General features: G+C 52.4%; 47 protein-coding genes and 3 pseudogenes (2 of these 50 running past the window's edge). 28 read left to right on the top strand and 22 right to left on the bottom strand.

Going from position 1 to position 57,671, the window contains the following annotated elements:
• The 4 genes in view from ACMHLI_RS14735 to ulaA are tightly spaced (at most 33 nt apart) and all read right to left on the bottom strand, a layout consistent with a single transcriptional unit that may run on beyond the window.
• Positions 1-356: the 5' portion of a 3-keto-L-gulonate-6-phosphate decarboxylase UlaD gene (locus tag ACMHLI_RS14735; RefSeq protein WP_413530111.1), read on the bottom strand. It extends 301 nt beyond the left edge of the window; the window shows 356 of its 657 coding nt (coding positions 1-356); its start codon is at positions 354-356; its stop codon lies beyond the left edge, outside the window.
• 33 nt (positions 357-389) lie between these two features.
• Positions 390-860 carry a PTS ascorbate transporter subunit IIA gene (gene ulaC / locus ACMHLI_RS14730; protein ID WP_413530110.1) on the bottom strand — a complete coding sequence of 157 codons (471 nt, stop codon included), beginning with the start codon at positions 858-860 and terminating at the stop codon, positions 390-392.
• Positions 861-870: 10 nt separating this feature from the next.
• On the bottom strand, positions 871-1,179 hold the full coding sequence (gene ulaB, locus ACMHLI_RS14725; protein WP_195814787.1) for a PTS ascorbate transporter subunit IIB: 309 nt from the start codon (positions 1,177-1,179) through the stop codon (positions 871-873).
• A gap of 14 nt (positions 1,180-1,193) precedes the next feature.
• A complete protein-coding gene (gene ulaA / locus ACMHLI_RS14720; protein ID WP_413530109.1) occupies positions 1,194-2,597 on the bottom strand; it encodes a PTS ascorbate transporter subunit IIC in 1,404 nt (467 codons plus the stop codon).
• A 403-nt stretch (positions 2,598-3,000) separates the two neighbouring features.
• Here ulaA and ulaG point away from each other — a divergent pair, with 403 nt between their 5' ends.
• The 7 genes from ulaG to glpD all read left to right on the top strand — a co-directional run bounded on the left by ulaG (position 3,001) and on the right by glpD (position 10,306).
• On the top strand, positions 3,001-4,065 hold the full coding sequence (ulaG, locus tag ACMHLI_RS14715; RefSeq protein WP_112167520.1) for an L-ascorbate 6-phosphate lactonase: 1,065 nt from the start codon (positions 3,001-3,003) through the stop codon (positions 4,063-4,065).
• 143 nt (positions 4,066-4,208) lie between these two features.
• Positions 4,209-4,964, top strand: a complete 756-nt coding sequence (gene ulaR / locus ACMHLI_RS14710; protein WP_413530108.1) for an HTH-type transcriptional regulator UlaR — start codon at positions 4,209-4,211, stop codon at positions 4,962-4,964.
• Between the two features lie 83 nt (positions 4,965-5,047).
• The gene (glpE, locus tag ACMHLI_RS14705) at positions 5,048-5,368 is read left to right on the top strand and encodes a thiosulfate sulfurtransferase GlpE (protein ID WP_413530107.1); all 321 of its coding nucleotides are present in this window, start codon (positions 5,048-5,050) and stop codon (positions 5,366-5,368) included.
• Positions 5,369-5,509: 141 nt separating this feature from the next.
• The gene (locus ACMHLI_RS14700) at positions 5,510-6,700 is read left to right on the top strand and encodes a trans-sulfuration enzyme family protein (RefSeq protein WP_413530106.1); all 1,191 of its coding nucleotides are present in this window, start codon (positions 5,510-5,512) and stop codon (positions 6,698-6,700) included.
• Positions 6,701-6,918: 218 nt separating this feature from the next.
• Positions 6,919-7,749 carry a rhomboid family intramembrane serine protease GlpG gene (glpG, locus tag ACMHLI_RS14695; RefSeq protein WP_413530105.1) on the top strand — a complete coding sequence of 277 codons (831 nt, stop codon included), beginning with the start codon at positions 6,919-6,921 and terminating at the stop codon, positions 7,747-7,749.
• Positions 7,750-7,758: 9 nt separating this feature from the next.
• Positions 7,759-8,517: a DeoR/GlpR family transcriptional regulator gene (locus ACMHLI_RS14690; RefSeq protein WP_112167515.1), complete on the top strand. Its 759-nt coding sequence runs from the start codon at positions 7,759-7,761 to the stop codon at positions 8,515-8,517.
• A gap of 277 nt (positions 8,518-8,794) precedes the next feature.
• The gene (glpD, locus tag ACMHLI_RS14685) at positions 8,795-10,306 is read left to right on the top strand and encodes a glycerol-3-phosphate dehydrogenase (RefSeq protein WP_413530104.1); all 1,512 of its coding nucleotides are present in this window, start codon (positions 8,795-8,797) and stop codon (positions 10,304-10,306) included.
• 68 nt (positions 10,307-10,374) lie between these two features.
• On the opposite strand, the gene gntR is transcribed toward glpD, so the two are convergent.
• The 5 genes from gntR to ACMHLI_RS14660 all read right to left on the bottom strand — a co-directional run bounded on the left by gntR (position 10,375) and on the right by ACMHLI_RS14660 (position 15,478).
• The gene (gene gntR / locus ACMHLI_RS14680; RefSeq protein ID WP_112167513.1) at positions 10,375-11,370 is read right to left on the bottom strand and encodes a gluconate operon transcriptional repressor GntR; all 996 of its coding nucleotides are present in this window, start codon (positions 11,368-11,370) and stop codon (positions 10,375-10,377) included.
• A 105-nt stretch (positions 11,371-11,475) separates the two neighbouring features.
• Positions 11,476-12,393 (bottom strand): LacI family DNA-binding transcriptional regulator, encoded by a 918-nt coding sequence (locus ACMHLI_RS14675; protein ID WP_413530103.1) that lies wholly within the window; start codon positions 12,391-12,393, stop codon positions 11,476-11,478.
• Between the two features lie 28 nt (positions 12,394-12,421).
• Positions 12,422-13,804 (bottom strand): glycoside hydrolase family 1 protein, encoded by a 1,383-nt coding sequence (locus ACMHLI_RS14670; RefSeq protein ID WP_413530102.1) that lies wholly within the window; start codon positions 13,802-13,804, stop codon positions 12,422-12,424.
• A 25-nt stretch (positions 13,805-13,829) separates the two neighbouring features.
• A complete protein-coding gene (locus ACMHLI_RS14665) occupies positions 13,830-15,158 on the bottom strand; it encodes a PTS sugar transporter subunit IIC (RefSeq protein WP_213051777.1) in 1,329 nt (442 codons plus the stop codon).
• Positions 15,155-15,478 carry a PTS sugar transporter subunit IIB gene (locus ACMHLI_RS14660; protein ID WP_112167510.1) on the bottom strand — a complete coding sequence of 108 codons (324 nt, stop codon included), beginning with the start codon at positions 15,476-15,478 and terminating at the stop codon, positions 15,155-15,157. Before ACMHLI_RS14660 ends, ACMHLI_RS14665 begins: the two co-directional genes overlap by 4 nt.
• 403 nt (positions 15,479-15,881) lie before the next feature.
• Here ACMHLI_RS14660 and ACMHLI_RS14655 point away from each other — a divergent pair, with 403 nt between their 5' ends.
• Positions 15,882-16,916 carry an autotransporter outer membrane beta-barrel domain-containing protein gene (locus ACMHLI_RS14655; protein WP_413530101.1) on the top strand — a complete coding sequence of 345 codons (1,035 nt, stop codon included), beginning with the start codon at positions 15,882-15,884 and terminating at the stop codon, positions 16,914-16,916.
• A 48-nt stretch (positions 16,917-16,964) separates the two neighbouring features.
• Here ACMHLI_RS14655 and ACMHLI_RS14650 read toward each other — a convergent pair whose 3' ends face one another.
• A complete protein-coding gene (locus tag ACMHLI_RS14650; protein WP_413530100.1) occupies positions 16,965-17,660 on the bottom strand; it encodes a pirin family protein in 696 nt (231 codons plus the stop codon).
• Between the two features lie 457 nt (positions 17,661-18,117).
• Between ACMHLI_RS14650 and ACMHLI_RS14645 the strand changes: the two genes are divergently transcribed.
• A complete protein-coding gene (locus ACMHLI_RS14645) occupies positions 18,118-18,615 on the top strand; it encodes a GNAT family N-acetyltransferase (RefSeq protein WP_413530099.1) in 498 nt (165 codons plus the stop codon).
• An 80-nt stretch (positions 18,616-18,695) separates the two neighbouring features.
• On the opposite strand, the gene ACMHLI_RS14640 is transcribed toward ACMHLI_RS14645, so the two are convergent.
• Positions 18,696-18,851, bottom strand: a complete 156-nt coding sequence (locus tag ACMHLI_RS14640) for a hypothetical protein (RefSeq protein ID WP_413530098.1) — start codon at positions 18,849-18,851, stop codon at positions 18,696-18,698.
• A gap of 251 nt (positions 18,852-19,102) precedes the next feature.
• Between ACMHLI_RS14640 and ACMHLI_RS14635 the strand changes: the two genes are divergently transcribed.
• The 3 genes from ACMHLI_RS14635 to ACMHLI_RS14625 all read left to right on the top strand — a co-directional run bounded on the left by ACMHLI_RS14635 (position 19,103) and on the right by ACMHLI_RS14625 (position 23,482).
• Positions 19,103-21,349, top strand: a complete 2,247-nt coding sequence (locus ACMHLI_RS14635) for an inverse autotransporter beta domain-containing protein (protein WP_413530097.1) — start codon at positions 19,103-19,105, stop codon at positions 21,347-21,349.
• A gap of 57 nt (positions 21,350-21,406) precedes the next feature.
• On the top strand, positions 21,407-22,279 hold the full coding sequence (locus ACMHLI_RS14630) for a SinI family autotransporter-associated protein (protein ID WP_413530096.1): 873 nt from the start codon (positions 21,407-21,409) through the stop codon (positions 22,277-22,279).
• 102 nt (positions 22,280-22,381) lie between these two features.
• Positions 22,382-23,482, top strand: coding sequence for an Ig-like domain-containing protein (locus ACMHLI_RS14625; protein WP_413530095.1), 1,101 nt, complete (start codon positions 22,382-22,384; stop codon positions 23,480-23,482).
• 2 nt (positions 23,483-23,484) lie between these two features.
• Here ACMHLI_RS14625 and ACMHLI_RS14620 read toward each other — a convergent pair whose 3' ends face one another.
• The gene (locus ACMHLI_RS14620) at positions 23,485-24,177 is read right to left on the bottom strand and encodes a helix-turn-helix domain-containing protein (protein ID WP_413530094.1); all 693 of its coding nucleotides are present in this window, start codon (positions 24,175-24,177) and stop codon (positions 23,485-23,487) included.
• 150 nt (positions 24,178-24,327) lie between these two features.
• Here ACMHLI_RS14620 and ACMHLI_RS14615 point away from each other — a divergent pair, with 150 nt between their 5' ends.
• Positions 24,328-26,028: a lysophospholipid acyltransferase family protein gene (locus tag ACMHLI_RS14615; protein ID WP_413530093.1), complete on the top strand. Its 1,701-nt coding sequence runs from the start codon at positions 24,328-24,330 to the stop codon at positions 26,026-26,028.
• 98 nt (positions 26,029-26,126) lie between these two features.
• Here ACMHLI_RS14615 and ACMHLI_RS14610 read toward each other — a convergent pair whose 3' ends face one another.
• The 3 genes and pseudogenes from ACMHLI_RS14610 to ACMHLI_RS14600 form a co-directional block, all read right to left on the bottom strand.
• Positions 26,127-27,173 (bottom strand): FKBP-type peptidyl-prolyl cis-trans isomerase N-terminal domain-containing protein, encoded by a 1,047-nt coding sequence (locus ACMHLI_RS14610; protein WP_413530092.1) that lies wholly within the window; start codon positions 27,171-27,173, stop codon positions 26,127-26,129.
• A gap of 276 nt (positions 27,174-27,449) precedes the next feature.
• A complete protein-coding gene (locus tag ACMHLI_RS14605) occupies positions 27,450-28,655 on the bottom strand; it encodes a serine hydrolase domain-containing protein (RefSeq protein ID WP_413530091.1) in 1,206 nt (401 codons plus the stop codon).
• A gap of 182 nt (positions 28,656-28,837) precedes the next feature.
• Positions 28,838-28,993, bottom strand: a pseudogene (locus tag ACMHLI_RS14600) (cytochrome b/b6 domain-containing protein); the annotation flags it as partial.
• A gap of 285 nt (positions 28,994-29,278) precedes the next feature.
• On the opposite strand from ACMHLI_RS14600, the gene ACMHLI_RS14595 reads away from it, so the two are divergent.
• Together ACMHLI_RS14595 and ACMHLI_RS14590 are read left to right on the top strand one after the other, a co-directional pair.
• Entirely contained in the window at positions 29,279-30,925 is a 1,647-nt protein-coding gene (locus ACMHLI_RS14595; RefSeq protein WP_413530090.1) for a methyl-accepting chemotaxis protein, read from the top strand.
• 36 nt (positions 30,926-30,961) lie between these two features.
• Complete coding sequence (locus ACMHLI_RS14590; protein ID WP_413530089.1) at positions 30,962-31,270, top strand: hypothetical protein; 309 nt, start codon at positions 30,962-30,964, stop codon at positions 31,268-31,270.
• A gap of 91 nt (positions 31,271-31,361) precedes the next feature.
• Here ACMHLI_RS14590 and ACMHLI_RS14585 read toward each other — a convergent pair whose 3' ends face one another.
• A complete protein-coding gene (locus ACMHLI_RS14585; RefSeq protein ID WP_413530088.1) occupies positions 31,362-32,915 on the bottom strand; it encodes a peptide MFS transporter in 1,554 nt (517 codons plus the stop codon).
• A gap of 141 nt (positions 32,916-33,056) precedes the next feature.
• Here ACMHLI_RS14585 and ACMHLI_RS14580 point away from each other — a divergent pair, with 141 nt between their 5' ends.
• The 5 genes and pseudogenes from ACMHLI_RS14580 to ACMHLI_RS14560 all read left to right on the top strand — a co-directional run bounded on the left by ACMHLI_RS14580 (position 33,057) and on the right by ACMHLI_RS14560 (position 45,816).
• Complete coding sequence (locus ACMHLI_RS14580; protein ID WP_413530087.1) at positions 33,057-33,200, top strand: hypothetical protein; 144 nt, start codon at positions 33,057-33,059, stop codon at positions 33,198-33,200.
• Positions 33,201-33,563: 363 nt separating this feature from the next.
• Positions 33,564-33,734, top strand: a pseudogene (locus ACMHLI_RS14575) (transposase); the annotation flags it as partial.
• Positions 33,735-34,137: 403 nt separating this feature from the next.
• Positions 34,138-35,796, top strand: coding sequence for a ShlB/FhaC/HecB family hemolysin secretion/activation protein (locus ACMHLI_RS14570; RefSeq protein WP_413530086.1), 1,659 nt, complete (start codon positions 34,138-34,140; stop codon positions 35,794-35,796).
• 21 nt (positions 35,797-35,817) lie between these two features.
• Positions 35,818-45,435, top strand: coding sequence for a hemagglutinin repeat-containing protein (locus ACMHLI_RS14565; protein ID WP_413530085.1), 9,618 nt, complete (start codon positions 35,818-35,820; stop codon positions 45,433-45,435).
• 6 nt (positions 45,436-45,441) lie between these two features.
• Entirely contained in the window at positions 45,442-45,816 is a 375-nt protein-coding gene (locus tag ACMHLI_RS14560; protein WP_413530084.1) for a hypothetical protein, read from the top strand.
• Between the two features lie 58 nt (positions 45,817-45,874).
• Here the strand turns inward: ACMHLI_RS14560 and ACMHLI_RS14555 are convergent, their stop codons facing one another.
• The gene (locus tag ACMHLI_RS14555; RefSeq protein WP_413530083.1) at positions 45,875-46,009 is read right to left on the bottom strand and encodes a hypothetical protein; all 135 of its coding nucleotides are present in this window, start codon (positions 46,007-46,009) and stop codon (positions 45,875-45,877) included.
• Between the two features lie 39 nt (positions 46,010-46,048).
• On the opposite strand from ACMHLI_RS14555, the gene ACMHLI_RS14550 reads away from it, so the two are divergent.
• The 4 genes from ACMHLI_RS14550 to ACMHLI_RS14535 all read left to right on the top strand — a co-directional run bounded on the left by ACMHLI_RS14550 (position 46,049) and on the right by ACMHLI_RS14535 (position 50,521).
• Positions 46,049-47,701, top strand: coding sequence for a VENN motif pre-toxin domain-containing protein (locus ACMHLI_RS14550; protein WP_413530082.1), 1,653 nt, complete (start codon positions 46,049-46,051; stop codon positions 47,699-47,701).
• On the top strand, positions 47,702-48,259 hold the full coding sequence (locus ACMHLI_RS14545) for a DUF3916 domain-containing protein (protein WP_413530081.1): 558 nt from the start codon (positions 47,702-47,704) through the stop codon (positions 48,257-48,259).
• A gap of 817 nt (positions 48,260-49,076) precedes the next feature.
• Positions 49,077-50,213: a VENN motif pre-toxin domain-containing protein gene (locus ACMHLI_RS14540; protein WP_413530146.1), complete on the top strand. Its 1,137-nt coding sequence runs from the start codon at positions 49,077-49,079 to the stop codon at positions 50,211-50,213.
• Positions 50,210-50,521, top strand: a complete 312-nt coding sequence (locus ACMHLI_RS14535; protein WP_413530080.1) for a hypothetical protein — start codon at positions 50,210-50,212, stop codon at positions 50,519-50,521. The genes ACMHLI_RS14540 and ACMHLI_RS14535 overlap by 4 nt, the downstream gene beginning before the upstream one ends.
• 50 nt (positions 50,522-50,571) lie before the next feature.
• Here ACMHLI_RS14535 and ACMHLI_RS14530 read toward each other — a convergent pair.
• A pseudogene (locus tag ACMHLI_RS14530) lies at positions 50,572-50,634 on the bottom strand (hypothetical protein); the annotation flags it as partial.
• Positions 50,635-51,184: 550 nt separating this feature from the next.
• Positions 51,185-52,387, bottom strand: coding sequence for an NAD(P)/FAD-dependent oxidoreductase (locus tag ACMHLI_RS14525; protein WP_413530079.1), 1,203 nt, complete (start codon positions 52,385-52,387; stop codon positions 51,185-51,187).
• A gap of 322 nt (positions 52,388-52,709) precedes the next feature.
• On the opposite strand from ACMHLI_RS14525, the gene pitA reads away from it, so the two are divergent.
• Complete coding sequence (gene pitA / locus ACMHLI_RS14520) at positions 52,710-54,215, top strand: inorganic phosphate transporter PitA (protein ID WP_413530078.1); 1,506 nt, start codon at positions 52,710-52,712, stop codon at positions 54,213-54,215.
• 107 nt (positions 54,216-54,322) lie between these two features.
• Here pitA and uspB read toward each other — a convergent pair whose 3' ends face one another.
• Entirely contained in the window at positions 54,323-54,658 is a 336-nt protein-coding gene (gene uspB / locus ACMHLI_RS14515; RefSeq protein WP_112167500.1) for a universal stress protein UspB, read from the bottom strand.
• 348 nt (positions 54,659-55,006) lie between these two features.
• On the opposite strand from uspB, the gene uspA reads away from it, so the two are divergent.
• The 3 genes from uspA (at position 55,007) to ACMHLI_RS14500 (ending at position 56,384) form a co-directional block, all read left to right on the top strand.
• The gene (uspA, locus tag ACMHLI_RS14510) at positions 55,007-55,447 is read left to right on the top strand and encodes a universal stress protein UspA (protein WP_014333460.1); all 441 of its coding nucleotides are present in this window, start codon (positions 55,007-55,009) and stop codon (positions 55,445-55,447) included.
• Between the two features lie 223 nt (positions 55,448-55,670).
• On the top strand, positions 55,671-55,961 hold the full coding sequence (locus ACMHLI_RS14505; RefSeq protein ID WP_413530077.1) for a hypothetical protein: 291 nt from the start codon (positions 55,671-55,673) through the stop codon (positions 55,959-55,961).
• Between the two features lie 60 nt (positions 55,962-56,021).
• A complete protein-coding gene (locus ACMHLI_RS14500; protein WP_413530076.1) occupies positions 56,022-56,384 on the top strand; it encodes a hypothetical protein in 363 nt (120 codons plus the stop codon).
• 61 nt (positions 56,385-56,445) lie between these two features.
• Here the strand turns inward: ACMHLI_RS14500 and rsmJ are convergent, their stop codons facing one another.
• The gene (gene rsmJ, locus ACMHLI_RS14495; RefSeq protein ID WP_056775557.1) at positions 56,446-57,192 is read right to left on the bottom strand and encodes a 16S rRNA (guanine(1516)-N(2))-methyltransferase RsmJ; all 747 of its coding nucleotides are present in this window, start codon (positions 57,190-57,192) and stop codon (positions 56,446-56,448) included.
• Between the two features lie 9 nt (positions 57,193-57,201).
• Positions 57,202-57,671, bottom strand: partial view of an oligopeptidase A gene (prlC, locus tag ACMHLI_RS14490; RefSeq protein WP_413530075.1) — the 3' end only. Its footprint extends 1,591 nt past the window's final position; 470 of the gene's 2,061 nt are visible here — the last part of the coding sequence; its start codon lies beyond the right edge, outside the window; it ends in the stop codon at positions 57,202-57,204.

Below are 57,671 nucleotides of genomic sequence, written 5' to 3'. Positions count from 1 at the left end.
CAGTAGCCGGTCAGTTCGATTTGCACGTCACCGTTAAACTCTTTCGCCACGTCCAGCGCACCTTTGGTGGTGTTGATGTCGGCGCAACAAATCACCGTCACCCAGTCGGCATTGGCTTCAAAACACATCCGCGAGAGGATTTTTCCGGCATCGGCGATTTTGGCATCGGCCAGCACGATTTTTTCCGGGTACAACGCTTTTAAATCACGCACCGCACGCACGCCTTCGGCGACGCACAAAATGGTGCCGACTTCGATGATGTCCACTTCGTGGGCAATCAGACGCGTGGTTTTGTAGGCGTCGTCCATCGACTGGTTATCCAGTGCAACCTGCAACATCGGTAATGAATGAGACATAGTGAATTCCTTCTCTGAGAGCAAAAATGTGAATTAGTGCGCCGCGGCGGCGGACGTCTGGTCGATCAAATCAAGGACCTGCTGCGCTGTAGTACAGGCTCGCAGGCGATCGAAATTGGCTTCATCGTCAAACAGGTTCACCACCTGCATGATGCCGACTTCCTGATGAGCGTTGGCATCCACGGCGGCCAGCGTGATGAGAATATCCACCGGATCGTTATCTTCGTGGTTGAACACCAGCGGCTTTTTCAGCGTCACCAGCGCGAAACCGGTTTTGAGCACGCCCTCTTCCGGACGGCCATGCGGCATCGCCAGGCCGGGCGCTATCACAAAGTACGGGCCGAAACGTTTGACGCCGTCCAGAATTGCCTGGTAGTAACGCGGCTCCACCACGTCAGCTTTCACCAGCATATCGACGCCAATTTTTACCGCTTCCTGCCAGGTTTCTGCTTCCACGTTCAGGCAGATCGAATCGTTCTGAGCCAGCGAATCTCGCAGTTTCATCTTTTGCCCCCTACTTTTTTAGCGACGTGGGGAAGTGTGCATTAATCACTTCCATCACTTTCGGGCCGAAGTCTGCCGCGGACAGCATGTTGCGCACACCAACCACGTATTTGTTGCCGCTGACCGTGATTTCATCCGCGACGTGCGTGGAGGCGACAATAATGTCCGCGCCGCCCAGTTCTGATTTGTACTCGCCCACCGCGCAGCTGTTCATGGTGTGATCCACACCTTCCTGCGTCAGGAACTGGCCGATTTTCATCTTCATGATCATCGAACTGCCTTGCCCGCAACCGCATACCGCCAGAATTCGTACTGTCATGGGAACCTCGTTGATTAGTGAGAAGTAGATTGATTAAGCGCTTGTTTTTCAGCGTCTTCTTCGGCGCGCAACGTGCGGCCCGCGAAGAACATGTACATCAGTGCAATCACCGCAATGACGCCCATAAAGGCCATGCCGAGGCTGAAGAAGCCCTGCATCATTGGCGGTGCGAGAATCGACCAGTCGGCCATCCCCATCCAGGCGCTGAGGCCGGTGAGTTTGATAGCCCAGACGCAGCCAAAGATTTCGACCATCCCCATCACCAGACAGATTTTCAGCGCAGCGCGCCAGCCGCCGAAATGGTTGGCAAACACGCCGATGGTGGCATTGGAGAAGAACATCGGGATAAAGCCGGGGATGATCATGATGGAAGAACCGAGGCCGAACAGGATGGCCACGGCAATCAGCTGGCCGATGGTGCCCCACATAAAGCCCCAGACCACGGCGTTTGGCGCGAAGCTGTAAATCGCTGCGCAGTCGATCGCCAGAACGGCACCGGGAATTAAGCGTTGTGAGATGCCGTTAAAGGCTTCGGTCAGTTCGGCGACAAACATGCGCACACCCTGAATGATGATGAAAATCGCCACGGCAAACATCAGACCGGTTTGCAGGATGTAGATGGTCCAGTGGGTTTTACCGGCCATTTGTTGCAGCGTATCCAGGCCAAACGAACACAAAATGATGCCGAAAAACACGGTCATCACGATGGCGGTGGAAACGATATTGTCGTGGAAAATGTTCAGCCAGCCCGGCAGTTTCAGGTCTTCGACGCTGTCTTCTTTCTTGCCGAGATACGGTGCGATTTTATAGGCGATCCAGGAGGCAAACTGCTGCTGGTGGCCGATGGAAAAACCGCTGTTTTCGGTTACGGACTGCGTCGGTTTGTACATCATGTTGGACGTAATCCCCCAGTACAGTGACACCAGAATCGCCGTGCACCAGATGGTGGTCCACATCGGGTAGCCCATGATGAAGAAGAAGACCGCAATCAGCCCGGCCTGCTGGAACATGATGTGGCCGGTGAGCATGATGGTGCGAATGCCGGTAATACGGCGGAAAACGACCATCAGGATGTTCAGGCCGAGGGCAATCAGCACCGCGTAACCGACCCAGCTGTAGGCATCGCCCATGCGTTCGACCGTCGCCATCATGGAGGCGTAGGTGTCAGAGATCGCGCCGTTGATGCCGTAAACCTCCGACAGCTTGGCCACCACCGGTTTAAACGTGCCGGTCAGAATGCCGGATCCGGCCTGCAATAACATAAAGCCGATAATGGTTTTGATGGTGCCTTTGATAACTACCGTCGCGCTCTTTCTGAGCAGGATGTAACCGAGCATGGTCACAATACCCAGCAGCAGCGGCGCGTTGGTCATTACCTGATTAAAAAATACGGTAAAGAGGGTGTAGAGGAATTCCATAAGACTCTCCGTCTGACCTGGTTTGATCTTTTACGCTGAATATCGCATTAAAAGTGAGGGACAGATGCACCCTAATGCTCACATCGAATCAGGTAAAGATTCACAATGATTATTTGTGAGCAGTCTCGCAAGTTATCGTCATGTCAGAAATATTCACCCGAACAGATTTACTCCTCTTTTTATTTATATTTCAGCTTATTAAATGAAAATTGTTTCTATAAAAACGTTCTTCCCGCTCAATATCCTTTGAGGATGCGTTGTCATCTCCATCAGTAAATCTTCATTCAAAGTCATTGTCATGACGATATTTCGGTGATAGTTTTCGCATAAACCAATCACATATAATCACATAATGATTTGTTGTGACATTTTATTCACACTGTTATGACGATGAGGGAACACTATGAGCAAAGTAGAAACGATCAGCCGCGAATCCTGGATCCTGAGCACTTTCCCGGAATGGGGCACCTGGTTAAACGAAGAAATTGAGCAGGAAAAGGTCGCGCCGGGCACCTTTGCCATGTGGTGGCTGGGCTGTACCGGGATCTGGCTGAAGTCTGAAGGCGGCGCAAATATTTGCGTCGATTTGTGGTGCGGCGTCGGCAAGCAAAATCACAGCAGCCCGCTGATGAAAACCGGCCACCAGATGCAACGCATGGCCGGTGTGAAGAAGCTGCAACCCAACCTGCGCACCACGCCGTTCGTGCTTGATCCCTTTGCGATCCGCGAGATCGACGCGGTGTTATCCACGCACGATCACAACGATCACATTGACGTTAACGTCGCCGCCGCCGTCATGCAAAACTGCGCCTCCGACGTGCCGTTCATCGGCCCGCAAACCTGCGTGGATCTGTGGATGAGCTGGGGCGTGCCGGCTGAGCGCTGCATTGTGATGACGCCGGGGAAAGTCGTGCGTATCAAAGATGTGGAAATTCATGCGCTGGATTCTTTCGACCGCACGGTGCTTATCACCCTGCCCGCCGACCAGAAAGCCGCAGGTGTGCTGCCGGACATGATGGATCAGCGGGCGGTGAACTACCTGTTCAAAACGCCGGGCGGAAACCTGTATCACAGCGGCGATTCGCACTATTCCAACTATTACGCCAAACACGGTAATGAATATCAGATTGACGTGGCACTCGGCTCCTACGGCGAAAATCCTCGCGGCGTGACCGACAAAATGACCAGCGTCGATATGCTGCGCATGGCGGAATCGCTGAACACCAAAGTGGTGATCCCTTTCCATCACGATATCTGGTCGAATTTCCAGGCTGATCCGCAGGAAATCCGCGTGCTGTGGGAGATGAAAAAAGACCGCCTGAAATACGGCTTCAAGCCGTTTATCTGGCAGGTCGGCGGCAAATTCACCTACCCGAATGACAAAGACAATTTCGAGTACCACTATCCGCGTGGATTCGAGGATTGCTTCACGACAGACACCGATCTGCCGTTTAAATCCTTCCTTTAAACTCATTATTTAAAGGTACAGAGCACGCATCGCGGGGAATTGACTCCCCGCGTATTTCATCAGTAAATGATGATTGAATGCATCAAATGCTCGTTTATAATCACGCGGTAATCATTCTGATTCGATTTACTCGCGGAGCCACCATGACTGAGCCACAACGCCACAATGCCATCCTCGATCTTTTGCAGCGTCAGGGCCAGATTTCTGTCGCTGATGTGATTGATCACTTTGATATTTCTCCGGCGACAGCGCGTCGTGACATCACCAAACTCAATGAATTAGGCAAATTACGCAAAGTGCGTAACGGTGCCGAAGCCGTCAATCAGCCGCGTCAGAACTGGACACCGCTGAACATCCACCAGACCCACAATCTGAATGAAAAAATGCGTATCGCCAAAGCGGCGGCCGAACTGTGCCAGCCGGGCGAAAGCGTGGTGATTAACTGCGGCTCGACGGCGTTTCTGCTCGGGCGTGAAATGTGCGGGAAAGACATTCAGGTGATCACCAACTATCTGCCGCTGGCCAATTATCTGATTGAGCAGGAGCACGACAGCGTGGTGATCATGGGCGGACAGTACAATAAAAGTCAGTCCATTACCCTCGCCCCGCAGGACGGCGACGCCAGCCTGTATGCCGGCCACTGGATGTTCACCAGCGGCGCGGGGCTGACACCCGATGGCCTGTATAAAACCGATATGCTGACGGCGATGGCCGAGCAGAAGATGCTGAATTACGTCGGGAATCTGGCGATCCTGGTGGACAGCAGCAAGGTCGGGCAGCGTGCGGGCATGTTGTTCAGCCGCACCGAACAGATCGACGTGCTGATCACCGGCAAAGAGGCCAACGCGGAAATCATTGAGCAGCTGCGTCAGAAAGGCGTGAAAGTCGTGCTGGTTTAAGGGTACCCGCGCAGTTTGTCTGGTCTTGATTGGTGAATAATTAGGTAGAATGCCGGGATAACTGACGAATGAGGCCCGGCCAAATGGAACAATTTGAAGCAATCAGCGTGGAACAAGCGCATACCCGTCTGACATCAGGCGAAGCGGTGATGGTCGATATCCGCGATCCGCAGACGTTCGGTGCCGGTCATGCCCCCGGCGCATTCCACCTGAGCAACGACAGCATGCGTGCCTTTATGGATCAGGCCGATGCTAAAAAGCCGGTGCTGGTGATGTGCTACCACGGCATCAGCAGTCGCGGCGCAGCGCAGTTTCTGATCGGTCAGGGTTTCGAATCGGTCTACAGCGTGGACGGCGGTTTTGAAGCCTGGGCTAAAACCTTCCCTCAGGATATCGAAGCCTGATTTCCCGTTGTTTTTACCGGCGCAGACGCACTTCCTTTATAACCAGCCCGATCGGTCTGCGCCGAAAATGTTCTTAAGCGGAAAAAGCTACACATCTTCAGTCTTGATATAATTTCCTTCTACCAACGACAGGATTTCAAGATGAAACATCTGAACACTTCACGTTCTTTAGGGATGCGTACCCTCGCCGTTCATGGCGGCCAGCAACCCGATGCCCAGACGGGCGCCATCGCGACGCCTATCACGGCGTCTTCTGCATTTTCGTACCCCGATTTTGACAGCGGCGCGCGCCGTTTCAGCGGTGAAGAACCAGGCTACATGTACAGCCGTTTTGCCAATCCGACGGTAACCGTTTTCGAACAAAAACTCGCAGCGCTGGAAGGCGCAGAAACTGCTGTTGCCTGTGCCAGCGGCATGGCGGCGATCAGCGCCACCTTATTTGCCCTGCTGGTGCCGGGCGATGAAATCATTCATATCGGTACGCTGTACGGCGGCACCGAAGGCGTGGTGCGCAATCTGCTGCCGCGTTACGGTATCAAACCGGTTCACGTCGCAAACGTCGCCGAACTGGAAGACGCATTCACTAAAAACACCAAAGTGGTACTGGTCGAGACACCGGCCAATCCGGGGTTGGATATCGCCGATTTGGCGCAAATCGCCCGTCTGTCGAAAGCCGCCGGGGCAGTGAGCGTAGCCGACAACACCTTCGCAACGCCGTACCTGACGCGTCCACTCGAGCTGGGCATTGATCTCGTTCTGCACTCGGCAACCAAGTACATCAGCGGTCATGGTGATGCGACCGGCGGCGTAGTGGCCGGTTCTGCGGCGCTTATTACGCCAATCCGCACACTCAGTCTGAAACAGTTCGGCGGCTGCCTCAGCCCGTTCGAAGCCAGTTTGCTGATCCGTGGATTGAAAACGCTGCCGTTGCGCGTCGAAGCCAGTTCGCTGAGTGCGCAGGCCGTGGCGGAATTTCTCGACGGACACAGCGCGGTCGGAACTGTCTTTTATCCGGGACTGCAACAGCATCCGGGCCATGCGGTGGCCTCGCAACAGATGAAACTGTTCGGCGGGATTATGGCCATTGAACTGAAAGGCGGGCTGAACGCCGCACGGACGTTCCTCGATAAGCTGAGCATCATCACGCAGGCGGTTTCCCTCGGCGATACCGATTCGCTGGCCTGCCATCCGGCATCTACCACCCACAGCGCCGTCGCACCGGAAATCCGCCGTCAAAGCGGTATCACCGACGGACTGGTTCGCATCAGCATTGGTATTGAAGACACCGACGACCTGATCGCCGATCTGGAACAGGCGCTGGAAGGCCTGTAAGGTTAATGATTGCAACATCGTTTAACCGCGATGTTGCATCAAATCCCGATCCATCTCACACCCGTGTTAATTTTTCTCCGCCGCTGGCTTCTCAGCATTCGTAAATTCCCCTCCTTTTACTGACTGACGTTATAATCGACTTCCCACACGCTGGCAGATAAGGTATTGCCCTAAAATGACGGCAACAAAACAATCCATTAGGGAAATCGCTTAACGCTATGGTGCGCATTCTTAACCTGAACAACCCCCGTCTCGCTCAGGCGTTTGTCGATTACATGGCAACGCAGGGATTTACGCTGACGATGAAACACGAAAGCCAGGAAGTGCAGATCTGGCTGGATGACGAATCCCGTCTGGAAGAAGCCGAAAAACAGGTTGCGCTGTTTGTCCGCGATCCGCTGCATCCGCGTTATCAGGAAGCCAGCTGGAAAACCGGCAAGGCCCAGCCGCATTTAAAGATGTCCCACACGCCATTCCTCAAAAGCTTGCGCAGCCGCGCCGGGCCGCTGACCCTTGGCATGATTGTGCTCAGCCTTGCGGTGTTTATCCTGCAACAGCTGGTCGGCGATCCGCTGGTGATGAGCTGGCTGGCGTGGCCGGACAGTTCGCGCGTTTTCCAGATCTGGCGCTGGTTCACCCCCGCGCTGATGAATTTCTCGTTTATCGCGCTGCTGATTAATCTGGCGTGGTGGTGGTATCTGGCCAGCCAGATTGAGATGCATCTGGGTAGCGGCAAACTGTTTACAGTCACCATCGTTTCAGCACTGATCAGCGGCTGGGGCCAGTCGATGGTCAGCGGTGCCTGGTTCGGTGGCCTCTCCGGCGTGGTGTACGCGCTGATGGGTTACGCCTGGCTGACCGGCCAGCTGAAACCGGAAAGCAAGTTATACGTGCCCGGCGGGCTGCTGGTGATTTCGCTGATTTTTATGTTTATCGGGTATGCTACGGGCGGCGCTGCCGTGTCCAATGCTGCGCACGCGTTTGGTCTGGGTCTTGGCCTGGTGATGGCATTTGTTGATACGCGCGCACCGCGCAAAAAAAGTAAGTAGGGGATTCGGGTGAAACAAACACAACGCCATGATGCGATTATCGATTTAGTCCGCCAGCAAGGTTATGTCAGCACCGAAGAGCTGGTCGAGCACTTCGCCGTCAGCCCGCAAACTATTCGCCGGGACCTGAACGATCTGGCTGAACAGAACAAAATCCATCGTCATCACGGCGGCGCTGCGCTGCCGTCGAGTTCGGTGAACGCTGCGTATAACGACCGTAAAGTGATGTGGTCGGAAGCGAAAGCGCGCATCGCCGAACGCGTCGCCAGCCAGATCCCCGACGGTTCGACGCTGTTTATCGATATCGGCACCACGCCGGAAGCCGTGGCGCACGCGCTGCTCAACCATAAAGATCTGCGCATCGTCACCAACAACCTGAACGTGGCGACGCTGTACAGCGCGAAAGATGACTGCCGTCTGTTCCTCGCCGGAGGCGAAGTGCGCGCCCGCGACGGCGGCATCATGGGCGAAGCGACGCTCGACTTTATCTCTCAGTTCCGCCTTGATTACGGCATTCTCGGCATCAGCGGCATTGATATGGACGGCTCACTGCTCGAATTCGATTATCACGAAGCACGAACCAAGCGCGCGATCATCGAAAACTCACGCTGCGTGATGCTGGTCACTGACCATTCCAAGTTCGGACGTAACGCCATGGTAAACCTGGGTAAAATGGATTTAATTCATTATCTGTTTACCGACAAACAACCGCCGGACAGCGTGAAGCAAATCATCGACAAGTACGACGTCCAGCTCGAACTCTGCTGATTTACCTGCCCTTTTGGAGCGCCAGGCTGGCGCTCCTGCTTTTCCCTCATCCCAATCCCCTGCCCTAAACGAACAATTTCGAAAAATTCCACGCGCGACCACGTTCGGTTTCTTTCCCTTCTCCTCGTTTTGCTCGAAACCGACACAAAAATGTTACCTTCATCACGCATAATTGTTTTTATTTGGTTAACGCTTGGCTTGTTTGTCGAATCTCGATTACAATCATGAGCGAAAACGAACATAAAAGAGCTATTGCGAACATCTGGAGGAAGATGACGTGGAAACCAAAGACTTGATCGTAATTGGTGGCGGTATTAACGGTACCGGCATCGCAACAGATGCAGCTGGCCGCGGGCTGTCTGTACTGCTGCTTGAAGCGCAAGACTTGGCCTGCGCGACCTCTTCGGCCAGTTCTAAATTGATCCACGGTGGCCTGCGCTATCTGGAACATTACGAATTCCGTCTGGTCAGTGAAGCACTGGCCGAACGTGAAGTGCTGCTGAAAATGGCACCGCACATCGCTTTCCCGATGCGTTTCCGTTTACCGCATCAGCCGCATCTGCGCCCGGCCTGGATGATCCGCGCCGGTTTGTTCCTGTATGACCATCTGGGTAAACGCACCAGCCTGCCGGCCAGTAAAGGCCTGAAATTCGGCAACGAGTCGGTGCTGAAACCAGAACTGACCAAAGGCTTTGAATACTCAGACTGTTGGGTTGACGATGCGCGCTTAGTCGTGGTTAACGCGCAGGAAGTGGAAGAACGCGGCGGCGAAGTCCGTACCCGCACCCGCGTAACCCGTGCATGGCGCGAAGACGGTTTGTGGATGGTAGAAGCCGAAGATATCGACACCGGTAAAACGTTCACCTGGCGCGCCAAAGGTCTGGTGAACGCCACCGGCCCGTGGGTCAAACATTTCTTCGACGACGGCCTGAAGCTGAAATCGCCGTACGGCATTCGTCTGATCAAAGGCAGTCACATTGTGGTGCCGCGCGCGCACAATCAGCCGCAGGCGTACATTCTGCAAAACGAAGATCACCGCATTGTGTTTGTGATCCCATGGCTGGATGAATTCTCCATTATCGGCACCACAGACGTGGAATATCACGGCGACCCAAAAGACGTGAAGATCGACGACAACGAGATCGGCTATCTGCTGAAGGTGTATAACGATCACTTTAAGAAACAGCTGACCACCGAAGACATCGTCTGGACTTACTCCGGCGTGCGTCCGCTGTGCGATGACGAATCTGATTCACCGCAGGCGGTCACCCGCGATTACACGCTCGACGTTCATGATCTGGACGGCAAAGCGCCGCTGCTTTCCGTGTTCGGCGGCAAGCTGACGACCTACCGTAAACTGGCGGAACATGCGCTGGAAAAACTCGGCAAGTACTACCCGAAGGCCGGTCCGGCGTGGACCAAAACGGCAGTCCTGCCCGGCGGGAAGCTGAATGGCGATCGTGATACCTACAGTGCCAATCTGCGCAGCCGCTTCAAATGGTTGCCGGAATCACTGGCACGCCGCTACGCCCGCACCTACGGCAGCCAGACGGAGCTGTTCTTATCTGACGCCACCAGCATTGAATCGCTCGGCGAAGATTTCGGTCACGGATTCTACGAGGCGGAGCTGCGCTATCTGGTGGAAAAAGAGTGGGTAAGCGAACTCGATGATGCGATCTGGCGTCGCACTAAACTCGGCATGTGGCTCGATAAAGCTCAGCAACAGCGCGTTGCCGAGTGGCTGCAAACGCACAAACAGCAGAAGAGACATTTGTCACTGGCGTCGTAATTCCGCCCGTGTCTGAAATCCTGAATCCCCGGCCATTGCGTCGGGGATTTTTTTATCTGCTTTTAAACTCAAATACTCCCGCCCGCCGAAATCGTAAACCCGACGTCCACCATGCGCGGGACGACGTTTTCGCCGCGCAGTCTGGCCAGCAGGCGTTCGGCGGAGATTTGCCCCATTCTTTCGCGCGGCGTCAGGACGCTGGCGAGCGGCGGCTCCATCGCTTGTCCCATGTTGTGACCGTGGAAACCGGCAATTGCCATTTGTGACGGAATACGCAGCCCCTGACGCTGGCATTCGAAGAATGCGCCTGCCGCAAGGTCATCGTTGGTGCAAAAAATACTGTCGATTTGCGGCCAGTCTTTTTGCGCCTGACGCAATAATTCCGCGCCCGCACTGTAGCTTGAGGAACGGCTGGTCATCACGCTGTACGGCTCAAGACCGGATTCGCGCATCGCCTGCTCGTAGCCCTGCTGTTTGATGATCGTACGTTCATCCTGACGTGCGCCGAAATAGACCACGTGACGATGCCCGCGCGCGATGATTTGCTGCGTCATCTGCCGGGCGGCTTCAAAGTTATTAAATCCGACCGCCAGATCCACACACGGTGAGACACAGTCCATCATCTCCACCACCGGAATACCGGCAACTTCGATCATTTTCAGCGTACGCGCGGTGTGATGGCGTTCGGACAAAATCAGCCCGTCGATATTGTAGGAAAGCAGCGACGTCAGCCGCTGTTCTTCGCGTTCCTGACTGTAGCCGTAGTGCGCCAGCATGGTCTGATAGCCGTGAATATCGGTGACGCTTTCAATGCCGCGCAGCACTTCGGCGAACACCTGATTGGTCAGCGATGGCAACAACACGCCGATGGCGCGGCTTTTGGCGTTAGAGAGAATGTCCGGGGCACGGTTGGGGATGTACCCCAGCTCATCAAGCGCCGCCGAAATCTTTTCCTGCAATGCGCCGGAAACCTGTTCGGGATTGCGCAAATACCGGCTGACCGTCATTTTGGTGACGCCCACTTTATCGGCAACATCCTGGAGTACGGGTCTTTTTTTCTTCATGACAGTCAATGAGATGCGGCCGGTGAAAGTGTGAGGGATCAGGCGGTCATGTTAGCAAACATTCGCGCAGGCGGGTATCCGTTGCTGCGCGACATGCGAGGTGGCTCAGGCCGGTAAGCAGAGCTGGCCGCGCACCGGTTCGCCGGTGTTCGCTGAGAATTGTCCGGCCAACAGTGCCATCGCCCGTTGCGCCAGCGTTTCCAGCGGCCAGGCGATCGCCGGAACCGCAGAGGCGCCCGGCGGCAGCGTGCTGTCGAGGCTGAAGACCATCACCGCCTGCGGCACGATACGCCCAAGCAGTGCGAGCTGACGCAGGGCGTCCTGCGCGGTGGCATCGTCCGGCACCAGCAGCGCGTTGAACGGCACATTTTGCGCCAGCAACTGCGCCAGCGCCTGTTCGCCGCTGTGCACCAGCCGCCGGTCGTAAGGCAGTAAAAACTTCTCCAGCGCCAGATGATAACCCTGAAGGATTTGCCCCGCTGCGTCGCTGTTTTCGTAGTTTATCAGCGCAATTTGCCTGCGCCCCTGCTGTAACACGTACTGGCAGGCGGTTTCTGTGGCGAAGCTGCGGTCAAAATGAATGCTGCGACCGGAGTCTGCATCCAGACAATCAATGGTGATGACGTTGTCAGGCAGCGCTGGCAGGGTAAAGCGCGCGCCGATCACAATCATCGCGTCGCACAGACCGCGCCCAATCTCATCGACGGAATGCGCGAGGCTGGCGGCGTCGGTGGCGAATCTGAGCAGCAAATATTTCTGATTCAGCCGCAGTTCTTTTTCCAGCGCATGCAGGTAGCCAGTGCTCTGGTTGATGTTTTCCGCCGCGCAAATCACGCCGATGCAGCCCGTAGACTGCGTCGACAGCGACTGCGCGATCATGCTCGGTTTGTATTGCAGCGCTTCCACCGCCTGCATCACGGCCAGGCGGCTCTCCTCTTTCACTCCGCGGCTGCCACTCAGGACACGGGAAACCGTCGCTTTCGACACGTTAGCCAGCCGCGAAACGTCGTTAATGTTTGCCATGTCGTTCCTTGTTTAACCGCGTTATCTGTTAGTCAAAACCGTGTTCGGCAGAGACTTTCGCAAACCACTCGCCGCTTTTTTTCACCGTGCGTTTCTGCGTCTTGAGATCCAGCTGAACAAAACCATAACGGTTTTTGTACGCATTCATCCATGACCAGCAATCGATAAACGTCCACATATGATATCCGAGACAGCCACTGCCTTCCTGCAACGCACGATGCAGCCATTTGAGATGCCCGCTGACGAACTCAATGCGATAATCATCATCGATCCGCCCGTCCTTCTCAAAACGCAGCTCGTGTTCCACGCCCATGCCGTTTTCAGAAATAAAACAACGCGGATTGCCGTAGTTTTCACGCAGGTTGGTCAGAATATCGTAGATGCCCTGCTCGTAGATTTCCCAGCCACGGTGCGGGTTCATCTTACGCCCCGGCATGACGTAGTTGTCAAAGAACCATTCCGGCATGAACGGACTTTCGGGATTCACCATACTGTCACGACACTGAATACGGCGCGGCTGGTAATAGTTGATGCCGAGTAAATCGACCACGCCCTGTTGCAGCAACGCTTTGTCGCCTTCCTGACAGGCCGGAAGCTGATCGTGTTTTTTCAGCAACTCCACCAGCTCCTGCGGATATTCACCGCGCAGCGCCGGATCGAGGAAGCTGCGGTTAAACATAAGATCGGCAATATTCGCGGCTTTGAGATCCGCCGGGTTCTGCGAGCGCGGATAAGACGGCGTGAGGTTAAGGATAATACCGATTTCGCCGCCCTGCTGACGGGCGCGATAGGCTTTTACCGCCAGCGAATGCGCCAGCATAGTGTGATAAGCCACGGTCGCTGCACGTTTAAAATCCACCACATTCGGATAGTGAAAATCATACAGATAGCCGCCTTCCACCGGCACCACCGGCTCGTTGAAGGTAAACCAATGTTTTACACGGTCGCCGAACAGCTTAAAGCAGGTATCGGCATACTTTTCATAGGCGTGAACCACCTCGCGGTTTTCCCAGCCACCGATTTCCTGCATCGCCATCGGCATGTCGAAATGGAACAGGTTGATGAATGGCTGCACACCCTGCGCCAGCATTTCGTCGATCACCTGATTGTAGAAGGTGACCGCTTCCGGGTTTACATCGCCCCGCCCGTTGGGGATCAGGCGCGCCCACGAAATCGAGGTGCGGAATGTGTTGTGGTTCAGCTGCCTGAGCAGCGCGATATCCTCGCGCCAGTTTTTGTAAAACGTCGATGTGTCCTGCGGCCCGACGTCGCCGTGAAAACGCGTCGGTTGCTGCGAATACCAGTGATCCCAGACCGTGGCGCTTTTGCCGTGGCTAAGGGTTTCCCCTTCAGTTTGCGGCGCTGAGCTGGCACTGCCCCACCAGAATTCTTTTGGAAATTGATATTTCATCGTCATCCTCGCTGTCCGTTAGCTTTTAGCTGTTTGCTGGCACGGCGTTACCCGCCGTTTGTGTCGTGGCCTTTTCCGCTTCCTGTTTCAGCAGCGTACGTTCGTAGGCTTTCAGGAACGGGTAATACATAACTGCCGATAACACCATACAGAAAAGACACATAATTACCGGGCTGAACGCCCAATTTGCGGCCCATGACGCACCAATTGGCGCAGGCGTCGTCCAGGGCGTGAGCGACACCACCTGCGCGACCCAGCCGAGTTTGGTGGCGGTATAGGCGAAGACGGCGTTGAGCATCGGTACCAGCGTGAACGGCAGGAAAAACACCGGATTCATGATAATCGGCGTACCGAAAAGAATCGGTTCGTTGATGTTGAAGAAGCTCGGCACCACGCCCATTTTGCCGATGGTGCGCAGATGCACGGCCTTGCTGCACAGCAGTAAAATCGCCAGCGGCAGGGTCGAGCCAACGCCACCAATCAGCAAATAGTGATCCCAGAAACCTTGCAGATAAATGTGCGGCAGCGGTGCGCCAGCCTGTAAGGCGGTCTGGTTGAGCGCCAGATTGGTCATCCAGAACGGATTCATGATGCCGGTGACGATCAGTGCGCCGTGAATACCGGCGAACCACAGCACCTGACAGATAAACACCGAAATCAAAATCGCAGGCAGGGAATCCGATGCGGAAACCAGCGGTGCCAGCAGATGCATGATGGCTTCAGGAATGATCATGCCGGTGGTGGACTGAATAAACAGGTTCAGCGGATGCAGCGTGGCGACAATCACAATCACCGGGATCAGAATTTCAAAAGAGCGCGCCACGCCGGTCGGGACTTCTTTCGGCAGGCGAATGGTGATGTTGCGACGCTTGAGCAGCGCATACACTTCGGCGGCATAAATGGCGGTCAGGATGGCGGTGAAAATACCTTCGCCGGAGAAATACTGGGTGGAGATTTGTTTATCATGATAGGGCGCTGCGACCAGCAGAAAGGCCATAAACGCCAGCAAACCGGTCATGATCGGGTCGAGTTTATAATGCTTACCGAGACTCGCACCGATACCGACCGAGATGAAAAACGTCATCACGCCCATGCTCAGATACCACGGCAGCATCAGCTGTTCGCGGTATTTTAGCGACAGATCCAGCCAGCCACGGGCGAAACTGTTGGTGGTGTCCGGCGAAAAAGGCGGGAAAATAAACACCAGCATGAAGGAGCCAATGATCATAAACGGCAGCGCGGCGATAAAACCGTCGCGGATCGCAATCACATGCCGTTGCTGGCCGACGCTACCGGCCAGCGGCGTAATGTGCTTTTCGATGACGTTGACCATCGCCTGGTAGAGACCACTCATACGCGGCTTCCTTCCTGTGCAATCAGCCCGTAAGCGAAGTCCAGCACGTTATCGCCGCGCTGCATGCCGTAATCCATCATGTTGATGGTTTCGACCGGAATATTAAATTCAGCCGCTCTGGCGGATAAGTCGGCCTGCATGTAACGCACCTGCGGCCCGAGGAGCACCACCTGATAATCACGGAATTTCTCGTCAAACTCGCTGGCCCCGAACGCTTCGATCTGCACTTCCTCACCGCGTTCTGCCGCGACCTCTTTCATTTTGCGAACTAACAAACTGGTCGACATACCTGCCGAACAACAAAGCATGATTCTTTTCATTTTGCTTTTCTCCCAGATGATAAATGTTCTGCCCGTTTTCTCTTGCTGAGGGTATTTGAGTCTCTTTGGAAACCGGTTTCCATGAGTGAAATAGCGGAATGAGAGCGTGCTCATAAAATCGGGACTGGTTCGTATCAGGCTGTGAAAAGCGTCACGAAGTTGAATAAATTGTCAGCAGCTTTTGGGATAAAGGACTATGTCGCCGTGGTGTATTTTGTTTTTTTTAATGAAAACTGGCGTGAAATCATGCCTGTTTTAGCTGCCCTAAAAAACCTCACGTTGGCCTGTGAGCCGCGTGCTGCCTGACATTTTCCTCTCTGATGCAGTGTGATTAGTCTTGCGCAAAAAAACACCTATATTAGCCGCCTTACTTACTCACCCCGGGACACAGGCAGAAATACTCATGGCTATTTCAGGCAGGATCCAAACCCTCGCAGCTTTCGCGTTATTGTTCTTAACAGCCAGAACGCTCAGCTTCGCTATGCATGAAAGTACTGCGACAGCGGCTGACCCGGCGCCCGCTGAAAATGCCTATGTGACCGCGCCCTACCTCAACCGTGAATACGGCTTCAAAACGGTGGGAACCTACCTCGAACGGGAGAGTAATGCGCCGAAAAATCGCGAAAATGGCACCTGGGGTTTGCTGAGCGGCAGCCATAATGCGGATACCTACGATACCGCCCATCGCGCCTCAAACATCTGGTTCGCGCAGATCGGTAAAGATCTCTATCAGGAGGAACGATCGGGCGGCGGGCATCGTCGTGCCGGGGTGATCGCCACGCTTGGCAATCAGACCACCGACACCAAAGACAGCGCGCTGCGACTGGTCGGGCAGGTGCTCAGCACGGGGAATATTTCGACGGCCTCTCTCGGCATGGGAGGGTATTACAGCGCGACAACCTCGCACGGTGCTTACCTGAACATCGTTAATCAGAACACGTTTTATCGCGAGGATTTATCCACCCGTCTGAATGCCGCACAAACCGGGTACGCCTCGACGCTTTCCGCTGAGATCGGTAAACCCTTCAGGCTGGGCGAAAACTGGGCAATCGAACCGCAGGCGCAGTTTATCGCGCAGCATTTGCATATGAATTCGTTCGATACCGATAACAGTCACGTCAAAACGATCCGCCAGAACAATGGTCAGGTACGCGGCGGTCTGCGTCTTTTCCGCCATGCGCAACAGGATATCAAGACGCTGACGCCCTATTTCCATATCGATATGGTGAGCAACATCGGTGATAAATCGGCGGTGACAGTGAATGCGGTGGAAATTGAGCCGCCAGCCACAGAACGCTGGATGCAGGACGGCATCGGTCTGACGGCGAATCTGTCAAAGCGTGTGGCGTTTTTCAGCGATATCACGCATTACCGCAATTTAAGCTTGCCGGGCATGGGGTATGAGGGGCAACTGGGGATTAACGTCAGCTTCAGATAGCCGACGTAAAAAAGGCGACCGGAGTCGCCTTTCGCTTTTACTCCATTTTCAGACCGGTGGCAGGTCAAACAGCAGTATTTCACTGTCTTCATCGGCATGAACGGACAGCGCCGTTTCATCCCAGATGGCCAGCGCATCGCTCGGCCCGGCTTTCTGACCGTTGATCGACACGGTGCCTTTCACCACCTGGATCCACACGCGACGTTCTGCCTGCACCGTATACACAGACTGTTCGTCTTTTTTCAGCGCCCAGCGGGACAGTTCCATATCCTGGAACACTTTCAACGAACCTTCGCGGGCATCCGGCGAAAGCACCAGCTGGCGGCCTTGTGGCGCGTCGAACATACGCTGTTCGTAACGCGGTTCCAGACCTTTTTTGTCAGGAATGATCCAGATCTGATACAGATGCAATTTACGATCTTTGTTGCCGTTGTACTCGGAGTGGGTCACACCGGTACCGGCACTCATTATCTGGAATTCACCCGCCTGAATCTGCTCTTTGTTGCCCATGCTGTCCTGATGTTCCACGGTGCCTTCGAGCACGTAGGTCAGGATTTCCATGTCTTTGTGCGGATGTTTACCAAACCCTTGCCCTTCGTCGATGAAGTCTTCATTGATAACCCGCAGTGCGGAGAAGCCCATGAAGTTCGCATCATAGTAATCGGCGAAAGAAAACGTGTGCCAGCTTTCCAGCCAACCGTGACTTGCGTGACCGCGTTCTTGTGCTTTGCGTAAGTAGATCATGTTCAACTCTCCTCAATGTTTTCTCTAGTCTAGTCAACGGCCGGGAATAAGAAAGCGTAAAAATCTCACTCCTCTGTTCAAAAAATATGAACAAACGCAGATAGCTAAATTCAAAGGAATTGTTGGAGATTTAAAGAACAGGGAGATGAGATAAGCACAGGTTTTTCCCAAAATAGTTCGTGTTGGGAGAAGGCGGCAAGCAAGGGAAAAAAGGATAAAAAAAAGCCAGCACCCGGCTGGCTAAATAATACTGGAAGCAATGTGAGCAATGTCGTGCGTTCGTGGGGACCCGTTTGACCTTGGTGTGAGGCCATCCCCGGAACGCATGGCAATAATAATCATTATCATTCGCACTTGTAAAGCATTATTTTTAATCACGCGCAGGATTGACACTTTTTCAATACCTGATAAATCTAGAGGATATTCAAACAGTAACCACAATAAAAGGAGTGTCGCTATGAGCGAAATCGTAATCCGCCACGCAGAAACCACGGACGCAGAAGCGCTTCAACACCTTTACGCTCAGGTTCCTGTGTACAGCGACACCCTCCAGCTCCCCTATCCGCCTGCCACCCTATGGGAAGGGCGTCTGGCCAATCCGTCACCAAACCGCTTCGCGCTGGTGGCTTGTATCGACGGAACACTGGTAGGAAATCTGACGCTGATTGTTGAAGAGCCATGGCGACGTCGCCACGTAGCCACGTTCGGCATCGGCGTAGACACCGGCTTTCAGGGAAGAGGCGTGGGCAGCAAACTGGTCGCGGCCGCACTGGACCTGTGCGACAAATGGCTGCATATAAAACGCGTCGAGCTGACGGTATATGCCGATAACGAATCGGCGATCGCGCTGTATAAGAAGTTTGGTTTCAGCGTTGAAGGGCTCAGCCCATGCTATGCGCTGCGTGACGGCGAATACGTCGACACTCTGCACATGGGCCGTATCCGTTCCAATTAATTCGATCTGACAGAAGCGCCGGGCCGAGCTAAATCACATCAATCCCCGCCTGCACCCTCAGAATTCCCGCCACAGCCCGGTCACTCCGGGCGATAAATCCAAAATACCGAACAGGTTGCCAGCGCGCTGCCGATGGCCAGATAGCTGGCAAAGTTGAACACCAGAATGGTGAGAATTCGCACCGCAATTTTCGATGAGCTGTCGGGAGCCATATCTGTCAGCGCGGGAGCAGGCATGGCATGTCCTGTTTTGGACATACAAAATATCAATCAATGAGGGTATCATTCATTTGTCGAATAGATGATTAGGAAATGAAGTTTATTATTTATATGACGCCTCCGCGCCAGAGAATACCTATTTAAAAGTTAAAATCTGTTTTTATAAAAAATCACCAGACATAGAAATTAAACGAAAAGACAATATAAATCACCACTGTATTAGTTTATTAACTAATGACATTTTAAACTTAATGATATGAATTTCTAAAATGAAAAAACATACGCCATTTAAAAATACAAAAGTCATTCTTTTTATTTTGATGAGCTTTCCTGTCTGCGCACATGAAGGTCTCATCCTTCCGTCGCTAGGTAGTCAGGATGTATTTTCAGAAAAAACACCCGCCGGAAATAAAGATAACGAGCAAGCAATATTGGGAAGTAAATCTGCACAAATTTTAACGAATGAAGCGCAGCAAGGCTTCCAAAACCTCACGGTAGAGGGGGCTAAAAATCAAATATACCAGTACGGTAAAGGTGTGGCGACGCAGGCAGCACAGTCGCAGGTGGAAAAAATCCTTTCACCTTACGGCCATGTAAAAACCACACTGAATCTGAGTGACAATGGAAACCTTGATGGCTCATCACTCGATTATTTACTCCCCTGGTATGCGGGTGAAAGCACATTAATCTTTAATCAATTTTCAACACACAGCAAAGATGGGCGTAACATTGCCAACCTGGGTACAGGTGTTCGTTATAACATTAATAAAGACTGGCTGGTGGGCATGAATGCTTTTTATGACTACGATATCAGCCGGGGCCATCGCCGGGGAAGTATTGGTTCTGAAGTCTGGACTAACTACTTAAAACTCAGCGGAAATTACTATATTCCGCTCTCAAGCTGGAAAGCCTCAAAAGATTTAGATAATTACGAAGAGCGCCCCGCCAGTGGCTGGGATATCCGTCTCCAGACTTATCTGCCAGCGTATCCGCAATTAGGAACATCCCTGGTTTATGAGCAATATTATGGCGATCAGGTTGCACTTTTCGGTAGCGATAATCTCGAAGAGGATCCTTCCTCTGTCGAGTTAGGCGTGGACTACACACCGGTTCCGTTAATCACTCTGGGCGCGAGTTATAAGCAGGGTAATTCAGGAATAAATGAAATTACGGCCAATATGTCGGTGGATTACCATATCGGAACCCCGATGGCCAAACAGCTCGATCCTTCAGCGGTCACAGATATGCGTACTCTGGCTGGCAGCCGTATGGATTTTGTCGATCGCAATAACGATATCGTTCTGGAATATCGTGAAGTGAAAGATCTCGATATTGACGTGTACCTCAAACCGTCAGGTACTGCACCACAATGTATTATCGCGGATGACCCTGATGAAGCGCAGGCCTATGAAGGATGCCACTGGACATTAAATGCGGACATTAAATCTCACCGCAAAATCGTCTCAGCGAGCTGGGTTCCTGTTGGCGGATATTCTGCAGAGCACACGCTGGGCTTACCGGCACTGTCGCCGGCGTCCAATATCAGTACCGGACAAAATAATCACTGGACGCTGACATTCCCGGCGTGGGTGAATTCGACCGCGGCCAATGCAAATGAATACCAACTTGCCGTAACGTTCAGCGATGATAAAGGGGATACTAAACAGTCTAACATCGTCAAAATTAAAGTCGCCGAAGCGCCGGTTAATTATAGTCTGGCGATAGCGAACTCTGCCGAAAGCGATAAAGCAATGAAGATTATGGCCAATGGCCGTGACACCGCAGATCTGGTCACCAGCGGCGCAAAAGTTTCCGGCTTGCAGGGCGAAACAACGACCCTGTCCCCGGAAAACATGGACATGAAATTTCATGCTTATCATGTTACGGATAAGAACCACGAACACGAAATTACTATTCATTCATCAAAAGATGACTGCAATAAAACGACCGGTTGTCTTTATTATGTGAAGTCTCAGGATCAAGGCAAAGCTACCGTCGCCAGCACAATGGCCGGAACATATTCCTTTATTGCGACGCCAACCAATAAAGATACTGAGAAAACCAATGCGGTTGTCGTTGATTTTAATGCCGGTAATAAAGAGATTGTCACCGCGATTGTTGATACTCGCAATCCGACAATCAACCTGACCGAGACAAAAAACAATCAGTTGCTGTTAGGCCATGAATATCAATTCAAGGTGGCTTATGACAGTAACAGAAATGGCAAATGGGATGCGTCAGACAGAGAAACAATTTCTGATACAAACCCTACACCTATTATTTCCCTGGTTAATTATCAATGGTTGTTTGATGGAGTTAACCAACAAGGTGAAAAAGGTGGCAAGGCCAATAGTGATACCGACAACCATAATTTAACCCTTCCTGCAACGAATGCGCAGGCGGGACAAGTATTAGCATCAGCAGGAAGTAGCGGTCTTCAGGGATTGGAATTAAAGGTCAGTTTTGATATCTCCGATGCAGGTTCAAAACAACTGAAAGAACTCTCTGCCAAATAAATATGGCGACTGATTTTAATCTATTAACTTTATACAAACTTACAGAGTGATATTTATATGAAACGATTTAATAAAACCCTTCTCGCTAGCCTGTTATTTGTCGGCTGTTCCCATGTTGCTATGGCAGATATGACCGAATCCGCAGGTAAAGTAATCGGGACAGTTCCGGTGTTAAAAGGAACAGAAGCCGGCTCCGCCGCACACAGTGTTTCCTTCAGCAACGGGCATGAAGGCGGTTCCACTGAGGCGATGATACCGGGTGATAAAATCACGCTCAATTATATTTTTACCGATGCGGAAGGTGATACCGACGGCAGTAAAACCACCATTAAATGGTTTACGACCAGCGACGGGAAAGGCGCGGATAAAGTAGCAATATCCAACGACGGTAAAGATTCCTATACCCTGCAAGCAAGCGATGCGGGCCGTTACCTGGGCGCGGAAATTGAGGAACAAACCTCCACAGGGACACCTGCGGTGGGCCAGAAAATCATGATTGAAGACGTCAGTACCAACACCACGACCGATGGTATTCCATCCGGTCCGGTAGTCGGCGGCAATATTGGTGTAATGATTGCCGATTCAACAGCGCCAACCGTCAACCTGATTGGCAAGGCAAACAGCGAATTGCTGGTCGGACACACTTATCAGTTCAAAGCCTGGTATGACGTCAATAACAACCACGTTTGGGATGCTGGCGAACTTGAAGCAACGGATAACTATACCTACAAATGGGTCTTTAATGGCGTCAGTGCCACCACAGGTACAACGGGTGGTTACGCAGTTTCTTCAACGAATAATAAAGATCTGGTTATTCCTGCAACCAATGCTCAGGCATCAAGCATCTTCGCCACTGCGGGCGCAGACGGTGTTCAGGGCTACAGCCTGAAAGTGGATTACGCACCAAAACTGAAGGCGGTGAAAAAATAAAATCCGCTGAAGAAAACAGCCTGTTTTTCTCAGTCATTAATAACTCAAAAGTTGGGCACTTCGGTGCCCAGCTTTTACATCCTCTGTTATTAACAGGATGAAATGATGATACTAAAATTATTCAAGCGCTCAGCATTGTCTTTATTGATTTTTATTTCTCTTAATCCGCTTTGCCATGCAGATCAGGGAGAGACGGACAGCGGCTATTTATCGACCCCCTCTGCCGGCACTCTCAAAGGCACAGCACCTGTGATTCAAAATGCAAAAGGAAATAAGGGGAAAGTTGATTTCACTAAAATCAGCGAACACAGTGACAGCGAACAGCTCGACCAGGGCGACGTCGTCACATTAGCGTGGCAATTACAGGATAATGAAGGGGATGCGGACAACACTTTAGCTTCCATCGTCTGGACCTGTAACCATCCAACAAAAGGCACGCGCGTATTAGCGACACAAGTTAACAGCTATACCATCTCATCTGCCGATTACGGCTGTAATATAGGCGTATCCCTACAACCTCAGACGGTTACGGGTATTCCGCAAATGGGTGATGCAATGACCGTACCCGATATCAGTATCAATTCAGATACCGATAATATTATCGAAGGGCCGGTAATTACGCATTCAATTAGCATTACTGACTATATTGTTGCCCCTGACACAACGCAAAGTAAAACCGTGTCAGCTGATCTGATCCTTCGCACCGGATGGAATGGCGCTAAAGTTCAGCTGGAAACCGATAACCTTCCCACAGATGTCCATTGGAGCAGCAGCAATGATAATATTGCCAGCGTATCACCAGAGGGTTTAGTGACGTTCATTGAGAAAGGTGAGGTATCTATAACGGCTAAAAATAACAATGACGTTGAGACCCATATTACATTTAACCCAGATTTATTTTATGTTTTTAGTTCCACAACAAAAAACTGGGATGATGCCTATGCATGGTGCGAAGATCAAGGTTATAACTTACCTGATAAGTCTAATTTATCGACCGCAACAAATACACGGCAAATCCCCGCGGATGCATTATGGCAAGAGTGGGGAGACGTCTCTCAGGAAAAAAATGATATTGCCGGCGTTGTATTTTGGTCCAGGAATCAGTTTGGTAGCAATGCTTACGCCTACTATGCGTATCTTAGTGATGGCCATATTTCCAGCAACAACGAAACTGTAAAAGAAGGGGTTGCCTGTATTTACTAAAATCAATATTCTTTCGGGAAAGGCTTAATGATATCTATTAACTTTCCCCGTTCGATAATAATATATTCACCCTTGCGTAAATCTGATAAAATTTTCATCACTCCGCTGCGGGCAAGATGTGTGTGCTCATAGATATAATTATAAACACTCTGGGTGTTTCTTTCTTCTTTAGGAAGTTCTTGTAATTCCAGGAGTAAAGAGCAGATCATTTCATAGGCAGACTTACCTATCAATGAATTATCCCGATAGGCCTGATGGTCATTGAAATAAATCTGATAAGTCAACATTTCCTGCAACAGATGGTGTTCTGTGATGAGCGCGATCGCACGTGACAGCGGCAACGATTCAAGTTTGGCCGTTTTGTCATATTTGAATTCATAAAGATCGTAACGGAAAGGCGATCCCTGCATACCAAAAATGCTGGGCGCTGCGGCCTTTGCAAATCGCAATTTATCGGTTTTACGGTAGACAGTAATGCTGCCTTCTGTGACCAGAATAACCTGCATCTCCCCCCCTTCCTTCTGGAAGCTAAAAACCCTGTCCACGCTCCCGGCTTCAACTGGCGAAGATTCCGTCTGGAAGACCTGGAAGAGCTTCTTAATTTCTTCTATTGGTTTGAGCATCGGACGATGCTTTTGAGTGTCTGAGTGGGGGTTCATTTCAATGTGTGTTCCCTGAAACAATAAGTAATACATAGACTATAGCTCTGTAAGACGAAATAGGAAGCAAACCACCCTGGTGAAAATAACGCTGCACAGGCAAGGTTCGTCATTTGGTCATTTTTCTGACACATCGCTGTCATGCACCATGACTATGGTCAGGTTAATTCAACCGGAGGACATCCTATGTTCAGCATGGATACCCTGTTTCAGGATCTCGACCCGCAGCATAAAACCCCTTCCTGGCAACGCCGTCTGTTAAAAAACCTGTTCCGCGAGAAAGAATTTCATCGCTTTGCCGACCAATATCACCATCTCAAAGGCATCGATATGGTCGAGCAGGTACTCGAGCAGTTCAACATTCGCTGCGAACTGACCGAGCGCGACCGCGAGCAAATTCCGAGCTATGGTCCGGTGGTAATTGTCGCCAACCATCCGATCGGTACGCTGGACGGTCTGGCGCTGCTGCACGCGGTGGCTTCAGTGCGCCCGGATGTCAAGGTGGTGGCGAACCAGCTGCTGTCGCTGGTTTCGTCGCTCGGCAGCCTGATGATCCCGGTGGATAATATGGGCAACCGCACGCGGCGTAATCAGGTGGCGCAGATGCAGGAGCATCTGGAGAATCAGGGCGTGCTGATTGTGTTTCCGGCGGGTGAGGTCTCGCGTATGAGCTCGAAAGGGGTGCGCGACGGTAAGTGGCACACCGGTTTTATCCGCCTCGCGGCCAAAGCCCGTGCGCCGGTGGTGCCGGTACATATCAGCGGCAGCAACAGCGCGTTGTTTTATCTGACGTCGATGATTTACCGACCGCTCAGCACGCTGCTGCTGGTGCATGAGATGTTCGGCCAGCGCGGCAACAGCCTGACGCTAAAAATCGGGGCGCGCATCCCTTATTCCAGCTGGCACGACGGACAAATGCTGGCGGGCGATCTGGCGGCACGTTTTCGTAAACACGTTTATCGTCTCGGCGGTGGCAAACCGGGTCTGTTCCATACTGAATCGTCGATTGCCCGCGCCGAAGACCGCGCCGTCCTGAAACATGCGCTGGAAGCCAGCGAAGTGCTGGGCAAAACGCCGGACGGGAAGATGATTTACCTTTATCGCCGCCACGGCGAAGACACGGTGCCGATCCTGCGTGAACTTGGGCGACTGCGCGAAATTGCGTTCCGCGCCGTGGGCGAAGGCAGCGGTCGACGTCGGGATCTCGACGGCTACGATGACGATTATTTCCATCTGGTGTTGTGGGATCCGCAGGCGCTGGAAATTGTCGGCGCGTACCGGTTTATTCCGACCGCCGATCAGGTCGCCAGCAAAGGGCTGAACGGTATTTACAGCCAGAGCCTGTTCCAGTACGGGCATCAGATGGATCCGATTCTCGCGCAGGGAATTGAGCTCGGACGCAGCTTTATTCAGCCTGCGTACTGGGGAAAACGTGGGCTGGATTATCTGTGGCTAGGCATCGGCGCGTATCTGGCGAAGTATCCGCAAACGCGCTATCTGTTCGGCCCGGTGTCGATTTCCGGCGGACTGCCGCTGCCCGCGCGTGATTTACTGGTGGCGTTTTATCGTCTGTATTTCGCCCCTGCTCTGCCGCTGGCGACTTCCCGCCGCCCCTATCCGGCTTCATTGCCGGACGTGTTAGCGCAGTTTTGCGGTGACGATTATCAGGAAGATTTACAGCGTCTGAAACGTCTGCTGGCCAATCTGGGGAGCAGCATTCCGGCGCTGTATAAACAGTATTCAGAACTTTGCGAAACCGGCGGCGTGCAGTTTATTGATTTCGGCAGCGACCCGGCATTTAACAACTGTATCGACGGACTGGTGCTGGTCGATCTCACCCGTTTAAAACCGGCTAAATTCGAACGCTATATTTCAGTGCATCAGTAAGTTACTTGTCCCCCCTTTCTGTAATAGCGAACACTTGAGGAAGCTTACATATCAGTGAAAGACAGACTCCCCCACAAAGGGGAGTATAAGAGGCATCACTACGGATTTTTCACATTCACCACGGAGATGGTGTAAATCATCACCCCGCTATTTTTTTTCGCTTCCGCATTATTGCTTTCCAGAACAGCTGGCGGGATGACAAGCTTGATTCTGCCGCCCTTGCGAATCAGCTTCACACTGTCGCGCAAAACCGGTGGCATGTTTGCGACGCGGAATATTTGATTTGAATTTTCGATCTGCGGGCCATCTACCACGGTGCCGTCAATCAGTTCACCTATGTAAGACACTTCCACCTGATTGGTGTCTTTAATGGCTGCGCCCTCACCTTTCTCTTCGATCAGATAGTACAAGCCCTTGGAGGTCTTTTTCACATCCGGGCGCTTGGTGAACTCATTAATAAAGGCTTTATCTGCCTCCTGCTTTTTCACTTCCGCCGCCTGCTTCAGGATTTTCACCTGTTCATCAAACGCCATCAGCGTGGCCTGCACATCCTGAACACTCATCTTTTCCTGATGATTAAAGGCATCGGTAATACCCGCCAGCAGGATGTTTTTATCGAGCGTGATGTGCAGCGCTTTCTGCTGGGCAATCTGTTCTTCAATGTACTGTGCCAGAGCAATACCGCTGGCGTAAGCGCGTTTTTGCTCCTCACTGTTCAGGCTCAGCGCGACTTTCGCCGGTTCTGCAGCAGCAGGTTCTGACGTGGCATGAGCCACCGGCAATGTGGCGGCTTCGGCGGATTTTTCAGGCGCGACCGGTTCAGGTGTGGCAACGACGGCTTTATCTGGTGTCATCGTTTCAGAGGTGGCAACAGCGGCATTATCGGGTGTCACCGGTTCAGGGGCAGCAACAGCGGCTTTATCGGATGTTGCCGAGTCGGGGGTGGCAACGACGGAATTTTCAGGTGCGACCGGTTCAGGCGTGGCCGCGTCGGATGTGACCGGCGCTGGCGCGGCAGGGGCGACCTCAGCAGCATTGGCCGTCACAACAGGAGTCGCGTCAGCGGCACGAGCCGTAAAGGTATAGCTGGACATCATCAGGAGGCCTAAGACACATGCCACTTTTTTCACAGGAATAAAAGACATAAAAGTACCTTCGGATAAGAATTACATAGTTTTCTTTGAGTGTTATTCATCAGGAAATATAGCGCTAAAAGCGATGGGATCTGGACATTGTAACAGCGGGTATGTCGTGGAGGTTCCTCGCATAAAGAAAGTAGGAGACATTTTACAAAGACACTCAGATAAAGAAATTCTTATTGTGTAAAACTTCACACATTAATAAAAAATAAGCATAAAAACACACAATTCATTTCAGCCACGAATGAGTAATTAGGATTTTTCACAGCAAACAGCCGGAGTTTAGTGACAGGTTCCGCCAAAATCGTCCGCCATCGCCATCTTCAGCAGCAAATCATGGCCGATATAATTGCTCCAGTTGAAGGAGTTCTGTAAGACAACTACCGCGTTTTTATGCTTTTTATCGAAACCAATATAACTTGAGTACCCGCCGATATAGCCAACCTGATAAGTGATCACCTGGTTATTTTTATGGTCAGTGACCCACGCGATATTGGCTGCTTCGATATTCCGTGGGAAATAAATTTTTTCAGAAACTCTTATCGCAGAATTAAGCTCGCTTGGTTCTGAATCTGTAATATGCGCACGGAGGTATTTCAGTAAGTCGTCTACGTTACTGTACAAGTTAGCCGCAGCGACCATATTCTTCGTGAAATACCAGTCAGGTACCACTTTGCCACGGCGGATAAACTTCGGTTGATCGCCTGCATGGCCGATAGCCCGGTAAGGATAGGCTTTCAGCGTCGGGCCATGAAAACTGGTGCTGCCCATTTTCAGCGTTTTGAAAATAAAGTCATAAGACAACTGCTGGATATCTTCGCCGGTCTTTAACTTCAGGATGTAACCGAGCAGCGCGTAACCCAAATTGGAATACTGAGGCTCCAGCGTTTGCGGACGTTTAAACGAGGAGAGATCGTTCAACACCGCATCGCTGTCCAGCTCATTATAAAAGTTATCGCCGGTATACAGATACTTGAGGAAGCTCTGCAACATGTCTTTGTTCATGTTCTGGCGTGGTAAACCCGAGGTGTGGGTCGCCAGTTGCAACAAGGTAATGTTCTTCGCATCGTCACTCAGCGGGGTGTTTTTCGGCAACAAATCAGAAAGTTTATCGTCCCATTTCAGCAGCCCTTTATCCACCAGCCCTGCGACTACTTCGCCAGTCACACCTTTACTGATCGAACCCAGCGCGAACAACGTTTCCCCGTCGATTTTGCGCCCCTTCACCGCATTGGTATAACCGTAGCCCCACGTCCGGGAGGCACCGTCGTTGCGGATTATGCCTATCGCCAGTCCGCTGGCCTTTTCCTTTTTGATGTACTGCGAAACGATGCCATCGACCAGTCCGTCGATATTTTGCGTGCAGGCAAGCTGCTTCACCGCCTGCGGACTTTCCTTCACCTGCATCTCGGACAGCGTGCCGCATGAAGTCAGCAGCAAAGGCAGCAGGATGCTAAAACCGGTCAGTCTCCCCGTCACTCTTTTCATTGCATTGATTTATCATGCGAAGTGGTACGGGGATAATGGCGGGTGTACATCAGGCGACCTTACGAAAATGGGTTACGCACGCCGGATGGCGCACTGCAGGCCGCACACTGAGTGATTTCGGTGATTTTTACAATCGGAATTGTAGCAGGCACGCTGATTACCGTATTGAGCAGGAACCCTTACCCGCCTGGCAGCGCATCGGTCAGCAGTGCCAGAACGTCGGGCCCCTGAATGGTGCTGGCAATCCCGCCGTTGTGCGCGTCCGGCAGGCGAAGGTTCATCAGTGTTTTGATGTCTTCAATAATGCCTCTGAAATCACACCTCATCCACGAAAAATATCGCTTTAAACACACCCTAAAGATTGTGTTCTCCTCAGGTCAGAAGCCGTAAAAAATTGATCCTCTCGGTTTGTTGCTACTTAGAGTTCAAACAGTCAAAAAAAAAGCATAAAAATTCAGTTATTGGCATAAAAATTCACTTAAAAACAACAACCACATACATTGACTTAACGTAAATAACTGAATTAGATCGGTTTAATTAACCTTTACCCTGACTTTGCCGATAACCTTGATTCACGTCCTGCCGCTTTCATGAAGAATGGACACTACATATCAGGGGATAATATGAACATCACACAGCGTCTTTTACTGACGTTCTCACTGCTTTCCGCCGCCCTCATTGCACTGGGCGTCGTCGCGATCATGCTGATTTCAGGGTTTCAGGCACGTTTTGAATATGTACAGGTCAACGCGATCTCATCGATAAAAGACCTCAATAAGCTTATCAACCAGAGCAACACGCTTTCTCTCACGCTCTACAAACATCAGAGCCAGACTGACAACAGTAAAATGCCGGAGGTGGAAACCCAGATCCAGCAGCAAATTGCCGGGCTGAAAACCCTGACGGATTTTTATCGGCAACACGATATCTCCAGTGATGAAGATGAAAGGCTGACCCTCCTGGCTTTCGACAACATCCGCAAAGTGGAGGAAAAACTCCCGGCGTTCCTGGCCTCTTCACGGGCGCATCAGGATGACGTCAGCCTGGCGCTGATCGAAGGCGAAGGTGGGATTGGCGGGGCCATCCGTCAGCTCATTGCGGATTATCAGAAACAGCTGGTCGTTAACATCAACATCAGCGAAAGTCTGCGTGCAACCAATCACAAAATTTTCACCTCCACGCTATGGGGAATGGGCACCGGCGTGACGGCGACTATCATGCTGCTCGGCTTCTTTGCGCTGGTGACCATCCGCCGCGTGCGCCAAAGCCTGCTGGCCATCGGGAATATCATGACCGTCGCCAGTGATCGCCTTGACCTGACGGTCAGCGCCGATGACAGCCGTCACGATGAAGTCGGCAACATGGCCCGCGCGTTCAACAGCCTGATGCAACGGGTATCCGGCGCGCTGCTCTCCGTGAACGCTGCGTCTCAGTCCGTCAGCAGCGCCTCGGCGCAAATCGCCGCCGGTAATGAAGATCTCTCCTCGCGGACCGAACAGCAGGCGGCTTCTCTGGAAGAGACCGCCGCCAGCATGACCGAACTGAGCGAGACCGTCCGCCAGACCGCCGATAACACCCGGCAGGCCAGCCAGCTGGCGGGCAACATGAATGCGCTGTCGGAGAAAAGTGCGTCATCCCTGGAGACGATGCTGGGCACGATGGGCGATATCCGCAGCAGCTCCCGTAAAGTCACCGAGATCATTACGCTGATTGAGGGTATCGCTTTCCAGACCAACATTCTGGCGTTAAACGCCGCCGTGGAAGCCGCACGCGCCGGGGAGCACGGTAAAGGGTTTGCCGTCGTGGCAGGAGAAGTCAGAAATCTTTCGCAGCGTTCGACTACCGCCGCGCGCGAGATAAAGGAGCTGATCGACCTCTCCTACAGCCTGATTGAAGCAGGCGCACATCAGGCGGGTGACGTCAGCGAGAATATGAACTCGATGGGCAACGCCATCCGTCAGGTCACCGATCTGGTCAATGAAATTGCCGCCGCAGCCACCGAACAAAGCCAGGGGATCGCGCAGGTGCATCAGGCTGTCAATCAGATGGATGATGTCACTCAGCAGAACGCCGCACTGGTAGAAGAAGCCTCTTCCGCGTCGCGCTCCTTGCAGGAACAGGCGGACGGCCTTGCACGGCTGGTGGGTGAATTTCGCGTCAGTCAGGATCCTCAGCCATATCGTTCATCTGCGAGACCCGCTCCCGCACTGATTAGCGCTCCACGGGCGGGCGCAACAATGGCCCAGGACACCGACTGGCAAAGTTTCTGATACGGCTTTTAACGCCTGAGAACAGGGAAAAAAAGCATGGAAAACGTTCAGGAGCACGAAGCGCATTTGGAAAAACACAAAGCGTTGATTGAGAGCTTTGAGCAGATGGCGGCGTTGGTGAATCAGCTTTCAGTCGGGGAATACCGTTCGCTGGAACTGTACATCAACAACTGCCGACACTTCCGCGACCGCAGTCTGGAAGTGCAGTCAATGCTGGCGGATCCGGCATTTGAAACTTATCTGATGCGCAATGATATTGCGTTGTATTACAGCATTCATAGCCTCAACATGGCCTTCGGCATGATGACCAATATGCTGGAAAATCTGAAAGGTTTTTTGGCCTGATGCGCAGGAATTAAAGAAAGTCAGATTAAAAGGAGGCCGATCGTCAGACCGGCCTCCTTCATTTCACGATATGTAAAAATGCTATGCCCTGTCAGGCATGGGTCGCGGCTTTCTGCTCAGAACTCGCCTGAGCATTTTGCAGCATACGTCGAACCGGAATGATCAGCACAAACAGCACCGCTGCGCAGATCAGCAACGCAATGGAACAACGCGCGAAGAGATTCGGCAACATATCCAGTTGATCGGCTTTCACATGACCGCCAATCAGACCCGCCGCCAGATTACCCAGCGCACTGGCGCAGAACCACAGCCCCATCATTTGTCCGCGCATCCTTTCCGGTGCCAGCAGCGTCATGGTCGCCAGACCAATCGGGCTGAGGCAAAGTTCGCCCAGTGTCAGCATCAGAATACTGCCTACCAGCCACATTGGGGATACGCCTGCGCCACCGTTGGTCAGCACATTTTGTGCCGCCATCATCATGATGCCAAAGCCCGCAGCCGCACATAAAATACCGATGATGAACTTGGTGATACTGCTTGGACGCACGTTGTTGCGCGCCATCATCGGCCATGCCCAGCTAAATACTGGCGCAAGAATGATAATAAACAGCGCATTGATTGACTGGAACCATACGGCCGGGATTTCAAAATCGCCGATCATGCGGTTGGTGTAGTCATTGGCGAACAGGTTGAACGAGGTCGGCTTTTGCTCGAACGCTGACCAGAAGAAGGCCGCGGAAACCAGCAAAATAAAGCAAACCAGCAACCGGGCCCGTTCTTTGCGGTTCAGGCCTGCAAACACAAACAGGTAGATAAAGTAGAGGGCCACCGAGGCGGCAATCACGTAGACCAGCACGCTGGCGACCGCGACCGGATTAATCACAATCACGCCCTGAGCGATCAGCGCAACGACAATTGCCACACCCACCGCCAGCGCCAGCAGCCATGCGCCAACGCCCTTTTTCTTCGCCACCGGGTTATTCCAGGTGGAATCTAAGCCCACTTCGCTGTCGTAGCGTTGCATCGATGGCACCGCAAACAGGCGGAAAATCACCAGCGCGATCAACATCCCGATACCACCGATACCAAAGCCCCAGTGCCAGCCGTGAGTTTTTATCAGCCAGCCGGAGATCAGCGGCGCGATAAATGACCCCATATTGATGCCCATGTAGAACAGCGAGAAACCGCCGTCGCGACGCGCATCGCCTTTTTTATACAGCGTGCCCACCATGACCGAGATACAGGTCTTGAACAGGCCAGAGCCGAGGACGATAAACATCAGGCCGATAAAGAACAGGCTGTCGCCCATAAAAGCGGAGAGCGCAATCGACAGGTGGCCGAGAGCAATCAGGATCGAACCGTACCAGACCGCTCTTTGCTGCCCGAGCCAGTTATCCGCCAGCCAGCCACCCGGCAGCGCAGCAAGGTACATACAACCGGCGAAGATACCGACGATAGCCGAGGCATTTTCACGCGCGAGCCCCATACCACCTTCGTAAACCGTCGCCGCCATGAACAGGATCAGTAAAGGCCGGATCCCGTAAAACGAAAAGCGCTCCCACATCTCTGTGAAGAACAGTGAGCGCAGCGGATAAGGATGGCCTAAGAAGGTCCGGCCTTCGTTTTTACTACCAGAGGAATGCATAAATTCTCCAAAAAGTCTGACGGAGTGTTTGCGAACACTGAACTGCGCGGCGGCTGTCTGGCGGGCCGCTCATCATCATTCAGCCATTATTATTTGATAACAATTAGGGGTTATCTCTAGTGCCAACCGCAGGACTTTAAGATGAAAAGTCGACCATTGTCCACTTTTACAGACTTTATGACGGTTAACGGAGAAAATGACGGTAAAGAAAATGCGTGGGGTGGGGTGAATAAAAGTGATGCGCAAGCACTCCGCTCCATCCGGGCTGATGGAGCGAAAAGCTAAGAATATTGAATGTTTATGATTTTCGCGAAGCCACTGTGTTGGAACAATAAAGTTTGTACACTGATCGCTTACAAGAAAAAAATTTTGACAGATTCAGTAGGATGAAACTCGATGGAACACCATTCACAGCGCAGATGAAGATCAGCTAAACAACATATCATTTAGCATAAATAGCATTATGCGCACCCGTTGTGTAAGTCCCATTTGATAATGTCACTTTTTAGCTAGTCTATAATGTCACCCAGATACGGCGCATTTTCCACCCTCTGGGAGATCTCTCCTGATGCTGGCAACCATGTCCAATAAAGAACTTCACCGCTTGCCGCTGATCCAGCCGTTGTTGAAAAGCGCCTGCGTCGCCGTGATGCCACCGGTCGCCTGATGCAACTGCGATTTTGTCAGAGCGAATCAGCCTTTGACTACATGCTGGCCACGCGCGAGTACGGTGATAAATACGGCAAGCCGGTGGCGTTTTACAGCGACGAGCATGCTGTGTTCAGAGTCAGCCAGGCTGAGACTCGTCGGACGTGCGTTGCATGATCTCAACATTGAGCTGATAGATGAGCGTGTAGGCATGCCAAAAATGTGCGTGTTGCCTGATAGCTCTTCAATTTGGGAAAACTTTTGTCTCAATCCGATTTATTCAACAAAGCCAGGACAGATAAGAAAAGAGGGAGGGCTTGCACACATCATCATCCTGCCCCGGAACCGCGTTTATTTTTCTGGTATCAGGTCTTTTATTCGCTTATCAAATTAAGAGTTTCCATAACATACTTAAATTACTGATTATTTTCTAATTATCTGAAATTAAGATCATGATTTCAGAAATATTCATAAATCAGGGTTTTGTGTAATGAAACGTAAACTGATATAAAGACGGCGTTAAGCCTTTATCGCATAACTCAAACAAATCGATTCGTAAATAAGGACATTTACAATGAATAGTAAAGCCATCTGCTGGGCTATCTTTCTGGTAACCTTTCCGGTGCATGCCGCTTTGCTCAGTCCGGCAGACAGGGACAATATTGAGCAACAACAAAGAGATCGCCTGCAACAACAGCAAATGCAGCGTGATGAGCTGGAAAGAAGCCAGACGCTCTCTTTACCCGCCCCCGCCCCGGATCACTCTGACGAAAAACCGTGCTTTACTATTTCCACTATCAATATTACTCAAGCCAACCATTTATCTTCCAGCACTCAAGACAGGTTAACGAAGCCTTTAATTGGAAAGTGTTTAGGCATTAAGAGAATTACCCAGCTCGTGCAGGAAATATCTGATGCCTATATCGAACGCGGGTATATCACCAGCCGTGCTTTTCTTCCCGAGCAGGATCTCTCACGGGGAGAGCTGAATATTACCGTGATGGAAGGCAAGCTTCAGGATATTCAATTAGATAAACACAGCGACCGTATTTTGGCGATGGCTTTCCCTGGCCTTAAAGGCAAAATCCTCAATCTGCGCGATATCGAACAGGGCATGGAACAGATCAACCGGTTGCGCCAAACACCGGTCCAGATAGAGATCCTTCCGGCTGAACAACCGGGTTACTCCATTGTGAATTTAACCGCCACGCCGGAGTTTCCACTCAGCCTGAGTGTGGGATTCGATAACAGCGGGCAAAAAAGCACCGGTACCGGCCAGATGAGCGGCTCGCTGATCGCCAGTAATGTGCTCGGACTGGCGGATCAGTGGTTTGTCAGCGGCGCGAAAAGCAGTGATTTCTCCAGCAGCCACGACGCCCGCAGCGTGCAGGCTGGCATGAGCGTGCCTTATGGCTACTGGCTGATGAATTACAGTTACAGCTACAGCGACTATCTCAACACCGTGAATTCTCAGGGCTTTGGCTGGCGGTCAACCGGCGATTCCCAAACCCATCGTCTCAATCTTTCCCGCGTCGTATTTCGAAACAGCGATATCAAAACCGGCGTATCTGTCGGGATCAGCAACAATATGGCGCGTAACTATCTCAATGATGCACCGCTGGCCAGCAGCAGCCGCAAGCTCAGCAACGTCAGCGTGGGCATCAACCATAGCCAGAAACTGTGGGGAGGATTGTCCACGCTGAACCCGACATTCAGTCGCGGTGTGCCCTGGTTAGGCGCGGAAGACGATCAACACAAACCTGACGATGCGCCCAAAGCAGAGTTCTCCAAATGGTCACTGTCCGGCAGTTACTACAAGCCGGTCAGCCAGAAAGTCACCTTCCTTTCCAGCGTTTACGGTCAGTGGACCGGCGACCGTCTTTACGGCAGCGAACGCCTGACGATAGGCGGTGAAAGCTCAGTGCGCGGCTTCAAAGAGCAATATCTTTCCGGTGACAACGGCGGTTACTGGCGAAATGAACTCAACACGGCGCTGTTCAGTATGCCTTTGCTGGGTGCCATCAACGCTGTGGCCGCGGTTGATGGTGGATATCTGCATCATGACAATCACGACGTTAACGCGGCAGGCACGCTGTGGGGCGGCGCGGTCGGGCTTAGCAGCAGCGCCGGTCATTTCTCCAGCCAGTTTACCGTCGGCTGGCCCCTGCGTTACCCCGGCGATTTAGCCCCTGACCGTGTCACGGTGTATTACCACCTGAATGTCGTGCTGTAATTTCTGATAAGGATATCGAAAATGGAAAAGAATACGTTACCGCCGGTTGCTGTCTGGCGTCGTCTGATGAGTTACACCCTGATGACCTTTCTCGCCATTCAGCCGGTGATGCCTGCCGTTGCGGCAGGTGTGCAGGTAGCAAACGGCGCAACGCAGGTTGATCAGGCAGGAAACGGCGTGCCGGTTGTCAACATCGCGACACCGAATCAGGCGGGCGTATCCCATAACCAGTATCAGAATTTCAACGTCGGTACCGAAGGGTTAATCCTCAATAACGGCACCGACCGGCTGACCCAAAGCCAGCTCGGCGGCCTGATCCAGAACAACCCTAATCTGAAGGCCGGGCAGGAAGCCAAAGCCATCATTAACGAAGTCACTTCTGCAAACCGTTCACAACTGAACGGGTATATGGAAGTGGCCGGGAAAGGCGCCAGCGTAATGGTTGCCAACCCTTACGGCATCACCTGTAACGGCTGCGGATTTATCAATACGCCGAATGCCACCCTGACCACCGGTAAACCGGTACTGGGCGCTGACGGCAAACTGCAATCCCTGGAAGTCACCCAAGGCGCGATCACCATTGAAGGCAAAGGGCTGGACGCCAGCCAGAGTGGCTATTTCTCTCTGATTTCCCGCGCAACAGAAATCAATGCGCAACTTAATGCGCAGGATCTGACCGTGATCGCAGGAGCCAACCGCGTTGATGCCAGCGGCAAGGTCACGCCGGTTGCGGGCAAAGGCGACACCCCTCGCGTTGCCATCGACACCGGCGCGCTGGGCGGCATGTATGCCAACCGCATTAAACTGGTTTCCAGCGATAAAGGCGTCGGCGTTAATCTCAGCAATATTAATGCGCGTCAGGGCGATATGCAGCTTGACGCCAATGGCAGGCTGACACTCAGCAACAGCGCGACGGCAGGTTCGCTCGCTGCCAATGCGCAGGACATTCAGCTCAGCGGCAAGCACCAGGCGCAGTCCGTCTCGATGAACAGCCAGGGCGAAATGCAGCTGCAAAACGCCACCATCACCAGCAACGAGAATCTCACCCTGACCAGCAGTGGTCAGTTGCAGGCAAAGGGCAGCCAGATAACCTCTGGTCAAACGGTGAAAATGCAAAGCGCCCGGTTAACGGCGGATAACAGCACGCATATCGATGCACAACGTGATGTGGAACTGACCAACAGCGGCGACCTTGCCTTGCAGGGTAGTCTGACCGCAGGGCAGGATGTTCACCTCACCGGTAACTCGCTGAGTCATCAGGGAAATATTACGGCCAACCGCAACACTGTTATTCACGCCACCTCGTTGGAAAATAAAGGGAAAATTCAGTCTCAGGGGGATTTTTCTCTGGACCTGAATACGCTGAATAATACCGGACAGTTGCTGTCAGGCGGGTCGCTGGCGCTGAACGCACAAACGGCTGCGCTCAGCGGGATGGTCAGCGCAGGAAAGGATCTGACCTTTACCGGTTCGTCCCTGAGCCTGAACGCTGACGGGCAGTTGCTTGCCGGGCATGATCTGGGGCTGACGTTCAGTCAGTTCTCTCTGGCTGGTACCGCCAAAGGAAACCATCGGGTCTCCCTTCAGGGTGACCGTTTTACCGGTTCACAGAACGGTTCGCTGACCAGCGACGGCGGGTTGTCGCTTTATCTGTCTGATGCACAAATTGACGGCCAGCTGGCCGCACTCGGCGCGCTGACACTCAGCGCAGACCGGCTGGCGACCGGCACGCAGGCGCAGTTGCAGTCGCAACAGGACATGACCTTAACGCTGAAGGACTCGGCTGACTTGCAGGGAACGCAGGTCGCCGGGGGCAATCTGGCGGTTCAGGCCGCTACGCTTAATCATAAGGGACAAACGGCGGCACAACATGTCAGCCTGCGCGCGGACAACCGGAATAACGGCGGCAACGTGTCGGCTGAGACGTTGCGTGTGAGCACGGACTCACTCATCAACAGCGGGATCCTTCAGGGCAACAGCGCCATGCAACTGGATGTCGCCTCGCTGAATAACCTGAGCAGCGGCCAGATTGTCACCGGTGGCGCGCTCGATCTTACTCTGCCACAACTGAATAACGCCGGTTTGCTGATGGCAGACAGCTTCTCCCTGAGCACAGATTCACTCAGTAACACCGGCACAATTCAGGGCTCTTCCCTGCTGGATATCCAGGCCGACACGCTCGGCAATGCGGCATCGGGTCGTCTGCTGAGCGGCGCAGATCTGACGCTCAGCGCGATGCAACTGGGCAATGCCGGCATCATCCAGGGTGAAAATGCCCGTCTCTTCGCCACAGATTTTACCAACAGTGGCAGCGTACTGGGGCAGCAATCCCTTGAGGCTACGGTCAGCCATCAGCTTGATAATACCGGCAAAGTGATGAGCCATGGCGCGATGCAAATCAGCGCAGAAACGCTGGAAAACAGCGGTTCCCTGCTCAGTGAAGGCAGCCTCGCGCTGAACGGTAACCGGCTGACCAACAGCGGCACCTTGCAGGCCAGCCAGCTCGATATCCGACAGACTCAGGTGGATAACCGTGGCGCGCTGATTGGGCTTAATACGCTGGCGATGACGTTGTTGCAGGATCTCAATAACAGTCAGCAAGGCGCATTGCTCTCTCAGGGCGACCTGTCGGTTTCCGCACAATCCGTCGTCAATGACGGACTCTGGCAGGGGCAAAACATTTTGCTCAACGGTCAGCAGCTCACCAACAACGGCTCGATACAAAGCGCCGATGCGCTGACGCTCACCCTCACGGAAAATTTCAACAGCGGTAAAAGCGGCAAAATTACTGCCAGCGGAACAGCGGCAATCAAAGCCCTTGCGCTTTCCAATCAGGGGCAGTGGATCGCCAAAAACCTGAGCATCTCCGGCAACTCACTGAACAACGAAGGCGAAATCTCCGGCGTGGACGGACTGACTCTCACGCTGCAAAACGCACTGACTCAGCAATCCTCCGGCAAACTGCAAAGTAACGGCAGCACACAGGTCACAGCCAGCCACCTTGATAATGCGGGACAACTGCAAACCCGCACGCTGACACTGAATACTGTCCGTCTTGATAACAGCGGCACCCTGCAGGCGCGGGAATCAATGGATTTCACTCTGACCGGCGATGCACAAAACCATGCCGGAGGTGTGATCCTCAGCGACGGCACACTGAATCTGCACGCCGCGACATTTAACAACGACGGCATCGCGCAGGGCACGACGCGCGCCACGTTTGATCTCTCACAGGGCATCAGTAATCAGGGACGTTTGCTGTCCGGCGGCCAGTTAAGCCTTGATGCGCCTGGCATCCTCAACACCGGCTGGCTGCAAAGCGACAGTCTCAGCCTGAATATCGCGAATACGCTGACCAACCGCGGCACGGTGATTGCCCAAAATCAGGCCACGCTCGGCGGGAACGCGCTGGAAAACAGCGGAACGGTTCAGGCAGGTGCGCTGACGCTTGATCAGGCCAGCGTGAATAACACCGGTACGTTGTTTGCCGCGCAAATGCTCAACCTGACGACACAGACGCTCGCAAACGCCAGCAATGCGAAAATTTTCAGTGCAGGCGATATCACGCTGAACAGCCGAACGCTAGCGCAAAACGGCCAGATTGTGGCGCTGGGGAATGTCACGCTGGAGTTGCTGGAAGCATTAACCCAAAGCGGCACACTCGCGGCGGGAAAGGCATTAAACGTCGGCACATCAGCTGATTTCATTCAAAACGGCACGATGCAGGGGCAAAACCTCTTACTGACCAGCGGAGGCAACTTCAGCAATCAGGGTACCCTGACGGGCGGTGATGGCATCTTCAGCATCCGTGCAGAAAACATCCGGCAGAATGCCAGCGGCAGCCTGCAATCTGACGGTGATGTCAGCCTTGAAAGCCGCGGAGATATCGCTAACAGTGGGTTTATCGGCACCGCAGGAAACCTGCTTCTGAGCGCAACCGGCACACTGACCAACAGCGCCCTGCTCTATTCCGCGCTCGACATGACACTTTTGGCTGACCGGATCAGTAATATTCAGGGCGATATTCTGGCCGGAAAAAACCTGTGGATGATGAAAGATGCCGCAGGGAATGCCAGCACTGAAACAATCAACAGCTCCGGAACCATTGAAACAACGAACGGCGATATCTCGATTTATACCGGCCATCTGCTCAATGAACGCAACGGACTGAGTTTCTCCAATGAAACTCATCAATATGTCCCGGCGGGTCAGGCCTACATTGACGTTTCACTCAAAGACATCGATCCCGCTTTACTGACCTACGATAAAGAAACGATTTGCGGTGGCGGCGTCAACGACCACTGTACGACCCGCTATTTTGTACTGATCAGCCCGCAACTTGAGGATCAAAAAGTCCTCATCAGCGATGAAACATGGACGGCAACGGCGGGAGGCAATGCGGCCAGGATTGCAGCAGGGCGTGATCTCACCGTGCAGGCCAATATGCTGGACAATAACGCCAGCAGCCTGCTTTCCGGCGCCAACATGACGCTGTCCGGCGACCGGCTGAATAACAGTTCTGTTGAAACCGGCACCGTCTCGGCCTACCAAATTTATCATTACAACTGTGCAAAAACGGCCGGGTGCCGGGTATCTGTCACGGCCTCGGAATATGCCAGTCAGCAGGCATCATCAGCCACGGTTCGTTTTGACCTGACCGGCGCACCGGTTTATGAAACCAGCAGCGACGCCGCCGCTTACCGCGCGGTGATCCAGGCCGGTGGCAACCTGACCGCTACCTTTGCCAGCGATATCAGCAACACCTTAACGTCCGCTCATGCCGGCAGCATCAGCCACGAGCTTACGGCTCCTGCACTGAATTCTCTTAGCGCACCGACTGAATTCGCCGGTGCGTCTTCGCAGGATCTGGCCAGCGCCTCACAAGAAGAAATAACCGCCCCGCAATGGCGTGACAATGTTGCCGACGCCCTGCAAAAACTGAACGGCGGCACGACGCTCAGCAGTAACGATTACCCACTGCCTACCAGCAACAGCGGCTATTTTGTGGTGAGCACCGACCCGCAGAGTCCGTATCTCATTATCACCAACCCGAAACTGGACGGAGTTGGACAGCTCGATAACAGCCTGTTCAACGAAATCTATGCGATGCAGGGAATGAAAGCGCCGGCCGCGCCGCGTGAAACCGGCCGCCAGTTCACGGAAGAATCCTCGTTTATCGGCTCAGCCTATTTCCTCGACCGCCTGAATCTGCACCCTGATTACGACTACCGTTTCCTAGGGGATGCGGCATTCGATACCCGCTACGTCAGCAACGCGCTGATTAATACCACCGGCAGCCGCTACATCAACGGATTTGGCTCCGATCTGTCGCAGATGCAATATCTGATGGACAACGCTGCCCTCGCGCAACAGTCACTCGGTTTATCCTTTGGCGTGGCGCTGACCGAGGCACAAGTGGCCTCACTGGATAAAAGTATTTTGTGGTGGGAAAACAGCGTAGTGAACGGCCAGAATGTGCTGATCCCGAAACTGTATCTTTCCCCGAAAGATGTTGCACCGGCTACCGGCAGCGTGATCGCCGGGAACAACATTCAGCTGGCGGGCGGCGCGGTCACCAACAGCGGTTCGACGATGCAGGCCAGCTCCGGTCTTTACGTCTCCGGCCAGAACACCATTGATAACCTCGATGCAGGGCTGATGAAAGCGGGTGGCGATCTCAGCCTGTTCGCGCTTGGCGACATCAGTAACATCGGCTCAACCATCAGCGGTCAGAGCGTTTCGCTGGTCAGCTTCGATGGCGACCTGATCAACAAGACACTGACCAGTCAGTGGAACGCTGCGGGTCAATCCGGCGTCGATACCCTCGCCCTCTCAAACACCCAGACCGGCGATATGGCCTCGATCACCGCGGGCGATTCCCTGTCGATGTACGCCGGTAAAAATATCGATATCACCGGTGCACACCTCAGCGCAGGCAGCAGTCTTGCCATGCAGGCGCTGGGCGATATCACTATCAGCGCCAACCAGACCCGTGAGCTTGATCAGCGCAGTTCACGTGGCGAGAACACCCTGATGGAGAGTACCGACACGCAGGCCAGCAACATTTCCGCCGGTGGCAGCCTCGCCATGCAGGCCGGTCATGACCTGAACATCAGCGCCAGTCAGATTGCCGCAGATGGCGATGCCATACTCAAGGCCGGCAACGACATTAACCTGCAAACGCAGGAACAGAGCGCCCGCAGCAAAACCAGCAACAGCGAACAGCGTCTAAACCTGGTGGATAACACCACGCTTAACGCAGGCGGTGATTTAACGCTGGTGGCCGGTCGAGACCTCAATTCGCAGGCCGCCAGCCTGAGCGCCGACGGAGATGCCACGCTTGCCGCTGGCCGCGACGTTAATCTCAACGCCGCAGAGATAAGCAGCTACAGCGAGTCCCACGGCAAGAAAAAGCAGCAGATCGACGAGCAAATCCGTCAGCAAGGCACCGGACTGACCAGCGGTGGGGACACGCGCATTCAGGCCGGTCAGGACGTGACTTTCAATGGCGCACAAGTCGATGCCACGGGCAATCTGGCCGTTACCGCCGGGCGCGACATCACCCTTAATAGCGTCACCGAAAGCGATTATTCCTTCTTCGAGCAGACCAAAACCTCGGGCGGTATTTTCTCAAAAACCACCACACACACCGTGCGCGAAGATTACGCGACTCACGAGAAAGGTACCCAGCTCGGCGGCGACAATGTTTCGATGATGGCCGGTCACGACCTCAACGTTAATGGATCCAGCGTCATCGGCGACAGCAATGTCAGCCTGCTGGCGGGCAACGACATTAACGTTCTGGCGTCCACCGAAGAACAATCCGCCTACCGTCTGGATGAGAAGAAAAAAAGCGGCCTGTTCAGCGGCGGCGGACTGGGCTTCACCCTCGGCACCACCGAAACCCGCCACCGCGTCAACGAGGACGGCACCACGCAGAGCCAGAGCGCAAGCTCGATTGGCAGCCTCGGCGGCGACGTCAGCCTGATGGCGGGCAACAACGTCCACGTCAGCGGCTCGGACGTGATCTCCACTCAGGACATGCTGATCAGCGGCAAAAGCGTGCAGATTGACCCCGGTCAGGATGCCCTGCACCGCAAAGAGACCTTCGAGCAAAAAACCACCGGCCTGAGCATCGCCCTGTCGGGTACCGCCGGTGCAGCCGCTAACAGCGGCTACACCGCCGCACAAAGTGCCCGTGATGACAGCAGCGGCCGGATGGCAGCTCTTGATGGCATCAAAGCCGGACTGAACGGCTATCAGGCGTATCAGGGTACCCAGCTCGACGGCAACAACAGCGGGGAAAATAGCTTTATCGGCATCTCGGCCTCCCTCAGCCATCAGGAAAGCCGGTCCGAGCAGATAACCGATCAACGTGCCGCCACCGGTTCGTCGGTGATGGCCGGCGGCAACGCCACGATCGAAGCTCGCGAGGGCGACCTCAACGTAATCGGCAGCAAAATCAAAGCTGACGGTGATCTGAGCTTGTCCGCTGCCGACGACATCAACCTGCTGGCGGCCGATAGCACCCAAAAAACAACCGGCAAAAACAGCAGCGCCGGCGGCGACATCGGCATCAGTTTCGGGGTCAGCGGTGAAAAAGCCGGGCTGAGCATTTTCGCCGACGTCAACGCTGCCGCAGGCAAAAACCACGGCGACGGCACCACCTGGACCAATTCCGAAATCGGCGCAGGCAACAACCTGAACATCAATGCCGGTAATGATCTGAACATCAGGGGCGCACAGGTCAGCGGCGAGCAGATCACCGCGGAGATTGGCCGCAACCTGACGGTCGAAAGCCTGCAGGACACCGACCACTACGATTCCACCCAGCAAAGCGGCGCAGCGGGCGGCAGTTTCACCTGGGGCGGCGGCGGCGGCAGCGGTTATATCAGTCTGACCGAAGACAACATGAACTCGGACTATGCCAGCGTCACCGATCAGAGCGGCATATTCGCAGGCAACGGCGGCTTCGACATCACCGTTGGCAACCACACCCAGCTTAACGGCGGCGTCATCGCCTCCGATGCCACATCCGACAAAAACCGTCTCGATACCGGCACGCTGGGCTGGAACGACATCAACAACAAGGCCGAATACAGCGTCGAGAGCAGCAGCGCCAGCATGAGCTCCAGCGGCAACACCACGTCGCAGTTCATGGGCAATATGGCCAACAGCATGCTCGCCGGGCTGAACAACGACGGCAGCGCCGCCAGCACCACCGGTTCCGCTGTCGCGGGCGGCACGATCGTCATCCGCGATAAAGAGAAACAGAACCAGAACCAGAACCAGGATGTCGCAGACTTAAGCCGCGACACCGACAACGCCCACAGTACGTTAGACCCGATTTTCGACGCTGCAAAAGAGCAGCAACGGATCGACGAGAACCGCGCCATCGCCCAAATCGGTTCGCAGGTGGCGGACATCGTGCGGACTGAGGGGAAAATCGCGGCGCAGGAGGCGGCAAAAAATCCCGACAATCTCGCCGCCGCCAAAGCCGCGCTGGAAGCCGAAGGCAAAACGCCAACCGGTGAAGACATCGCCAGACGCGCCTACGACACGGCGTTAAACGACTACGGCACCGGCAGCGATAAACAGAAAGCCGTACAGGCGATCACGGCCGCCTTACAAGGCCTGACGGGCGGCGACTGGAGCTCCGCCGTGGCGGGCGCCACCGCGCCTTACATGGCTGAATACATCAAAACCCACACCGCCGAAGGCGCTGAACGCATCATCAGCCACGCCATCGCCGGTGCCGTCGTCGCCGACATGCAAGGCGGCAATGCCGCTGCGGGCGCGGCCGGTGCCGGGCTTTCAGCCGCAGGTGCGAAATACATCGCCGAAGCGCTCTATCCCGGCAAAGACATCAAAGACCTGAGCGAAGAAGAGAAGCAAGGCGTGGTTGCGCTGGCAACGTTAGCCTCAGGGATCGCCGGTGGCGTAGTGGGAGGTGATGTAAGCTCGGGGATAGATGGGGCGAAATCGGGTCAAAACGAAATCAGCAATAATATGTTCACAATCGTGCAGCTGCAAAACATGATGATAGCTAACAATATTGCAGCGGCTGGAGGTACAGAATCAGTACGAAGCGCGAATCAGGAAGCCGCGCTGGCACTGGATAAAGCAGTCACTGAATTTGGTCAGGACGCCGTCAAACAGTGTTTATCAGGCGGAAGCTGCCCTGTGGAAGCCGCTTTTGCATTACATCTGATAGCAGGTATGCTCAATTCTGATGCTGATTCCACTCCAAATATCGGTAAAAATCTTACAGATGCAGATAAGGCTGAGTTAGGGGGTACAGGTTTAGGAACACCAGATGGCTGGGGACCAGAAGATGAGGAAAGTGCAAGGGATAGCGATCGCCAGAACATAACTGTAGAAGATCTAACGTCAACATCATCAAAAGGGCAAGAAACTACGGGACGTTCGAAATTATTTGAGCGTACCGGCGGAAGCAATGCTGCCAATAAAGAATTTGATGCTTTATCACCAAATGACATAAAAGAAATTCCTAGTGGTAGAGTTGGGAAATTACCTGACGGCAGAACCGTCATTGTTCGTGAACGTAGTTCAGATGGAAGACCAACATTAGAAATCCAGTCAGGTAAAAATAGGATTAAATTTAGATATGATGAGTGAGTGTATATGACTGAAAAATTGATAAAAATTGATTGCAACTGTTCATTTCACAGCAGTCAAATAGAACACATTAGATATGCATCTGGAACTCTTGAGTTAGTGTTAACTTCAGAGGGAACAGATAAGTTTAAAGTTATGTTTGACTGGATTCATTCATTTAGACTAACTGATGAAGGCGATTTGCTCAAAATGCAAGAAGAGCAGAATGGGGAAATGAAAACTGGTGTCTATATTGTAGAAAAATCTATTTATCTAGAATGGTTTACCAATCAAAGTGCTGGTATTCATGATAGTGAGTTCATAACTCACTATTTAATTGTTACCTCAGATGAAGTTGTAGATGTCTTATCCTCAGTCAGTCCTTTGATATCAGTTTGTTAATAAGATCCCGGCCACCGAGCCGGAATCTTTCTATGCCAGCGTCATCAACCAAAGAGGCCTATTCGCAGGCAGCGGCGGCTTCGACATCACCGTTGGCAACCACACCCAGCTTAGCGGCGGCGTCATCGCCTCCGATGCGACGTCGGACAAAAACCGTCTTGATACCGGCACGCTGGGCTGGAACGACATCCACAACAAGGCCGAATACAGCGTCGAGAGCAGCAGCGCCAGCATGAGCTCCAGCGGCAACACCGCGTCGCAGTTCATGGGCAATATGGCCAACGGCATGCTCGCCGGGCTGAACAACGACGGCAGCGCCACCAGCACCACCGGTTCCGCTGTCGCGGACGGCACGATCGTCATCCGCGATAAAGAGAAACAGAACCAGGATGTCGCAGACTTAAGCCGCGACACCGACAACGCCCACAGTACGTTAGATCCGATTTTCGACGCTGCCAAAGAGCAGCAACGGATCGACGAGAACCGCGCGATCGCCCAAATCGGTTCGCAGGTGGCGGACATCGTGCGGACTGAGGGGAAAATCGCGGCGCAGGAAGCGGCGAAAAATCCCGACAATCTCGCCGCGGCGAAAGCCGCGCTGGAAGCCGAAGGCAAAACGCCAACCGGTGAAGACATCGCCAGACGCGCCTACGACACGGCGTTAAACGACTACGGCACCGGCAGCGATAAACAGAAAGCCGTACAGGCGATCACGGCCGCCTTACAAGGCCTGACGGGCGGCGACTGGAGCTCCGCCGTGGCGGGCGCCACCGCGCCTTACATGGCTGAATACATCAAAACCCACACCGCCGAAGGCGCTGAACGCATCATCAGCCACGCCATCGCCGGTGCCGTCGTCGCCGACATGCAAGGCGGCAATGCCGCTGCGGGCGCGGCCGGTGCCGGGCTTTCAGCCGCAGGTGCGAAATACATCGCCGAAGCGCTCTATCCCGGCAAAGACATCAAAGACCTGAGCGAAGAAGAGAAGCAAGGCGTGGTTGCGCTGGCAACGTTAGCTTCGGGGATCGCCGGTGGCGTTGTGGGGGGAGATGTGAGCTCGGGGGTAGACGGGGCTAAGGGCGGGAAGAATGAGGTTGAGAATAATAACCTTGCGGTGATTGCTCGCTCAGGTGTTGCCGCCTGTGCGGAAATCGCATTCTGCCGCAATCAGGTGGTCAACGCAGGGTTAGGAGCATTAATCGGCATTGGCGCGGTCTCATCTTCGATGGAGCAGTTATCCGATGGACAGAAAACCAACGTAATGTTGGCGGCAATGTCGGGTGATACGCAGCTGATAGCAAATCTGTCTGCGTCTGAAAAGGCAGCCTACGAAGAGTTGAAAGGTAGCCCGGGCTTTGGAACATTTTTCCCCGACTCTGCCCCGGATTTAACCGGTGGTAATACTGGCGGCGATCAACTCTCAGGCCAAGGCGGTTCATGGAACACCGGTAATACAGATAACTCTAATGGTGGGTCAACAAGCAATACAGGTAACACTGATGGCAACCCGTATACGGGTGGAAATACCACCACCACGCCAATTGCAGAACAGAATCCGGATGATTTGGCTTATCTCGCTAATGGTTATGAACCCAACAAAGGTGCTGTTGGTAATATGGGAGAACTCCTTAATCAAGCAGGATTTGGTAGTGATATTAAAGGAAACACCCAGAAAAGTAGCCAGCAATATCAAGGCCAAAGTATATATAAAGCAACGGGTGATATAGGGGATAATATTAAAAAAGGAGATCAGTTCTATCTCGATGGCCAGCATAAAGACCATCTTGAGCTTTTTGACAAAAGAGGCAATTTTAAGGCAGTCTTGAATCTTGATGGGACTATAAATCAGGCTAAAACTGAAGTAGCTAAAGGAAGGAAGTTATAAATGTCGATACGTAGGTTAGCATTCAGCAGTAAAAAATTGCGGGGAATCCCCCGGAGATTACGATCATTGCGAAAATGGTCAGAGTCATATACATCTAAATACCCCACTATCTCTAGTGACAGCTACTCCTATGGTTATTGGAATATTAAGATACCTGTACATATAGGATTGGTTCAGGGAAGACAAACCAACCGTGAAATTCAATCTGTTTGCGCACAATTTATGATAGATGCCGCTTATAATATCTTTCAGGCTAAACCAAAAAATGAAACGAACATAAGAGTCACATGCTGCATTATTTTGCCAGAGATGTTTTTTAGTGAATTATGCTTATTTACATCTGAAGAGTACTTTAATATTCAAACACAACCAGGAAGTAATTACTTAGGCAAAAATACCTTATTGAAAAATAGAAGCATAATAAAAGAATGGAATTTAAATTTACCAAATGGCTTTTCGGAATTAGGAATCCTGAGAAGCAGTGAAAATGAAGATGGAGAGATATATTTTTCTGAGCATTGGTATATTGGAGAAGTAGCTAGAAAACTTAAAATTTAGATTATTAGACCGACATACATGTAGTAAACATTACTTTGGAGATAAGTCATGTACAATATATGCGGCAAAGCGATTAAAAAGATACGCACCTAGCTGATCGCTTGGATCGACAGGCAGGACCGAAGCTGACTCATTACAAGAGAAATTGGCAATAGAACAAGCCTTATTAAACCCTGAGGCTGGTCATCAACTACCTATACCAATTTCCGATAAGCGATGACCGAAAGAAGATGGTCGGTTGAAAATGCCGCAAAATATTAATGGCATTGAAGTACATTATGTTCGTAATACGACAACCGGTCAGGTAGATGACTTTAAATTCAAATAGGTCGGGATAAATCTTGGTTTTATGTAATTCAGCATCAGGAAAAGATCTCCCCGATAACGCAAGAGTTATTGGCGAAAATAATGAAACACCATATAATCCTTTGAAAATAGGAGTCGAGTATAAGGTCTAAGGTGTTATGTTTTATCCGACCCGAACTGACATGCTCCTTTGTCCCGACGGTAGTAATCCTTTATAGGTGCCTTCAAATCTTTTTGAAGTATTGGACAATGCATTACCGAATAATTGGGGCTGTGTCCTCACAGAAAAAACAGATGAATATTCTAACTTATATGAAGATTTTGGAATAACTGCAATATTTTGCTATCTTCAATTAGTTCGATCATACCAGCATTATATTGGCATTCTGGAAAGAGAACCCGACGAATTGCAGAAGTTCTATGAATATAAACTTAGTTACTGAAAAATTCTGTATTCTTCGGATATTTTTAATTCTATAAGTTATGCAGTCAACCTGATACCGACCGCAACCTGACGGTCGAAAGCCTGCTGGACACCGAACATTACGATTCGAAACAGCAGAGCGCCGCAGCGCGCGGCAGCTTCACCTGGGGCACCGGCAGCGATAAACAGAAAGCCGTACAGGCGATCACGGCCGCCTTACAAGGCCTGACGGGCGGCGACTGGGGCTCCGCCGTCGCGGGAGTCGCCGCGCCTTACATAGCTGAATACATCAAAACCCACACCGCCGAGGGCGCAACGGGCGCCTGGCTTTCAGCCGCAGGCGGGAAATACATCGCCGAAGCACTCTATCCGGGCAAAGACATCAAAGACCTGAGCGAAGAAGAGAAGCAAGGCGTGGTTGCGCTGGCAACGTTAGCCTCAGGGATCGCCGGTGGCGTTGTCGGAGGAGATGTAAGCTCGGGGATTGATGGGGCTAAGGGCGGGAAGAATGAGATTGAGAATAACTATCTGAGTGATAAGGACATCAAAACCTTCACTAAGAAATATGCCGCCGCGAAGACCGATGCCCAGAAAGAACAGCTTGTAGCTGACCTGAAAAAGCTGGATGCTGATAAGCAGAAACAAGCGTTATCTACAGGAATATCAATAGCTGAGCAGAAAGATGCACTGGCTGATCTGAAAGCCCTTGTAGCATCACCAGAATGTACAGCGAAGTGTCAGGAACTGGCTGCTTACTCCATATCAGAACTGGAGCCCGTCGCAAACAACACGCAACTGCATGAGGACAATCTTAATAAGGGAATACTGGCGGGTGTTATTTATGCTCTGACAGTAGAGAAACCTGCATCCGGCGGTTCTGGCCTGTCTTCATTGACGAAAGAGCAGCAACAGTTAATCAGAAATGCTGAAACAATCACGACAGCCAAAGGGATACAGAATCCATTCCCAAGGGATTTGAATGAGAAGGTTTTGTGGAATAGGGTTAAGGCTAATCCATCGGCTGGATATCCACTGACGGGATTGAATAGTGATCCTAAATTTCCTACATCGGCAGGATTTCAGAAAATGTCAGTTAATCATACACTTCCAGATGGTAGAAATATTGAAATCCATTATCAATATAACTCATTGACTAATAAGGCTTACGATATGAAGGTTATCACCCCACAGCGCTCAGGGGCTGCATATAAGGAAAAACAATGAAGATAATAATGCACCGTGGTGGTCATGTTATTGATATTTATGCAGTCTATTGGGTTGGAGGAAACACTTACTTCTACGGCTTGCATAAAGGGAATGGTGGACTATCCGCTTATAAATTAGGCGATGGTATAGATATAATTGACTCTGATATATCAGGTAATTTTGTTTATTTTAACCAAGGTGTTTTTTATAAACCTTTAATTGAGGAGAGACTTCTGGATGATCTTCTTGAATATGACGAAACTGCCTACAAACGCTTCCTTGAGATCTTGAAAGCGGAAGGTCGAATAGACCCAGACTTCTATTAGTCATTAAAATCCCGCCCTTGTGGCGGGATTTTACGTTATACGTCAGCTAATTACGCTTCAGTCGCCAGCCGGATGATCAGCTGTCCCGGCTGCATGATCACCTCCAGCTTCTGCCCGGTGGTAAAGCCGAGCTGCCCGAGCCAGCGGCCTTGAGGGTGATCTGCGGATACGGATCTGGTTGTCCGTGCTTACCTTTCTAGCTGGGACATGGCTTACCTCTGTTATGCCAATAATCTGTTCCGGTAGATCCTGGCTCTCCTTTTAACAGATTAGAAAGAGGAAGGGGTCGTTTCAGTGGTCATTGATTTCCCATTTGGCTACCTGAATCAGACAAAAGTAATTGTTCTTTAACAAATTCAAAATGTGACTATCAAGCGCCCCACTCCAACGCCGGGCGCGACATCACCCTTAACAGCGTCACGGAAAGCGATTATTCCTTCTTCGAGCAGACCAAAACCTCGGGCGGTATTTTCTTAAAAACCACCAAACACACCGTGCGCGAAGATTACGCGACTCACGAGAAAGGCACCCAGCTCGGCGGCGACAATGTTTCGATGATGGCCGGTCACGACCTCAACGTTAATGGATCCAACGTCCACGTCAGCGGGTCGGACGTGATTGGAGTGCCCCCGAGCCCGTAGACAAATCTGGGGGCACTCCAGTTTATTGTTCCAAAACAGACACCAAATCCTGCGCACACGCCCACGCCGAACTCCATGCCCACTGGAAGTTATATCCCCCCAGCCAGCCGGTGACGTCTACCACTTCGCCGATGAAATACAGACCGGGGACTTTGGCCGCGGCCATCGTTTTAGAGGAAAGCTCTTTGGTATCGACACCACCGAGAGTCACTTCCGCCGTGCGGTAGCCCTCGGTGCCGTTCGGTTGTACCTGCCAGTTTTGAAGTTGCCCGACCAGTTCGGCCTGTTGCGGCGCGTTCAGCTGTTTCAGCGTGACGTCCGGTAACTGACCGAGGGTTTGCAGGCATTCGACCAGCCGCTTAGGCAATTGCATCGCCAGCGTATTTTTCAGGCTTTGATTCGGATGTTCCTGTCGCTGAGCATTAAGAAACGCCGCCAGGTCAGTATCCGGAAGTAAGTTAACACTCACAAACTCACCGGGCTGCCAGTAGCTGGAAAGCTGTAACACCGCCGGGCCGGACATGCCGCGATGGGTAAAAAGAATACTTTCGCGGAAAACGGTGCCATCCTGCGCGGTCAGAACCGAAGGCACCGAGACGCCGGACAATGTCTGCAAGTGGTCGAGTAGCGGTTTATGCAGAGTAAACGGCACCAGGCCGGCACGCGTCGGTAAAACTTTCAGGCCAAACTGTTCGGCCAGACGATAACCGAACGGCGTTGCGCCAAGCCCCGGCATCGAAAGTCCGCCGCTAGCCACTACAAGTGAGTGAGTACTCACAGTTGAGCCGTTCACGTTGATAATAAAGCCGTCTTCGGTTTTCTGAACGTCGGAAATCTCGCTGCGCAGGCGTACTTCGACATTCCCCTGCTCGCACTCTTTATCAAGCATCGCGACAATTTGCTGGGCAGAGTCGTCGCAGAATAACTGGCCGAGGGTTTTCTCGTGCCAGGCGATGTCGTAGCGGTTGACCATATCGATGAAATCCCACTGGGTATAACGCGCCAGCGCGGATTTACAGAAATGTGGGTTTTCCGAAAGATAGGCGGCCGGTTCGGCATATAGATTAGTAAAATTGCAGCGTCCGCCCCCGGACATCAAAATTTTACGTCCGGTTTTCTTGCCATTATCCAGCAGCAGAACACGGCAGCCACCCTGTCCGGCCTGCGCTGCACAGAACATGCCTGCCGCACCCGCACCAATGACTACCACATCAACCTGTTCCACTTTTGGCCTCTCTTTTCGGAAAATTCAGCTACGTTTTAAATAGGATACGCTCTGCATTTGAGCAGGTTTTGCCCGCTATGCGCCGCGGATTGTAAGTGACTGACAGGGGTTACACCAGTATCAGCGGGGTTTTATGGCGCTAAGTAAGCAAATGTTTCAATGAAGAAAGGGCAAATAACTAACTGATTATTCATAAATTAATCTCCGTCTCGGCTTTTTTTGTCCTGTTTTTAGTCAAAAAAATGTCATATTTTCCTTTTATAGACACCCTGTTCTCGCAGATAATGCGCGGCGTTCATGACCACTAACTGGCGTAACAATTATGCTGCATCTATTTGCCGGGTTGGATTTTCATACCGGTTCGTTATTGATTCTCGCGTTACTGTTTGTTCTGTTCTATGAAGCCATCAACGGTTTTCATGATACGGCCAATGCAGTAGCAACCGTCATCTATACCCGGGCAATGCGTTCGCAATTAGCGGTCGTGATGGCAGGGGTATTTAACTTCCTTGGCGTCATACTCGGTGGTTTGAGTGTGGCTTATGCCATCGTTCATTTGCTTCCAACCGATCTTCTGCTCAACGTAGGTTCCACGCATGGCCTTGCTATGGTGTTCTCTATGTTACTGGCAGCGATCATCTGGAACCTCGGCACCTGGTATTTTGGTCTGCCGGCGTCCAGCTCCCACACCCTGATCGGCGCCATCATTGGCGTAGGGTTGACCAATGCATTGATGACTCACACTTCCGTGGTCGATGCGTTAAACATCCCTAAAATGATCGGTATTTTTGCCTCTCTGATTATCTCGCCTCTGGTGGGGATGATTGTGGCAGGAACCATGATTTTCCTGCTGCGTCGCTACTGGAGTGGCAATAAGAAACATGCCCGTATCCACCTGACGCCTGCTGAACGTGAAAAGAAAGACGGTAAGAAGAAGCCGCCGTTCTGGACCCGTATCGGCCTGATCCTGTCGGCTATTGGCGTGAGCTTCTCTCACGGCGCTAACGATGGTCAGAAAGGTATCGGCCTGATCATGCTGGTCCTGATTGGTGTGGCTCCGGCAGGTTTTGTGCTCAACATGAGCGCCACCGGTTACGACATAACCCGTACCCGCGACGCCGTGACGCACCTCGGTCAGTACTATCAGCAGCACGTGGATGCGGTACCGCACGTGGTCGCGCAAACACCTCTGGTGCCTGCGCCAGACGTGAATATCGCACCGACCGACGCTGCGAAAGTGTTCCACTGCGACAGCAGCCATGCACTCGACGCTATCGGCCGCGCGCAAACGCTGCTGACCAATCTGCCGTCTTACAGCGCCCTGGCACCGGATGAACGCAGCCATATGCGTCGCCTGCTGATGTGTGTGTCTGATACGGCCGATAAAGTAGCGAAACTGCCGGAAACCTCGCCTGCGGATAAACGCTTCCTCGGCGAACTGAAAACCGACATTCTTCAGACCGTCGAATATGCGCCGATCTGGATCATCATCGCGGTAGCACTGGCGCTGGCGCTGGGTACCATGATTGGCTGGAAGCGCGTTGCAACCACCATCGGTGAGAAGATCGGTAAGAAAGGCATGACCTACGCACAGGGCCTGTCTGCGCAGCTTACGGCGGCGGTGTCTATCGGCGTGGCAAGTTACACCGGTATGCCAGTCTCCACCACGCACGTGTTGTCCTCTGCGGTTGCAGGCACCATGATTGTGGACGGCGGCGGCGTGCAGTCTAAAACCGTGAAGAACATCGCGATGGCATGGATTTTAACCCTGCCGGTCTCGATTGTGCTTTCCGGCCTGCTGTACTGGATTGCGTTAAAGCTTATCTGATAAACGTCTGAGCTGCGGCTCAGGTAAGAAAAAGGCGACCTTGTGAGCAATCACAGGCCGCCTTTTTTGTTTCCTTTTTCACACATCCTCACAACGATTATTCAGGGTTAATACCAGATGAGCATCGCCAGCATACTGATGAGGATAAGCCCCACCAGCGCGGTCGTCAGAACGAACTGACCACGGACTCTCTCACAACGACGGATAAACTCAGGGTCGTGATGTTCAACGTAACGCTGAGCATAAATATATCGCACCAGCCTTATCTGCTTGCTCGGTTGGCCGTGAGACGTAAAGAACCCGCCGCCATCCACGTACTGATACAGCAAGGGATCGCATCCCCGAAGCACCACCAGCAATGCGCGCAGAGAAGAGTAATAGCGCAGCATATTCACCACACACACAAAACATAAAGCCCAAAATAGCGCAACGGGACTGATCATGATTCCCCCTCAAGGCGAACTCACCCCGCGCAATGTGACCCGCAATCGGCCACACACCCGACGTTTCGCCCTGCCTTTCCGCGATTTCACACCCCCGGACACAACGCGGTCCGCCCCTTTTCACATCACAGAAAATTGCCAAAGCAGGAGAACCCTGCATTCATTGAGTGTAGGAAACGAATCTGGAAATGGGGACGCTGGCTCATATTATTTCTATCTATGCTTTGTCAAATGAGGAAATGGGATCTGTATGCTTGATTTCTTTAACCATTTTGGGGCTATACTAAAAGCATGAGTTTCGCATGATGCTGATATTGCTGTTAACCGACTTATGGAAGGAGTTTTCTTATGGCTTACAAACACATACTCATTGCAGTAGACCTGTCGCCAGAGAGCAAGGTTTTGGTTGAGAAAGCCGTCTCGATGGCGCGTCCGTATAACGCCAAAGTGTCCCTGATCCACGTTGATGTGAACTATTCAGACCTGTATACCGGCCTTATCGATGTCAATCTGGGTGATATGCAAAAACGTATTTCCGAAGAAACCCACCACGCGCTGAATGAACTGTCGCAAAACGCCGGTTATCCGATTTCCGAGACCCTGAGCGGCAGTGGTGATTTAGCGCAGGTATTGGTCGATGCCATCAACAAATACGGCGTGGATTTAGTGCTGTGCGGTCATCACCAGGATTTCTGGAGCAAACTGATGTCCTCCGCGCGCCAGCTGATCAATACCGTCCACATCGACATGTTGATCGTCCCGCTGCGTGACGAGGAAGAAGAAGCGTAAATCGCGAAAGCGTTAACATAAAAATGCCCGCAGGTGAAAACCGGCGGGCATTTTTTATGGGCGATATGTGAGCGAAAGAAAACTGGTCAATCTCTGGACTAAGCATTATTATTGTATATACATAGATTTTATTATTAGATTTAAACTATTAACACTATGTTTAAATAGAAATAAAATTTAATACCCTGGTATATACGGACGATATTTTCATACAGGATGTGCCATGAAAATCCAGTTTTCTTCTGCAGTGAAAGAAAAATTGCTCATCAAACACAGTGTGACGGAAAAAGAAGTTCTCGAATGCTTTGTTAATCGTGACGGGAATTACCTGATGGATATTCGAGAGCAACATCGGACGACCCCGCCTACATTGTGGTTTATCGCCCAAACGAACTGGGGCCGGATGCTGAAAGTCTGTTTTATACCTCCGCATCAGGGACACCCGGCACAACTTAAATCAGCGTTTGAACCTAATGACATAGAGAAGCGCATTTACAGCAGTAAACAGGCGTGATGCAAACTGAGCAATTTCGTGCAGATTTCACCAATATCGAAACATTTAGAGGATGACATTATGACAACCCACCACGATGCCCAAAATAACGCTGAGATGTGGGATAACCGCGAGCTGGGCGCGTCTGAAGAACACGCTGTCGCAATCTCCGCCGCTCAGGCTGCTGAGATCGATGACATGATGGAGCTTCAGGCCATTTCAATAAGACTGCAAAAGTCGCTGCTGAGTAACCTGAAAACAATCGCGGCACATCACCAGATTGGCTATCAGCCGATGGTAAGAGATTTGCTGACGCGTTTTGCAGAAGCGGAAATGAAGAAGATTTTGATCGACCAGTTAAACAAGATCGATGAAGCACAGCGGGATCGCGAAAAAACGGTACCGGTGACAGAGTTTATTGAAGATTTGCGTAATCAGGCATGAAAATAAGAAACCAGAACGTATGTGCAGTGCTTTCTGGTTTCTTTTTCATCTCGTTGTGTTCTTACAACGGCGTATAAATATCAAACCGGTGGCTTTTGGTCACCACGGCGGCTTGCGCGGGGATATCGGCCATCGGTGGCGCGTAATCCGGGCGTTTTACCACAATCCGCTTAGTGGCTAAGCGGCGCGCCGGTTCCAGCAACCCATCGGCGTCCTCATCCGGGCCAACCAGTCCTTGAAACACGCGCATCTCTTTTTTCACCAGCGCACTTTTCTGCTTGTGCGGATACATCGGGTCGAGATACACCACTTCCGGCTTAGGCGAAAGCTCAGAGAGCGCCGTCAGGCTGGAGGCGTGCAGCAGCGTCATGCGCTCACGAAGCCACGGGCCGATTTCAGCATCGCGGTAACCGCGCGCCAGCCCGTCGTCGAGCAGCGCCGCAACGACCGGATTACGCTCCAGCATCCGCACTTTGCATCCCAATGACGCCAGCACAAAGGCATCGCGACCTAAGCCCGCCGTGGCATCGACCACATCGGGCAGATAGCGCCCTTTAACACCCACCGCTTTCGCCACGGCTTCACCGCGTCCGCCACCGAATTTGCGACGGTGCGCCATGGTGCCACCGACGAAATCGACAAAAATCGCGCCGAGTTTCGGCTCGTCGCGTTTGCGTAATTCCAGACGCTCAGGCGTAAGAACCAGCGCCATCACCGCGTCGGGGTCAGACGTCAGATTCCAGCGCTGCGCCAGAACAGATAAGGCGCCTTCATCGGCGCCTTCTTCACACAGTAAACACACACTCACAGGCAGAGGTTATCCTTTGATACCGTAATGGCGCAGCATAGCATCCAGCTGCGGTTCACGCCCGCGGAAGCGCTTGAACAGCTCCATTGGCTCTTCGGAACCCCCGCGTGAAAGGATATTGTCGAGGAATGACTGGCCGGTTTCGCGGTTGAAAATCCCCTCTTCTTCGAAGCGGGAATAGGCATCGGCAGACAGCACTTCCGCCCACAGATAGCTGTAGTAACCAGCCGCATAACCGCCGGCAAAAATATGGCTGAACGCGTGCGGGAAACGTCCCCAGCTCGGTGATGGCACCACGGCAACCAGCTTCTTGATTTCCGCAAGGGTTTGCAGGATCTGCGCACCTTTCGCCGGATCATATTCCGCATGCATACGAAAATCGAACAGGCCGAACTCCAGCTGACGCAGAATAAACAGCGCTGCCTGATAGTTCTTCGCCGCCAGCATTTTATCCAGCATCTCTTTCGGCAGCGGTTCGC

Source organism: Rahnella inusitata (assembly GCF_965118895.1).
GTDB classification, from domain to species: Bacteria; Pseudomonadota; Gammaproteobacteria; order Enterobacterales; family Enterobacteriaceae; genus Rahnella; species Rahnella inusitata_A.
This window is presented reverse-complemented; position numbering and strand designations above follow the sequence as displayed.

What these genes read in the sequence shown, in the direction of transcription:
- ulaA (WP_413530109.1), bottom strand. Translation starts at nt 2,597, where the DNA reads ATGGAATTCCTCTACACCCTCTTTACCGTATTTTTTAATCAGGTAATG.
- ACMHLI_RS14505 (WP_413530077.1), top strand. Translation starts at nt 55,671, where the DNA reads ATGAAAATCCAGTTTTCTTCTGCAGTGAAAGAAAAATTGCTCATCAAA.
- ACMHLI_RS14640 (WP_413530098.1), bottom strand. Translation starts at nt 18,851, where the DNA reads ATGCCTGCTCCCGCGCTGACAGATATGGCTCCCGACAGCTCATCGAAA.
- ACMHLI_RS14675 (WP_413530103.1), bottom strand. Translation starts at nt 12,393, where the DNA reads ATGGCAAACATTAACGACGTTTCGCGGCTGGCTAACGTGTCGAAAGCG.
- ACMHLI_RS14700 (WP_413530106.1), top strand. Translation starts at nt 5,510, where the DNA reads ATGAAACATCTGAACACTTCACGTTCTTTAGGGATGCGTACCCTCGCC.
- ACMHLI_RS14655 (WP_413530101.1), top strand. Translation starts at nt 15,882, where the DNA reads ATGGCTATTTCAGGCAGGATCCAAACCCTCGCAGCTTTCGCGTTATTG.
- ACMHLI_RS14665 (WP_213051777.1), bottom strand. Translation starts at nt 15,158, where the DNA reads ATGAGTGGTCTCTACCAGGCGATGGTCAACGTCATCGAAAAGCACATT.
- uspA (WP_014333460.1), top strand. Translation starts at nt 55,007, where the DNA reads ATGGCTTACAAACACATACTCATTGCAGTAGACCTGTCGCCAGAGAGC.
- ulaC (WP_413530110.1), bottom strand. Translation starts at nt 860, where the DNA reads ATGAAACTGCGAGATTCGCTGGCTCAGAACGATTCGATCTGCCTGAAC.
- ACMHLI_RS14620 (WP_413530094.1), bottom strand. Translation starts at nt 24,177, where the DNA reads ATGTATTACTTATTGTTTCAGGGAACACACATTGAAATGAACCCCCAC.
- ulaG (WP_112167520.1), top strand. Translation starts at nt 3,001, where the DNA reads ATGAGCAAAGTAGAAACGATCAGCCGCGAATCCTGGATCCTGAGCACT.
- ACMHLI_RS14550 (WP_413530082.1), top strand. Translation starts at nt 46,049, where the DNA reads ATGAGCTCCAGCGGCAACACCGCGTCGCAGTTCATGGGCAATATGGCC.
- ACMHLI_RS14535 (WP_413530080.1), top strand. Translation starts at nt 50,210, where the DNA reads ATGAAGATAATAATGCACCGTGGTGGTCATGTTATTGATATTTATGCA.
- ACMHLI_RS14595 (WP_413530090.1), top strand. Translation starts at nt 29,279, where the DNA reads ATGAACATCACACAGCGTCTTTTACTGACGTTCTCACTGCTTTCCGCC.
- ACMHLI_RS14610 (WP_413530092.1), bottom strand. Translation starts at nt 27,173, where the DNA reads ATGTCTTTTATTCCTGTGAAAAAAGTGGCATGTGTCTTAGGCCTCCTG.
- ulaB (WP_195814787.1), bottom strand. Translation starts at nt 1,179, where the DNA reads ATGACAGTACGAATTCTGGCGGTATGCGGTTGCGGGCAAGGCAGTTCG.
- ACMHLI_RS14635 (WP_413530097.1), top strand. Translation starts at nt 19,103, where the DNA reads ATGAAAAAACATACGCCATTTAAAAATACAAAAGTCATTCTTTTTATT.
- ulaR (WP_413530108.1), top strand. Translation starts at nt 4,209, where the DNA reads ATGACTGAGCCACAACGCCACAATGCCATCCTCGATCTTTTGCAGCGT.
- ACMHLI_RS14585 (WP_413530088.1), bottom strand. Translation starts at nt 32,915, where the DNA reads ATGCATTCCTCTGGTAGTAAAAACGAAGGCCGGACCTTCTTAGGCCAT.
- glpG (WP_413530105.1), top strand. Translation starts at nt 6,919, where the DNA reads ATGGTGCGCATTCTTAACCTGAACAACCCCCGTCTCGCTCAGGCGTTT.
- pitA (WP_413530078.1), top strand. Translation starts at nt 52,710, where the DNA reads ATGCTGCATCTATTTGCCGGGTTGGATTTTCATACCGGTTCGTTATTG.
- gntR (WP_112167513.1), bottom strand. Translation starts at nt 11,370, where the DNA reads ATGAAGAAAAAAAGACCCGTACTCCAGGATGTTGCCGATAAAGTGGGC.
- ACMHLI_RS14630 (WP_413530096.1), top strand. Translation starts at nt 21,407, where the DNA reads ATGAAACGATTTAATAAAACCCTTCTCGCTAGCCTGTTATTTGTCGGC.
- ACMHLI_RS14670 (WP_413530102.1), bottom strand. Translation starts at nt 13,804, where the DNA reads ATGAAATATCAATTTCCAAAAGAATTCTGGTGGGGCAGTGCCAGCTCA.
- ACMHLI_RS14570 (WP_413530086.1), top strand. Translation starts at nt 34,138, where the DNA reads ATGAATAGTAAAGCCATCTGCTGGGCTATCTTTCTGGTAACCTTTCCG.
- ACMHLI_RS14625 (WP_413530095.1), top strand. Translation starts at nt 22,382, where the DNA reads ATGATGATACTAAAATTATTCAAGCGCTCAGCATTGTCTTTATTGATT.
- ACMHLI_RS14645 (WP_413530099.1), top strand. Translation starts at nt 18,118, where the DNA reads ATGAGCGAAATCGTAATCCGCCACGCAGAAACCACGGACGCAGAAGCG.
- ACMHLI_RS14605 (WP_413530091.1), bottom strand. Translation starts at nt 28,655, where the DNA reads ATGAAAAGAGTGACGGGGAGACTGACCGGTTTTAGCATCCTGCTGCCT.
- ACMHLI_RS14560 (WP_413530084.1), top strand. Translation starts at nt 45,442, where the DNA reads ATGACTGAAAAATTGATAAAAATTGATTGCAACTGTTCATTTCACAGC.
- ACMHLI_RS14590 (WP_413530089.1), top strand. Translation starts at nt 30,962, where the DNA reads ATGGAAAACGTTCAGGAGCACGAAGCGCATTTGGAAAAACACAAAGCG.
- glpE (WP_413530107.1), top strand. Translation starts at nt 5,048, where the DNA reads ATGGAACAATTTGAAGCAATCAGCGTGGAACAAGCGCATACCCGTCTG.
- ACMHLI_RS14650 (WP_413530100.1), bottom strand. Translation starts at nt 17,660, where the DNA reads ATGATCTACTTACGCAAAGCACAAGAACGCGGTCACGCAAGTCACGGT.
- ACMHLI_RS14660 (WP_112167510.1), bottom strand. Translation starts at nt 15,478, where the DNA reads ATGAAAAGAATCATGCTTTGTTGTTCGGCAGGTATGTCGACCAGTTTG.
- ACMHLI_RS14565 (WP_413530085.1), top strand. Translation starts at nt 35,818, where the DNA reads ATGGAAAAGAATACGTTACCGCCGGTTGCTGTCTGGCGTCGTCTGATG.
- uspB (WP_112167500.1), bottom strand. Translation starts at nt 54,658, where the DNA reads ATGATCAGTCCCGTTGCGCTATTTTGGGCTTTATGTTTTGTGTGTGTG.
- ACMHLI_RS14580 (WP_413530087.1), top strand. Translation starts at nt 33,057, where the DNA reads ATGAAAAGTCGACCATTGTCCACTTTTACAGACTTTATGACGGTTAAC.
- ACMHLI_RS14615 (WP_413530093.1), top strand. Translation starts at nt 24,328, where the DNA reads ATGTTCAGCATGGATACCCTGTTTCAGGATCTCGACCCGCAGCATAAA.
- ACMHLI_RS14500 (WP_413530076.1), top strand. Translation starts at nt 56,022, where the DNA reads ATGACAACCCACCACGATGCCCAAAATAACGCTGAGATGTGGGATAAC.
- ACMHLI_RS14545 (WP_413530081.1), top strand. Translation starts at nt 47,702, where the DNA reads ATGTCGATACGTAGGTTAGCATTCAGCAGTAAAAAATTGCGGGGAATC.